The organism is Phyllobacterium sp. A18/5-2 (assembly GCF_025452215.1).
GTDB lineage: Bacteria > Pseudomonadota > Alphaproteobacteria > Rhizobiales > Rhizobiaceae > Phyllobacterium > Phyllobacterium sophorae.
Genome location: NZ_CP104967.1, coordinates 288,358 through 346,028 on the forward strand (window position 1 = coordinate 288,358; position 57,671 = coordinate 346,028).

General features: G+C 55.2%; 52 protein-coding genes and 6 pseudogenes (1 of these 58 running past the window's edge). 24 read left to right on the plus strand and 34 right to left on the minus strand.

The window, feature by feature from the left end:
* The first annotated feature begins 828 nt into the window (after window positions 1-828).
* Window positions 829-2,323 (plus strand): annotated as a pseudogene (locus tag N8E89_RS19875) (Do family serine endopeptidase).
* A 789-nt stretch (window positions 2,324-3,112) separates the two neighbouring features.
* Here N8E89_RS19875 and N8E89_RS19880 read toward each other — a convergent pair.
* The 3 genes from N8E89_RS19880 to N8E89_RS19890 all read right to left on the minus strand — a co-directional run bounded on the left by N8E89_RS19880 (window position 3,113) and on the right by N8E89_RS19890 (window position 7,701).
* The gene (locus N8E89_RS19880; RefSeq protein ID WP_262262914.1) at window positions 3,113-4,072 is read right to left on the minus strand and encodes a helix-turn-helix domain-containing protein; all 960 of its coding nucleotides are present in this window, start codon (window positions 4,070-4,072) and stop codon (window positions 3,113-3,115) included.
* Between the two features lie 859 nt (window positions 4,073-4,931).
* On the minus strand, window positions 4,932-5,072 hold the full coding sequence (locus N8E89_RS19885; protein WP_262262915.1) for a hypothetical protein: 141 nt from the start codon (window positions 5,070-5,072) through the stop codon (window positions 4,932-4,934).
* A 964-nt stretch (window positions 5,073-6,036) separates the two neighbouring features.
* Window positions 6,037-7,701 (minus strand): alpha/beta hydrolase, encoded by a 1,665-nt coding sequence (locus N8E89_RS19890; RefSeq protein ID WP_262262916.1) that lies wholly within the window; start codon window positions 7,699-7,701, stop codon window positions 6,037-6,039.
* Between the two features lie 818 nt (window positions 7,702-8,519).
* Here N8E89_RS19890 and N8E89_RS19895 point away from each other — a divergent pair.
* From N8E89_RS19895 to N8E89_RS19910, 4 genes and pseudogenes are all read left to right on the plus strand, one after another.
* Window positions 8,520-8,704, plus strand: a pseudogene (locus N8E89_RS19895) (hypothetical protein); the annotation flags it as partial.
* The gene (locus tag N8E89_RS19900; protein ID WP_410010471.1) at window positions 8,681-8,863 is read left to right on the plus strand and encodes a hypothetical protein; all 183 of its coding nucleotides are present in this window, start codon (window positions 8,681-8,683) and stop codon (window positions 8,861-8,863) included. The pseudogene N8E89_RS19895 and the gene N8E89_RS19900, both read left to right, overlap by 24 nt.
* Before the next feature lie 317 nt (window positions 8,864-9,180).
* A complete protein-coding gene (locus N8E89_RS19905) occupies window positions 9,181-10,275 on the plus strand; it encodes an efflux RND transporter periplasmic adaptor subunit (protein ID WP_315975729.1) in 1,095 nt (364 codons plus the stop codon).
* Complete coding sequence (locus N8E89_RS19910) at window positions 10,275-13,313, plus strand: efflux RND transporter permease subunit (protein ID WP_262263364.1); 3,039 nt, start codon at window positions 10,275-10,277, stop codon at window positions 13,311-13,313. The genes N8E89_RS19905 and N8E89_RS19910 overlap by 1 nt, the downstream gene beginning before the upstream one ends.
* Window positions 13,314-13,324: 11 nt before the next feature.
* Here the strand turns inward: N8E89_RS19910 and N8E89_RS19915 are convergent, their stop codons facing one another.
* The 14 genes from N8E89_RS19915 to N8E89_RS19980 all read right to left on the minus strand — a co-directional run bounded on the left by N8E89_RS19915 (window position 13,325) and on the right by N8E89_RS19980 (window position 24,284).
* Window positions 13,325-14,896 (minus strand): proton-conducting transporter transmembrane domain-containing protein, encoded by a 1,572-nt coding sequence (locus N8E89_RS19915; protein WP_262262917.1) that lies wholly within the window; start codon window positions 14,894-14,896, stop codon window positions 13,325-13,327.
* Between the two features lie 43 nt (window positions 14,897-14,939).
* The gene (locus N8E89_RS19920) at window positions 14,940-15,962 is read right to left on the minus strand and encodes a complex I subunit 5 family protein (protein ID WP_262262918.1); all 1,023 of its coding nucleotides are present in this window, start codon (window positions 15,960-15,962) and stop codon (window positions 14,940-14,942) included.
* A gap of 444 nt (window positions 15,963-16,406) precedes the next feature.
* Window positions 16,407-16,775 carry a sodium:proton antiporter gene (locus N8E89_RS19925; RefSeq protein ID WP_262262919.1) on the minus strand — a complete coding sequence of 123 codons (369 nt, stop codon included), beginning with the start codon at window positions 16,773-16,775 and terminating at the stop codon, window positions 16,407-16,409.
* Window positions 16,776-16,798: 23 nt separating this feature from the next.
* Complete coding sequence (mbhE, locus tag N8E89_RS19930; protein WP_262262920.1) at window positions 16,799-17,497, minus strand: hydrogen gas-evolving membrane-bound hydrogenase subunit E; 699 nt, start codon at window positions 17,495-17,497, stop codon at window positions 16,799-16,801.
* A complete protein-coding gene (mnhG, locus tag N8E89_RS19935; RefSeq protein WP_262262921.1) occupies window positions 17,494-17,841 on the minus strand; it encodes a monovalent cation/H(+) antiporter subunit G in 348 nt (115 codons plus the stop codon). Before mnhG ends, mbhE begins: the two co-directional genes overlap by 4 nt.
* 3 nt (window positions 17,842-17,844) lie before the next feature.
* The gene (locus N8E89_RS19940; protein WP_262262922.1) at window positions 17,845-18,084 is read right to left on the minus strand and encodes a hydrogenase subunit MbhD domain-containing protein; all 240 of its coding nucleotides are present in this window, start codon (window positions 18,082-18,084) and stop codon (window positions 17,845-17,847) included.
* A gap of 2 nt (window positions 18,085-18,086) precedes the next feature.
* A complete protein-coding gene (locus N8E89_RS19945; protein WP_262262923.1) occupies window positions 18,087-18,347 on the minus strand; it encodes an MrpF/PhaF family protein in 261 nt (86 codons plus the stop codon).
* Window positions 18,340-18,873 carry a Na+/H+ antiporter subunit E gene (locus N8E89_RS19950; protein WP_262262924.1) on the minus strand — a complete coding sequence of 178 codons (534 nt, stop codon included), beginning with the start codon at window positions 18,871-18,873 and terminating at the stop codon, window positions 18,340-18,342. The genes N8E89_RS19945 and N8E89_RS19950 overlap by 8 nt, the downstream gene beginning before the upstream one ends.
* A 212-nt stretch (window positions 18,874-19,085) precedes the next feature.
* Entirely contained in the window at window positions 19,086-20,348 is a 1,263-nt protein-coding gene (locus N8E89_RS19955; RefSeq protein ID WP_262262925.1) for an arginine deiminase, read from the minus strand.
* Window positions 20,349-20,363: 15 nt separating this feature from the next.
* On the minus strand, window positions 20,364-21,797 hold the full coding sequence (locus N8E89_RS19960) for a basic amino acid/polyamine antiporter (RefSeq protein ID WP_262262926.1): 1,434 nt from the start codon (window positions 21,795-21,797) through the stop codon (window positions 20,364-20,366).
* A 276-nt stretch (window positions 21,798-22,073) separates the two neighbouring features.
* A complete protein-coding gene (locus tag N8E89_RS19965) occupies window positions 22,074-22,442 on the minus strand; it encodes a Na+/H+ antiporter NhaC family protein (RefSeq protein ID WP_262263365.1) in 369 nt (122 codons plus the stop codon).
* Entirely contained in the window at window positions 22,324-23,529 is a 1,206-nt protein-coding gene (locus N8E89_RS19970) for a Na+/H+ antiporter NhaC family protein (RefSeq protein ID WP_262262927.1), read from the minus strand. Before N8E89_RS19970 ends, N8E89_RS19965 begins: the two co-directional genes overlap by 119 nt.
* A gap of 96 nt (window positions 23,530-23,625) precedes the next feature.
* Window positions 23,626-23,934 (minus strand): efflux RND transporter periplasmic adaptor subunit, encoded by a 309-nt coding sequence (locus N8E89_RS19975; protein WP_262262928.1) that lies wholly within the window; start codon window positions 23,932-23,934, stop codon window positions 23,626-23,628.
* Window positions 23,935-23,969: 35 nt separating this feature from the next.
* On the minus strand, window positions 23,970-24,284 hold the full coding sequence (locus N8E89_RS19980; protein ID WP_262262913.1) for a hypothetical protein: 315 nt from the start codon (window positions 24,282-24,284) through the stop codon (window positions 23,970-23,972).
* A gap of 476 nt (window positions 24,285-24,760) precedes the next feature.
* On the opposite strand from N8E89_RS19980, the gene N8E89_RS19985 reads away from it, so the two are divergent.
* From N8E89_RS19985 to N8E89_RS20015, 7 genes and pseudogenes are all read left to right on the plus strand, one after another.
* Window positions 24,761-26,281 (plus strand): basic amino acid/polyamine antiporter, encoded by a 1,521-nt coding sequence (locus N8E89_RS19985; protein WP_410010434.1) that lies wholly within the window; start codon window positions 24,761-24,763, stop codon window positions 26,279-26,281.
* A pseudogene (locus N8E89_RS19990) lies at window positions 26,275-26,989 on the plus strand (alpha/beta-hydrolase family protein); the annotation flags it as partial. The gene N8E89_RS19985 and the pseudogene N8E89_RS19990, both read left to right, overlap by 7 nt.
* 199 nt (window positions 26,990-27,188) lie before the next feature.
* Entirely contained in the window at window positions 27,189-27,683 is a 495-nt protein-coding gene (locus N8E89_RS19995; RefSeq protein ID WP_106667371.1) for a DUF1269 domain-containing protein, read from the plus strand.
* Window positions 27,684-27,736: 53 nt separating this feature from the next.
* Window positions 27,737-28,078, plus strand: a complete 342-nt coding sequence (locus N8E89_RS20000; protein WP_262262929.1) for a hypothetical protein — start codon at window positions 27,737-27,739, stop codon at window positions 28,076-28,078.
* 100 nt (window positions 28,079-28,178) lie between these two features.
* A pseudogene (locus N8E89_RS20005) lies at window positions 28,179-29,211 on the plus strand (AI-2E family transporter).
* 620 nt (window positions 29,212-29,831) lie between these two features.
* Window positions 29,832-30,974 (plus strand): helix-turn-helix domain-containing protein, encoded by a 1,143-nt coding sequence (locus tag N8E89_RS20010; RefSeq protein WP_262262930.1) that lies wholly within the window; start codon window positions 29,832-29,834, stop codon window positions 30,972-30,974.
* Window positions 30,975-31,366: 392 nt separating this feature from the next.
* On the plus strand, window positions 31,367-31,513 hold the full coding sequence (locus N8E89_RS20015) for a hypothetical protein (RefSeq protein ID WP_262262931.1): 147 nt from the start codon (window positions 31,367-31,369) through the stop codon (window positions 31,511-31,513).
* Between the two features lie 76 nt (window positions 31,514-31,589).
* On the opposite strand, the gene N8E89_RS20020 is transcribed toward N8E89_RS20015, so the two are convergent.
* The 5 genes and pseudogenes from N8E89_RS20020 to N8E89_RS20040 form a co-directional block, all read right to left on the minus strand.
* The gene (locus N8E89_RS20020) at window positions 31,590-33,476 is read right to left on the minus strand and encodes a bifunctional sugar phosphate isomerase/epimerase/4-hydroxyphenylpyruvate dioxygenase family protein (protein ID WP_262262932.1); all 1,887 of its coding nucleotides are present in this window, start codon (window positions 33,474-33,476) and stop codon (window positions 31,590-31,592) included.
* Window positions 33,473-34,363, minus strand: coding sequence for a shikimate dehydrogenase (locus tag N8E89_RS20025; protein WP_262262933.1), 891 nt, complete (start codon window positions 34,361-34,363; stop codon window positions 33,473-33,475). The genes N8E89_RS20020 and N8E89_RS20025 overlap by 4 nt, the downstream gene beginning before the upstream one ends.
* Before the next feature lie 85 nt (window positions 34,364-34,448).
* A pseudogene (locus N8E89_RS20030) lies at window positions 34,449-35,466 on the minus strand (TRAP transporter substrate-binding protein).
* 74 nt (window positions 35,467-35,540) lie between these two features.
* Window positions 35,541-36,821, minus strand: a complete 1,281-nt coding sequence (locus N8E89_RS20035) for a TRAP transporter large permease (protein WP_262262934.1) — start codon at window positions 36,819-36,821, stop codon at window positions 35,541-35,543.
* Window positions 36,818-37,393, minus strand: coding sequence for a TRAP transporter small permease (locus tag N8E89_RS20040; protein ID WP_262262935.1), 576 nt, complete (start codon window positions 37,391-37,393; stop codon window positions 36,818-36,820). The genes N8E89_RS20035 and N8E89_RS20040 overlap by 4 nt, the downstream gene beginning before the upstream one ends.
* A 300-nt stretch (window positions 37,394-37,693) precedes the next feature.
* Between N8E89_RS20040 and N8E89_RS20045 the strand changes: the two genes are divergently transcribed.
* Window positions 37,694-38,338: a TetR/AcrR family transcriptional regulator gene (locus N8E89_RS20045; RefSeq protein ID WP_262262936.1), complete on the plus strand. Its 645-nt coding sequence runs from the start codon at window positions 37,694-37,696 to the stop codon at window positions 38,336-38,338.
* An 80-nt stretch (window positions 38,339-38,418) separates the two neighbouring features.
* Here the strand turns inward: N8E89_RS20045 and N8E89_RS20050 are convergent, their stop codons facing one another.
* On the minus strand, window positions 38,419-38,826 hold the full coding sequence (locus N8E89_RS20050) for a hypothetical protein (protein WP_262262937.1): 408 nt from the start codon (window positions 38,824-38,826) through the stop codon (window positions 38,419-38,421).
* A 209-nt stretch (window positions 38,827-39,035) separates the two neighbouring features.
* Here N8E89_RS20050 and N8E89_RS20055 point away from each other — a divergent pair, with 209 nt between their 5' ends.
* Window positions 39,036-41,990: a LysM peptidoglycan-binding domain-containing protein gene (locus N8E89_RS20055; RefSeq protein WP_262262938.1), complete on the plus strand. Its 2,955-nt coding sequence runs from the start codon at window positions 39,036-39,038 to the stop codon at window positions 41,988-41,990.
* Window positions 41,991-42,078: 88 nt separating this feature from the next.
* Here N8E89_RS20055 and N8E89_RS20060 read toward each other — a convergent pair whose 3' ends face one another.
* From N8E89_RS20060 to N8E89_RS20110, 11 genes are all read right to left on the minus strand, one after another.
* Window positions 42,079-42,753 carry a L,D-transpeptidase gene (locus tag N8E89_RS20060; RefSeq protein ID WP_262262939.1) on the minus strand — a complete coding sequence of 225 codons (675 nt, stop codon included), beginning with the start codon at window positions 42,751-42,753 and terminating at the stop codon, window positions 42,079-42,081.
* Window positions 42,754-42,803: 50 nt separating this feature from the next.
* Entirely contained in the window at window positions 42,804-43,670 is an 867-nt protein-coding gene (locus N8E89_RS20065) for an EscU/YscU/HrcU family type III secretion system export apparatus switch protein (protein WP_262262940.1), read from the minus strand.
* Window positions 43,642-43,845 carry an EscU/YscU/HrcU family type III secretion system export apparatus switch protein gene (locus N8E89_RS20070; RefSeq protein WP_262262941.1) on the minus strand — a complete coding sequence of 68 codons (204 nt, stop codon included), beginning with the start codon at window positions 43,843-43,845 and terminating at the stop codon, window positions 43,642-43,644. The genes N8E89_RS20065 and N8E89_RS20070 overlap by 29 nt, the downstream gene beginning before the upstream one ends.
* Window positions 43,846-43,860: 15 nt before the next feature.
* Window positions 43,861-44,676, minus strand: a complete 816-nt coding sequence (locus tag N8E89_RS20075) for a tetratricopeptide repeat protein (RefSeq protein WP_262262942.1) — start codon at window positions 44,674-44,676, stop codon at window positions 43,861-43,863.
* Window positions 44,677-44,716: 40 nt separating this feature from the next.
* Window positions 44,717-45,130, minus strand: a complete 414-nt coding sequence (locus N8E89_RS20080) for a hypothetical protein (RefSeq protein WP_262262943.1) — start codon at window positions 45,128-45,130, stop codon at window positions 44,717-44,719.
* Window positions 45,131-45,155: 25 nt separating this feature from the next.
* Entirely contained in the window at window positions 45,156-46,505 is a 1,350-nt protein-coding gene (locus tag N8E89_RS20085; protein ID WP_262262944.1) for a type II and III secretion system protein family protein, read from the minus strand.
* A 59-nt stretch (window positions 46,506-46,564) separates the two neighbouring features.
* Complete coding sequence (sctV, locus tag N8E89_RS20090; RefSeq protein ID WP_262262945.1) at window positions 46,565-48,706, minus strand: type III secretion system export apparatus subunit SctV; 2,142 nt, start codon at window positions 48,704-48,706, stop codon at window positions 46,565-46,567.
* Complete coding sequence (locus N8E89_RS20095; RefSeq protein WP_262262946.1) at window positions 48,703-49,038, minus strand: type III secretion protein; 336 nt, start codon at window positions 49,036-49,038, stop codon at window positions 48,703-48,705. The genes sctV and N8E89_RS20095 overlap by 4 nt, the downstream gene beginning before the upstream one ends.
* Window positions 49,035-49,415 (minus strand): hypothetical protein, encoded by a 381-nt coding sequence (locus tag N8E89_RS20100; RefSeq protein WP_262262947.1) that lies wholly within the window; start codon window positions 49,413-49,415, stop codon window positions 49,035-49,037. The genes N8E89_RS20095 and N8E89_RS20100 overlap by 4 nt, the downstream gene beginning before the upstream one ends.
* A gap of 126 nt (window positions 49,416-49,541) precedes the next feature.
* Window positions 49,542-50,453: a SctD/MshK family protein gene (locus tag N8E89_RS20105; protein ID WP_262262948.1), complete on the minus strand. Its 912-nt coding sequence runs from the start codon at window positions 50,451-50,453 to the stop codon at window positions 49,542-49,544.
* A gap of 137 nt (window positions 50,454-50,590) precedes the next feature.
* Window positions 50,591-50,752, minus strand: coding sequence for a hypothetical protein (locus tag N8E89_RS20110; RefSeq protein WP_166648363.1), 162 nt, complete (start codon window positions 50,750-50,752; stop codon window positions 50,591-50,593).
* Window positions 50,753-51,394: 642 nt separating this feature from the next.
* Here N8E89_RS20110 and N8E89_RS20115 point away from each other — a divergent pair.
* The 10 genes and pseudogenes from N8E89_RS20115 to sctR form a co-directional block, all read left to right on the plus strand.
* Window positions 51,395-51,829, plus strand: coding sequence for a hypothetical protein (locus tag N8E89_RS20115; RefSeq protein WP_262262949.1), 435 nt, complete (start codon window positions 51,395-51,397; stop codon window positions 51,827-51,829).
* Window position 51,830: 1 nt separating this feature from the next.
* Entirely contained in the window at window positions 51,831-52,022 is a 192-nt protein-coding gene (locus N8E89_RS20120; protein ID WP_262262950.1) for a hypothetical protein, read from the plus strand.
* Between the two features lie 46 nt (window positions 52,023-52,068).
* Window positions 52,069-52,476: a hypothetical protein gene (locus tag N8E89_RS20125; protein ID WP_262262951.1), complete on the plus strand. Its 408-nt coding sequence runs from the start codon at window positions 52,069-52,071 to the stop codon at window positions 52,474-52,476.
* Window positions 52,477-52,495: 19 nt separating this feature from the next.
* A pseudogene (gene sctJ, locus N8E89_RS20130) lies at window positions 52,496-53,277 on the plus strand (type III secretion system inner membrane ring lipoprotein SctJ).
* Entirely contained in the window at window positions 53,274-53,951 is a 678-nt protein-coding gene (locus N8E89_RS20135) for a type III secretion protein (protein WP_262262952.1), read from the plus strand. Before sctJ ends, N8E89_RS20135 begins: the two are co-directional and overlap by 4 nt.
* Window positions 53,948-54,547 carry a type III secretion system stator protein SctL gene (gene sctL, locus N8E89_RS20140; RefSeq protein ID WP_262262953.1) on the plus strand — a complete coding sequence of 200 codons (600 nt, stop codon included), beginning with the start codon at window positions 53,948-53,950 and terminating at the stop codon, window positions 54,545-54,547. The genes N8E89_RS20135 and sctL overlap by 4 nt, the downstream gene beginning before the upstream one ends.
* Complete coding sequence (locus tag N8E89_RS20145; RefSeq protein WP_262262954.1) at window positions 54,547-55,896, plus strand: FliI/YscN family ATPase; 1,350 nt, start codon at window positions 54,547-54,549, stop codon at window positions 55,894-55,896. The genes sctL and N8E89_RS20145 overlap by 1 nt, the downstream gene beginning before the upstream one ends.
* Window positions 55,893-56,378, plus strand: a complete 486-nt coding sequence (locus N8E89_RS20150) for a hypothetical protein (protein ID WP_262262955.1) — start codon at window positions 55,893-55,895, stop codon at window positions 56,376-56,378. The genes N8E89_RS20145 and N8E89_RS20150 overlap by 4 nt, the downstream gene beginning before the upstream one ends.
* A gap of 2 nt (window positions 56,379-56,380) precedes the next feature.
* A complete protein-coding gene (gene sctQ, locus N8E89_RS20155; protein WP_262262956.1) occupies window positions 56,381-57,451 on the plus strand; it encodes a type III secretion system cytoplasmic ring protein SctQ in 1,071 nt (356 codons plus the stop codon).
* Window positions 57,444-57,671, plus strand: the beginning of a protein-coding gene (gene sctR / locus N8E89_RS20160; protein ID WP_262262957.1) for a type III secretion system export apparatus subunit SctR. Its footprint extends 426 nt past the window's final position; 228 of the gene's 654 nt are visible here — the first part of the coding sequence; it begins with the start codon at window positions 57,444-57,446; its stop codon lies off the right edge, out of view. The genes sctQ and sctR overlap by 8 nt, the downstream gene beginning before the upstream one ends.

Sequence of the window (57,671 nt, forward strand, 5' to 3'; positions counted from 1 at the left end):
GTAACGGTCTGTCGATGAAGCAGGTCAGCACGGACAGAACAGCTGGTAAAGTACGTTACAGCTACGAACGGGCTTGTCTCAACCGATTTTGGTATGTTTGCCAAAGATTGGGATGCTCGGCGTATTGTTGGGATTCTTAGCCGATCATTGGGGTAGCCCACTGGCGCTATAGCACGTTGGTGACGCTGCGGTGCCTCCGCGCCGCCAGAAATGGCTGGGTTGACGCTGCTGGCATTCCTTACGCAAGAAGTGCGAGCTATCGAGCTGGTGATCCTCGCGATCTAAAGTCGACCTGAACATCAGATAAGGGGCGAGAGGCCAGTTGGGTCTCAGCGGGAGACATCCTCGGCCTTGGCCAATGCACCGAGGTGGTCCTGATGCTCTCCGGCCGGGCAAGCGCCAGTTGCACAGGCAACGGTCCAACACAGAACGTGCTTGCGCAGCTCTGGTATGAGCAGGATGTCCCGGGGGGACTGAAGAGAGCGAGATCGATTTGCGGGAATAGATGCCTTCGCTCAATACACTTTTGCCGTTAATGGAGTTGGGCCAGGGTGAGTGTTGGTGGCCGGATCATCAAAGCCGACAGGATCCGTTGCCGAGCAATGCCGAACAGCCGGCCAGAAACCGGCGGTGTTAGATGAATGGCATTACCGCCAAGGAAAGAAGTGTCCGGCAGATGCCCGGGCCTTGAAGGAGAGGTCAAACAACGGCCATTGCTGTCCGTTACAAATTGTTCACCCCGCGGAAATGTTGCCGTAACTCCGGATTGCGTAAACCGTCTGACACTAGAGGCGGCACATCGCTGTCATCCCAAGGAGATAACATTGTATGTCAAATGACCATAAACCATTCACTTACAGGGCCCGTGTGGCTGCTGCGTTGGTGTCGTCGGCGCTCGTCGGTGGCCTGCTGGCTACTGGCCCGCTGGCTGCCATCGTGCCTGCTCAGGCTGAGGCGGTCCATGTTTCCGGTCCTGCAGAATCCGGATTTGCGGACATCGTCGAAAAAGTCAGCCCCGCAGTCGTCAGCGTCCGCGTCAAGGGCGTGCCCTCACAGGCCGACAACGACAATTCGGATATGCCCGGTCTAGACCAGCTTCCCGAGGGCATGCAGCGCTTCTTCGGCCAGCGGGGCATGGAACAGCGCAAGGCTCCCCGCGAACAGAACAGGCCGGAGCGCATCCGTCCGACCGCGCAGGGTTCGGGCTTCTTCATCTCGGAGGACGGCTATCTCGTCACCAACAATCATGTTGTCGAAGACGGCAGCGCCTATACGGTCGTGCTCAATGACGGCACCGAGCTCGACGCCAAACTCGTCGGCAAGGACAAGCGCACCGATCTTGCTGTGCTGAAAGTCGACGACAACCGCAAGTTCACTTATGTCGGTTTCGGCGATGACAACAGGGTCCGTGTAGGTGAGTGGGTCGTTGCGGTGGGCAATCCTTTCGGCCTCGGCGGCACTGTGACCGCAGGCATCGTCTCCGCTAGCGGCCGCGACATCGGTGCCGGCCCCTATGACGATTTCATCCAGATCGACGCAGCCGTCAACAAGGGCAACTCGGGCGGCCCCGCCTTCAACCTCAATGGTGACGTCGTCGGCGTCAACACGGCCATCTTCTCACCTTCCGGCGGCAGCGTCGGCATCGGATTCGCGATCCCCGCGCAGACTGCAAAGCTTGTCGTCGACGAGCTGATCAAGACGGGCTCCGTATCCCGCGGCTGGATCGGCGTTCAGATACAACCGGTAAGCAAGGAGATCGCGGATCTCGCTCGGACTGGCGAAAGACGAAGGAGCGCTCGTGGCCGAACCGCAGGCTGGCGGCCCTGCCGCCAAAGCGGGCATCACCGCTGGTGACGTCATCACCGCCGTCAACGGCAACACCGTTGCCGATCCGCGTGACCTTGCCAAGAAGATCGCCGCGGTCGAGGCTGGCAGGGACGTCGAGCTGACAGTATGGCGTGACGGCAAGGCCAAGGCGGTCGACGTCGCCATCAAGGCGATGCCCGGCGACGACAAGGCGGCGGCCGCCGCACCGCAGGATGCAAAGCCGTCGGCGCTGGAAGACTTTGGACTGACGGTCATGCCATCGGATGATGGCAAGGGACTGGTGGTGACGAACGTCGACCAGGATGGCGACGCCGCCGACAAGGGGGTCACGGCCGGCGACATCATCGTGTCGGTCAACAACCAGCCAGTGAATACGGGCATGGAAATCGAGACCGCCTTTGCAGATGCAGCCAAGTCGGGTCGCAAGGCTGTACTCCTCAAGATGCAGTCCAAGGACCAATCAAGGTTCGTCGCGTTGCCAATCGATCAGGGTTGATCCAGCGGCAATCGGACCTGAGGCGGCATTTCGATGTTGTCGCCTCGGGCCACCTCTCGAGAGTTGGATCGAAAAACTCGGCTTCTACGAAGTAAAGCCGCTGGGGACGAGTTTTATCTGACTCGCACGCTTTGACACCGCTGACGGCGCCGGGATCCCGTTCGTCGCTGCCAAGGGTCTCCGATCGGTCCGGCAAAGGACGAATGGCCGCCGCCGTGAGCTGGTATGCCACTCCTTTGTGAGGCACCGTTCTGAATACGTGTGCATTCGCACGAATGGTCAAATTCCGAAGCTATGCCACAAGGAGAACGATCCTGCACCGGCTACAGCGCCGCCGCGGCGCTCCACCCTGCCGATTGACTAACCGGTATCGTTCTTCGGAGACTTGCGACGTAACAGCCAGTCTGCAGGTCGATCGTATTCATTATTGGCGGCAAACAGCCAAAAATTTGGTGCCCACCAAATAGATTGATGTCCCGACCTTATGTTACGAAGCACGGCCAAGAGATCACTGTCAGAAATGCAAGTTCCAGCGAACTACCGGCGAGAATCCGTCTGGTGCAAGTTGGCGCATGGGGAACTCCGATTTTTCCTGGGTGTCACCCGTGAAGCTTGCGTAACAGCCACCCGAGCCGGTCTTCAGGCGCAGTAGTGGTTAGTTCCACTGGTGGCCTGCTTGTTACACCGCTGATGCGTCCAGCCCTCACTTCGCTTGGCGTGTAGCCGAACGCCCTCCTGAATGCCCGGCTAAATTCTGCACCGTCGCTAAAACAGCGTTGCTCAGCAATCTCAACAATACGGCGTTGGTCGGTCGGGTCTGCCAATGCCACGTGTGCATCGGAGGAGACGCTGGCGCTGGACGTAATGCATCACACCACCGAACGGTTCGAACATCCGATAAAGTCCTGAGCGTGAAATCGCCAGTTCACGACGCAAGACCTTGGCGTTGAACGTTGGGTCACACAATTTTGCATGCACTATGCGGCGTGCTTTTTCGAGCAACACGCGGGCAATGGGCGCCTGAGCCTCCTCGATATTGCCGGGAGACGGCAGCACGCAGGCCCGAATCATTGCCTGTGTCGCGCCCACCAGTTCAGGGAGATTTTCAGCGTCGATTATTGGCAGCCGCTTGGCCAATCCTATGAAGTAGTCTGATAATAACCGTCCCATTGCCGTGTCGATCGCGGAGAACTCGGAAGCGTGCAGAGAAAGTGCCATCTCTGCACAGAAGTCCCGGGGAACAAACAGCATAAGCATTTCGCTATCTGTTATGGTTCCTTCAAACCAGCGGCCGAGCGAATGGACCTGGATTATGCCAGCTCCTCCGTGAAAGCTGCCCGCGGGACCAACTGTGCTGATGGCTCCGTCGAGCGGAAGGGTTAAAGTCCAGTGGTCCAGCGCTTCTCTTCGTGTGTGACCCGGGACACTCGCAAACTCCAATGCGCTGGTCCTTATGCGAGAAAACGCTAGTCTGCCGAGATCCCAGATTGTTTGGTTTCCTTCAAAACCACCGGACCCGTCCCGGCGTTCGCCAAATTCGAGTATGGACGAGAAGCTTTTGCGCCAGGACTCATACTGATGGTGGAGCGGCATGGTCCTGGTATCAAATTGGAACGCAGGAATAGAAGTTGAGTCGAAAGACGGTCGCTTCACTTGCAACGCGGAATATTCCGCGACAGGTGCCGCCGCGTGGGCGAAGTTGTGGTCGAGCGACGCATCCGATAGTATAATTTCATCATAAGCATTCATAAGTCCACCCTCTTGTTGTATCTGAGCGACGTCAAAACAGGCGGCATTGTCTCGTGATTTAATCGAGCTAGTGATACGTCAATTTGCATCTGCTGAGCTTCGCTACTCCTAATGTCATCGGAGTCAGAAATTACAGTTACAAAGATGTATTTTAAACACGATCAGGGGAGTGTGTTCAGTACGTAACTGTTACAGAAGTGAAACCGCACAACTGAAAGAATGTCTTTGCATGGACATTGAACATTAGGTTAAACCTTTGTCTGGATTGTCGAAAGACTTGGCCGACAGCAGGACGGCAATCCACATCCCCCCGGCACCTTCTCGCAGCAGGTAATGAACGCGATGAGAATGGGGACTCCAATGAAGGCGCCTGGTACGCCCCAAATAAAACTCCAGAACAGTGAAAAAATGCCGGCGAAAGGCGAGCGCGCCAACGACGTGCCAATCATCAAGGTTCAAGATAGCCAATCAGGAACTGGATCAGATTCAGTCCGAAGAAGACTGCCACGGCCATCTGCCAAGAATCAAATTGGCCTCTGGCAAAAAGCGTGGGCGGACGGTCGCTGCGAACGGCCCTGCGATGGGATGTAATGGAGGGTAAAGGCGCGGCCGCCAGTTCCAGACCGGCGAAGTAGGCGAATACCCAGACATATTCCAGTCAGATTGCTGGCAAACGTGCGCACGAGCATGAACTGGCGTAGCTTAATATCGCTCGATTGGCATCGAGCCTTTTCACGCCCCGTGGTTGAAGGACGGGGGAGCGAAGACGCTGCCGAAGTCCTCTATTTCCAGAAGGCCGAGCATATGACGAGAACAAAGGCCAGCAACGCAAATCCCGCGAAGCTATTGAGATGACCGGCTAGCCTTGGGTAAAGCCGACCAGCCAGGTCACGTCGAAACGGTCAGCAAGTGGACCTGCGATGGCAATGCCGTGTTCTTCCAGCCAGTCAGTCCGGTGACATCGATACCCTGGAATCTTCGCACATTGAAGAATAGTCATTGGCCATGCTTGCTTAAGCCAAAGGTCACCGAAGAGCCTACCGTGACAATAGTGAACATACGAAGAGCGCCACCGGTAGGGCAAGCAGTTTGGGCATCCAGCGCTGCAATTTGATCTGAGCGGTCCAATGAGTGCCCTAACGAGCAGAAAGAAGATTGTCTATCCGAAGCGCGTAGCGCGAGATCGAGGGTGCCGGTTGCTGGTAGCCGATCATTGGATTTGTATTTGAATTGCCATGTCTCGCTTACCTTCACCCAAACAACCCGGTGATCCCAACTCTGTCGCGCTAGCTCCCCAAGGCATTTTTCGCAGGCCGCTGACTAGGGTGATCAGGAGACCAGCAATGCCAACCTCGCGAGTATGGCCGTATAAGCCGCCGACAGTTTGGACTGCAGCTTCGGCAGCACGCCCCGCCAAACTGGCTCGCTCCGGGTGCGCTCGTCGGAAAGCCAATGCTAGTCCTCCAGTGATCCCTGTCAACGCGCTGCCGTGCAAGGTGAAGACTTTGTGTGTCCGTAGGGCGGCAAACCATCTCGATAGCTATCGGAATTCACCCTGCTGTGAACGCATACAGCGCTCCAAGGTACAATTCCCCAACGTATCATGATCTGGCCTATTGCAGAGCATCCCGCCACACCTTGGTTTCATCCAGCGAAGTCTTGTGCGCAAAGCCACCGTAACTCTAGATATCCTTCAGAACCTTGTTGGCTATCATTGACTGCACGAGCGGTGCGGCGTTCCCAGGCAAAATTTTGGCTGCTACTTCCTTCATGAGGAAGTCATGGATGCCGACGTCCTTAACGCCCTGTCAAGTGCCCGGGGCGATTGCCTTGCGGCCCAACGCTGGGACTCCCTGCAAGAAACTAAATCGTGCCCAACGCATCGAAGAGATTAGCCATCAATCCGAGAGTCAGGCATTGTGTCCCCTTTTTTAATCGAAGCATGGTTGCATCTTACCAAACGATCAATCACTTGGAGGCGAATTGTCGGCGCTCCGCGACCGTTCAACGAAAAACGCCTTCAGGCGAGAAATGTCTTCTGGTTGAATGTGTTGCGGATTGGTAACGGCAACCCAGCCATCGATATAATGCTCCGGCGCGTAGACATGGCCGTACCCCATCGGCGAGGTCGTTGCAATTACCATGTCGAACAGGAGCTGCAGCATTGTGACCCCCGGAATCCAACGGAGGCTCGGCGAGACATCGGGACCGCGCGGGCTCTTCATCCAATCCGGCTCGCGATAAAGCGCGTAAAAATCGAAGAATGTCACGGGGTCGCTGGCATATTGGAGATAGACGATGCGAATGGGGCCCCAGCCGGCACCTGGAATATCCAGTGCGTTGTTCTGATTGGTGAACCTTATGATCGAACTGTCGCGGAAGCGCGGGAGCCAGGCTGGCGAGCCGGGATTTCGGTCTGCTGTGACGGCGTTCCAAATGCGGCTTTGGAAGGGTGGTCCACTCCATAGCGCGCCTTGAAAAGGATCACCGATGATATCGTAGAGTCGGGCGGAAAGTTCGGAATTCATTGCGCCAAGACTTAGGCCATACAGATAGAGTTTAGGGCGGCTTTGACGCGGGAGCGTAATCCAGTATTGGTATACTTCGCGAAAGAGTGCTTGCCCTGCCTCGGCGCCATAGCCCGGTTCCACCAGCAGGGATAACCAACTGCTTAGATAAGAATATTGCATGGCTACGCTGGCGATATCGCCATGATGAAGATATTCGACGGTATCGATGCCAGCAGGATCAACCCACCCGGTTCCCGTTGGAACGATCACAATCAACGCCGATCTTTCGAACCCACCGTCTCGCCTCAATTCCTCCAGGGCGAGGCGTGCTCTTTCATCTATCGTTTCCGCGGAATTCAGCCCGATATAGACCCGGATGGGATTAAGCGCGTTTGAATGGAAGAAATCGCCGATCTGCGCACCAGTTGGTCCGGAAGCGATGAAGGCGCGGCCTTGCCGTCCTAAGTCCTGCCAGTCGAGGATCGAGCCCGGGCCGCCAGGTTTTGCAGGATCAGATGGGCGCGCTGAGTTATCATCGATCCGAGCATCGAGTTCGCGGAAGGATGTGTCGACCAGGCGTAAGACTACCCTGAACAAGACACCCTGCGCCACCGACCAGAACAGCGCTACCGCGAGAAGGCCGCCGATGACCTTTGACACGCGGCGGGGCACGAGGCGATTCAGCCAGCGCGAGAATAGACGGAAGGTCTGCCGGAAGAGTCGGGCGAGCAAAATGACCAACAGAAAGATGATGAGCGCGATGGCGGCGAGCTCAATAGGTTCCACGCTGTCTACTGGACCAAGGCCCATGAGGTTTCGCACGGTGTTCTGCCATTCGGCAGCCTTCCACAAGAAGACACCGGCGGTTCCTATGCATAAAGGCACCGCAATCCAGTTCGCGGTTTTTTGAATGCGCGCCCGTGGCACCGGAATTTCGAGATAGCGCCAGAGCCACACCACGCCCACGCCCACGCCATAGCCGAGTGCTGCACAAAATCCTGAGAGTGCTCCCTGGACCACATAAGGGCGCGGCATCAGGCTCGGGGAAAGGGATGCGGCAAACAAGAGAATGCCGACAAGCAGACCAAAGGCCGAGAACGACTTTGCCAAGACCGACATATAAGTTTTCAAACCGGGTTCCCCTCAACCAACGCTTGACTTCATTCTACGGGTCGATCTCTACCAAAATCTGTCGCGGCTCGACCTGATCACCAGCATTGACCGGACGTTCAATCACACGCCCGCCAGCCGGGACGCAAAGGAAACTTCATTCTCGGCCCGGATATGACCAGTGAGTCTGACGCTATTGCCAAGTTTGCGATGTTCGACCGCAACGGTTCCTACAAATGACTGGGACGGTTTCCTCGGTCTGCTCACGGCATCCAACAAGCAGGTGAGCCGATAAGGCCGAACAGAGCGCTTAGCGTCCTCACCCTTCGAATTGATCAATTCACTGAACCAAGCATTCTCATGCCATGCCAGGGACTCTCATAATAACGGGACAAACATGTGTATGAGAGGCAAGTCGACTATAACCCATGTCTGTGGTTTGTGATTGGTCAAAAATTCAAAATGGCTGCTTGGAATCCCAATTTCGGCGGCGCAGGGAGGTGCCAAAGACCCCCACCTGATTTCAGGCAACATACGAGTTCCTCGACTAGGGCTCGGGGGAGGCAAGCGTTCGACTATCGCTTATCCCTATTTGCCCTTATGAATAAAACGAGTTAGCTCAATGAATAACCCAACTTACTGGTCTTGTCACAGTAACGCCGCAGAACCCAACCATCGGATCGGCCCCTCGCGTCTTTTCCATCTCGACCCCATTTGGGCAATTAGAGACGCTCGGCGTACTCGTGGATCCCGTGCTGATCACATCACCACAATCCCCAACTAGGAAGCACACCTTGCGCGATCCCTAACCTGACATGATTGGTATCATGGCCTCGGGTTCTACTCAAAAATTCTCATTATTTGCGCTTACTGCGATGACTGTGGAATCAATGGTGGGCGCGGGCATCTTCTCGCTGCCACGAAATACGGCAATGCCACGGGGTCCGGGGCGATCATTGCCGGGATTACCGCTGGCACCGGCATATGTATGCTCGCCCGTGTGGTCCAGTCTCAGTTTACATCACGATCCAATTCAGCCGTGGAGATACGCGATCCCGGCATCCAGGTGCTGGAGATGCACAACCTGCTTGCCGAAACGGTGGCCGTTCCCGAGGACAAGGAGTGGATTCTCGACAAGCAGTTGTCGTCAACCAGGACGGCCTTGTTTTAGTGGGTCGAGTTGCCGAAAGAGAGCTCGCCCGATATCTGCTCCGTAGCCGGGCTCAGCCATAAGTGACAGCTGCTCAAATAGGAAATATCGCATCGTAACGCGGGCCTCGCTCCCCGGTGAGATATTCGACACGAGCATTCCCGCCGAGTCGACCCAACCCGTCCCGGCGAAAAACGGACGCAATGCATACATATGAGATTCAACGCTAGTTTCTCGAGGTGTTTCGCAAGATATAGTTTTGAAATCCGCTTAGTCGTCTTTACGCAAACCGGGCTGCAATGTGTGATTTTATCGTAAATTCTTATCAGCATCGCCAGTTGTCACTCATCGGAGGACGAACAACTTTCAGGCTTTGGCTCGTCGTGGGCCTTACCGGTCTGCTCTGCGCATGCTCGCGGGACGGTGAGACGGATGCGCCGCAAATTCGCCCTGTAAGAGTTGTGACGATCGAGAAGCGCGATGCCGGGGAACTTGTTACGTTGACCGGAGACATACAGGCGGAAGACGAAGTCTCCTTATCTTTTCGCGTATCCGGACGCATGATCGAACGGCCTGTCAATGTTGGTGATCAGGTGAGTGCTGGACAGGTGGTGGGACGATTGGATGCACAGAATGCACTAAATACCCAGCGTTCTGCACAGGCGGCTCTTGCCGCCGCCGAGGGTCGGCTGGCGCAGGCAATCAACAATTTTGGGCGACAAGAACGGTTGTTACGCCAGGGATTCACAACGCGCGTACTGTTCGATGAAGCACAGCAAGGCTTGCAGACAGCGCAGTCGCAGGTTGATGACGCCGAAGCGCAGTTGAAGATCGCGCAGGATAATGTCAGCTATACCGAGCTTAAGGCGGACGCCCCCGGTGTGGTGACGGCACGCGGCGCGGAACCTGGTGAGGTCGTTCAGTCCGGACAGATGATACTCCAGCTCGCAAGAAAGGGTGGCCGCGATGCGGTGTTTGATGTGCCGGCGCAATTATTGCGTTCGGTACCCGCCGAACCTGTGATCACGGCGGTACTGACGGACGACGCTAGTGTAACCGCCACGGGCCGAGTGCGCGAAATTGCTCCGCAAGCTGACCCCATAACACGCACTTTTCGCGTCCGTGTCGGTCTCGACAATCCGCCATCGGCCATGCGCCTTGGTTCTACAGTCACTGGACAAGTGCGGTTAGAAGACACTCCAATAATCGAAATTCCTTCGGCGGCGCTCACCGCGTTCAACAGTCAACCTGCGGTCTGGGTCGTCGACCCGACCAATTTCACTGTCTCGATGCGCAATGTGGAAGTAGAGCGTTTCAATCCTGCAACCGTCGCGATTTCTTCGGGGCTCAACCTCGGTGAAATCGTAGTGACAGCGGGAGTGCAAGCGCTATTTCCTGGGCAGAAAGTTCGCTTGCTCGGATCAGGTGTATGATGCGCTTCAATCTGTCCGAATGGGCAATCAAAGAACGATCGCTCATCGTCTATTTCATGATTATTGTAATCGCGGCGGGACTATTTTCTTATTCGCGCTTGGGCCGTAGCGAAGATCCCTCATTCATTATTAAGACGATGGTGGTACAGGCCGCATGGCCAGGCGCCGGCGTGGAGGATATGCTGGATCAGGTGACGGAACGGCTCGAGCGGACGCTCCAGGAGACGCCGCATCTCGACAATCTACGCAGCTTTACCCGGCCAGGTGTTACCACCATCTTTGTCAATCTCAAGGGTGCTACAACTGCTGCGCAAGTGCCAGACGTCTGGTACCACGTGCGCAAAAGCATCGGGGACATGCGAAGCAGCCTGCCTGCTGGCGTGATTGGGCCCGGCTTCAACGATGAATTTGGGGATACCTTTGGTCTGATTTATGGGTTCACTGCAGACGGTTTCACCCATCGCGAACTACGCGATTATGTTGAAAGCGTACGTTCCAAGCTGCTTAATGTGAAGGATGTCTCAAAGATAGAGATACTCGGCGCGCAGGATGAGCGCATCTTTGTCGAGTTTTCTATGCAACAGCTCGCTAGCCTCAATATCGACCGTGCAGCACTTGTGGCCGCATTGCGCAGTCAAAACGTGGTTCAACCGGCCGGAACCATTCAGACGAGTGACGAGAAACTGGCGATACAAGTCTCCGGTGCATTTGCCTCGCAGCAGGACATTTCCAATATAAATTTTGTTGTGGACGGACGGATGCTTAGGCTCAGCGACATCGCGACGGTGCGGCGCGCATTCGTCGATCCGCCGCAGCCAATGTTTCGCGTCAATGGGGAGCCTAGCATCGGTCTGGCTATTGCGATGCAGGATGGCGGCGACATCCTGACGTTAGGCCGTAACATCGATGCAGCGATGAAATCTATCATTGCTGATTTGCCAGTTGGCATCGAGGCGCACCTCGTAGCGGACCAGGCCGTGACGGTAGATAATGCCATACATGAGTTCATGATGTCGTTATGGCAGGCGATCGGAATCATTCTCGCGGTCAGCTTCGTTGCGCTCGGCATTCGGCCAGGTCTCGTGGTCGCGTTGTCGATCCCCCTCACTTTGATGGCGGTCTTTTCCATTATGGATCTTGCCGGCATCGACATGCAGCGGATCTCGCTGGGGGCGCTCATCATCGCGCTGGCGCTAATGGTCGACGATGCAATGACTACGACCGACGCGACCATCAATCAACTGGCATTGGGTGAAAGCAAAGAGGCGGCCGCTACTTTCGCCTTCAGGACCTATGCCTTCGCCATGCTCGCCGGCACCCTCGTGACAATAGCGGGCTTCGTGCCGGTTGGTTTCGCGGCGAGTTCAGCCGGCGAATACACGTTCTCGCTGTTCGCTGTCGTCAGCATCGCGCTGATCGTTTCGTGGTTCGTGGCAGTCCTGTTCGCGCCATTGGTCGGGCTCGCGATTTTGAAAGCCCCTAAGACGGCCGACTCCCGTGAGCCAGGGCGAGTCTTAAAGCTTTATCGCCGCTTCCTGTCGGCAGCACTAACAGCGCGCTGGATCACGATCGCGGCGACGCTAGCTTTGTTCGTAGCTTCGATATTGTTGATGCGGCTGATCCCCTCGCAGTTCTTTCCTTCATCCGACCGGCCGGAACTCCTGGTCGATCTAAGCTTGCCCCAAAATTCCTCGATTCATGCGACTGAAGCAGCAGTAAAACGGTTCGACGAAGCGCTGAAAGGCGATCCTGACGTAAATCGCTGGAGCACCTACGTTGGGCGCGGCGCGATCCGCTTCTATCTGCCGCTCAACGCGCAACTGCCCAACGACTTCTTCGCGCAGGCGGTTGTCGTAGCTAACAATGTCGAAGCACGTGAACGCTTGCAGAAGAAGTTGGAAACGCGGCTTGCCGAAGATTTCCCAAATACTGTCAGCCGGGTCTCTCCTCTGGAACTAGGGCCCCCGGTAGGGTGGCCGCTACAATATCGTGTGATTGGGCCGGACCTTGGGAAAATACGCGACATCGCGCTCGAACTCGCGAGGATCGTCGCTGCGGATGCGCTCTCGATGCATGTGAACTTCGATTGGATTGAGCCAGCGCGCGAGATACGTATACAGGTCGATCAGGATCAGGCGAGACTTCTCGGTATCAGCTCCGAGGCCATTGGCGGCGTGCTAAACGCTGTAATCTCTGGGACGCCGGTGACACAGGTGCGCGATAACATTTATCTGATCGACGTCGTGCTGCGAGCTACTGACGAACAACGGATCTCGTTGGAGACGCTACGCACGATGCAGGTGCCGATTCCAGGTGGCAGGACAGTGCCACTAAGCCAATTCGCTACATTCGAGTACGCGCAGTCATACCCTCTTGTATGGCGCCGGGACCGATTGCCAAGCCTGACGGTCCAGGCCGACGTGCAACAAGGTACGCTGCCGGACGCGGCGGTGCAGTCGTTAGAACCGGAGATAGCGAAGTTGTCGGCAGGACTTCCCCTTGGCTACCGGATCGAGATAGGAGGTACAGTAGAGGAGAGTGCACAATCGCTTGCCTCCGTTGTAGCGGTCGTGCCTGTGATGGTGCTCATCATGCTGACGGTACTTATGTTCCAACTGCGCCAGTTTAGGTTGTTGGTCCTTGTGCTTAGCGTGGCGCCGCTGGGTTTGATCGGCGTCGTTTTATCGCTGCTCCTGTCGGGGCGGCCGTTAGGCTTCGTAGCAATTCTGGGAATCCTCGCACTGCTCGGCATGATCATCAAAAATGCAGTTATTCTGATTGGCCAGATTGAAGCGGAGCGAGCCTTAGGAAAGAACGTGCGCGATGCTGTCATGGACGCAAGCTCCGCGCGTTTCCGGCCGATCATGCTTACTGCGGTTTCTACCGTGCTCGGTATGATCCTGATTGCGCCTACGGTATTCTGGGGTCCGATGGCATTCGCTATAATGGGCGGACTGTTGGTTGCCACGGTACTGACCCTAATCTTCCTCCCGGCGTTGTACGTGGCCGCCGTGAAGGACAAGCCAAGCACCGCATGAAGGGCCAATCGCTAGCTCCCGTAAGTGCCGATCATGTACAGGGCTATGGTGTAACAAAGCACACATAGCGCGTAGGTCCTGCCATTTCCTGTGTAAATCTTTCGGGTGGAGTCGGCTGCACTCACAGTCAACGCCGATACCCCGTCCCAGAATTGATATACAAATGGCGTAGCAAGTGGAGTCAAGACCACCTTGTAGAAGGCGTAAAAGCGCGCGATACCTGCAGCTGCGCTGCGATTGCGCGCGAGCCTGTAATAGAGCCAGACTAGGGCGAATAGGAACGCGGTTATCACCACCGCGATTCCCATCACAGGAATTGGGTTCCAATAGCCATAGATCGTTTCCAGTGACATGCCTTTCCAAACGAGATTGGCGGCAAAGGTCGGGTCGATTGCTGCTGAAACCGGGTCCATCAGCAGCTTCGGGAAGAATGATAAAATCAAAATCCCGGCGATCAGCACGAATTGAGGTATGAGCAGTGTGGGCGGGGCTTCGCCGATTGCCGCATGATCGGTCTTGCGCGAGCCGAGAAACACTGCATGTACCAAATGAAACATGTATAGAAAGCCAATGAACGTCGCCACGACGGCAACCGCCGCTAACGGGTACCAGCCCTTTTCCACCATCGCACTGAGGAGTAGCCACTTTCCGCCAAAGCCTGCAAGCGGCGGCAAGCCGGACATTGAGACAATGGCGACAAGTACAGAAGCGAACGTGAAGGGCATTTCCCTGGCCAAGCCTCCATTGTCATCCAGAAGTCTTCTGTCTGTTCGTAAGATGACACCTGCGACGGCAAGGAACAGTACGCCCTTGACCATCAAATGGTTGGCAATGAGATAAAATGCAGTCACCCAACCGAGATGGCTCATCAGGGCGATAGCAGTGATAATGTAGCCGAGCTGACTCATGCTCGAATAGGCAAGCATACGCTTGATGTCATCCTGCTGTAACGCCATCAGCGCGCCGACAAGAGTTGTTATGAGGCCGATCCAACCCAAAACATACGCCAATTCCAACCCCATCTCGGATCGTATGGCGAGATAGGTAACGGTAAATATGCCGAAGATCGCGACCTTACTGACGACAGCGGATAACATCGCCGAAAGGTCGTCGTCGGCCTCCGCATAGCAGCCAGGGAGCCAAACGTGGACGCCTGCCGCACCCGCCTTGATCAGGAAACCCGTTGCCAGAAGGACGATCGCGGGCCAGGCATCGGGTCCTGTGCTGGCGAAGGCAGAGACGGCCATCGTGCCATTTGCTGCGGTTGCTATGGCGAAACCTGCAAGCAGGCAAAAGGCTGATGCGAGCGAGAATAACAAGAATGAGAGAGCGTATGGATGCGCCTTGTGACTTCGCGCGATAAGGAAAAAGGACGAAAGCGTGATCAGCTCCCAATTAAAGAAGAATTCGAGACTGGTTGATGCGCGCAGCAGGCCTGCGACCGACAAGAGAAGGATTGCCATCAACGGGTAGAACCCAGGACGGCTATCTGTGCGATAGAGGCCCGCCGAGGCAACCACAAGCTCGCCGGCAAGCAGCAATACCGCGAACAATTTGTTCAGGCCTTGGATGTCACGGATCATCCAAGTTCCAAACAGTAAAACCAGAGCTAACATGAGCAAGCATTTAAAGCGGTTGGGAAGCCAATCGACAAGGTAGAGGAATACCCCTGCGCAAAGCGGAAGGAAGAGCCAAATAGAAGCGGCTCCGGAAATACTTGCTGCTGCGTAGCCACCGGCAGCAAGCAGTGCGGCACAAGCTGTGACCGGAAAAAAATTCAACGGGCAAGAGCAGGACGGTCGTCTCTTCGTGCGTGGCACGCGTCGCCTGCATGAACCAGCGGAACATATAAACCGCTTCGAGCAATGATCCGGACAGAATAACGGCAATCCACGCGTAATGTTTACCCACGGCGATTTGGGTGACGAGTTCCCATTTCGCCCAGAAGCCTGGAAACGGGGGAAGGCCAGCAATGGCGACCAGAAGCATAGCAAATATGAGCAAAATAAAGGGACGTCCGCCAATTGCGGTCCAGCCGTCCACCTGCTCCTGTCGCACGGCGCCAGCTAACCAGAACAGTCCCGCCTTTGCTAGCAGATGATTAATGAACAGACCGCCGACTACCAGTGGCAGCGACTCCCGTACGTCAAGCTGATGTATTATGGCAAGTGCTAGCGTAAGCAGTCCCATCTGTGCGATCGATGAATAGCCGAGCAGTCTTTGCACATTAGTCTGTTTCAACCCGACAAGATTGGAGAACAGGAATGTGATCCCACCTGAAACTGCGATAATGCCGAGATGGTTCTCGAACAGCGGAAGCAGTTTGAAGAGCGCAAAAAACACGCCCGCGGATACCGCTCCCGCGATAAGCGCGGCTATCCCACTCGGGGCCGTTTCGTACACGTCGATTCCCCAGCCGTTGGCAGGGAAGGGTTTCAACTCGATGAGGAAGCAAGAAAGGACGAGAAGGAGCGCGGTCGCTCCGATCGGTCCGACTATCGACATTCGGTGTTCGATCATGTCGTCGATGTTGAGGGTCCCGGTGACATGATAGAGCAGGGCTATGCCGACAAGGAAAAACGAGGAGGCCAGCACCGTCGCCACGATATATTTGAAGCTGGCCGCAAGCTGCCGCGGATGAGTGTTCAAATCCAAGAAGCCCGTATGTAGCGATAGAAACAATCTCAAGAAAAACGAACAGGTTGAACAGATCGCGAGTCATGATGAGACCATTGATGCCCGTGGTCAGGATAAGGTAAAGCAAGAGCGCTGGATAACTCGCACACAGGCGCTCCCGCATATGCCATGCGCCGAGCACAGAAACGATATTTACGCTAAACGCGCAAAATCCTTCCCAAAATCCGAAGCGCAGATTGATCGTGAATGGCGGCAGACCGCCTGCCGTGTAAATGTCGATTACAGGACCGCCATTGTAGAGACCCCACGAAAGAACTCCGGAAATAACAGTAATGCATGCGAGTGCCAGGGCAAAGGCAATGACCGGCAATGGCCTAGCGATGCGATAAAGCAGCGGAATGAGAAACCCACCGCCCAAGCCAATGATAAAAATAGTCAGTGGTTGAAAAAAACCCTCTACCATTTTGATTCCGTGAATTCGTCAATAGACAGGGTCTTCTTGGCCTCATAAAGCCTGATAGCAAAGGAGAGCATGATGGCGGTCACCGAAAAGCCAATAACGATGGCCGTGACCACCAGCGCAGCGGGAATCGGATCGACCGCGCGAGCGGTTGCATCCGCCGCGGCAAGCGCATCATCGATGATGGGTGCGGTTCCGCCAGTGACGTAGCCCGTAGCCGCTATGACAACATGGATTCCGGTATCGATCAGGGAAAGGCCTATGATGATGCGCAAGATGTTACTGTGCTTCAGCATGCCCCATAACCCGATCAGGATGAGCGCAAACCCGGTCGATAAGAGAATGTGGGAAATCGGCAGGCCCATCGTAATGCCTCCTTTCCCATGGCTCAGTTGCGAAAACGGTCGATAATGACGCTGAGCTCCGCGCTGACCTTGATGCCAAGCAGGATCGATATCAGGGGTATTGCTCCCGCGCTCATCAGCGTACCGAAACTTCCTGGCCGCATGATATGACTGTCTAGAAATCCCCCTGCGAAAACCAACCCTATGATGCCGATCAGCACATAGAAAACTCCAGCGAGTGACTCCGTCACGCTTAGAAAACCGTGATGCAATTTGGTGGTCGGTGCTGCCAGCATCAGCAGCATGATACCGGAAGCCACGACCGCGCCGCCCTGGAAACCACCGCCGGCGGAAAGATGACCGTTCATGATAATATAGGCGCCAAACAGCAAGATAAGCGGTAGGACCACCTCAGCTCCGTTTTGCACCAGTTCGCTTGGAGATCTATCTCCGCCATTTTTAGCCAATGGCGGCTGTGTCTTCCCGCTGGAACTTGCTTCAAGAAGCACGCCAACGCTCGCTGCAACCATGAAAAGCACCGCGACTTCCCCGAGCGTATCGAAACCGCGGAAGGTGATGAGGATACCGGTTACGACGTTCGGCGCGCCGAGTCCCCCCGGGACTTGCGTGAGGTAATATTCCGCCAACGGAGACAGTGTCTGACGTTCGCTGTAGCTACCCACCAGGCCGGCGAAGATGAAGCCGAACAACAGCACGACGAGAAAAGTAAAAATGCGGGTCACGGTGACCTGCCCTCACCAGCGTTATTGTTATTTTCTTCGCGCAGCGCATCAACAACTGTTGAAGGAGCCAAAGGCGTATGGAATGCATAGGCTGCACGTGAGAGCGCGTGGGATGACAACGGGTTCGTCATCAGAACGAAATATGCCACGATCAACAGCTTGAACGCCCAGTCAGGATGATAAAAGCTGAGGCCGACGAGAACCAGAATGTTGCCCAGCGTTGAAGCTTTGGTTCCCGCCTGAATCCGTGTGTAGACGTCGGGCATCCTCAATAGGCCCAAGCCCGCCGAGAAAAGGAAGAATGCGCCCACAAGGACGACGATACTGCCGATCAATTCACTCAAGGTTCATTCCTCCCCCGTCGTTTTTCGGATCGCGTAGAGAAAGATCAGCGTTGCAAGGCCGGAGCCGATCGCAGCCTCAGCCATGGCGACGTCGGGTGCTGCGAGCAGAATATAAGAGACGGCGGCGAAAAGGCTTGCCAACCCGGCACTGATCATTGCGGCCATCAAATTGTCGAGACATACAGCCAGGAGGCCACTCACAAGAATGCTGCCGCACACCAGGAGAACAAGAAGTTCGAGCATGGCTAAGCCCTCCTCTCCAGAAAACGGGCAATTGCAAGCACGGCAAGAAAACTAAGCAAGCCATAAACGAGTGCCACGTCGATATAGACGAAGCGCCCGGACAGGTGTGCGTACAGCGCGATCAGTGAAATCGAGATCACGCTCAGCATGTCGATGGCGACGACGCGATCGACAACAGTCCTGCCGATGACCAGCCGCAGGACCCCGCATACGATGCTGAAGAAAATCAGCCCCCCTGCTATTTTCAGAATAACATCAGCCAAAAACCACCCCCAAGTGCTTTTCGAATGGTCCTGCGATCAACTCGGTCATAGCTTCGGATTCGACAGCTTTGATATTGAGACAATGGATGAAGATAGCATCGCCCCTAATATCCATCACGAGCGAACCGGGCGTCAGCGCGATTGAATTGGCCAGAGCCAACCGGCCAATCGGCGATTTCAACTGCGTCCTGATCTTCACGATGCCCGGAGCAATATCGATGATCGGGGAATATACGTAACGCAACATATTGATGTTGGCTTTCAGCAGTTCGATGAAGAAGTTTATCGTGTAGGCGAGGAAGCTGTACGCTCCACGCGGTGTCAGGGCGACCTGCTGCCACACATTGCTGCGGCGGACGAAGACCCAGGATACCGCCAGTGATATAAGAGCGCCGCTAACGACGATTTGAAGCTCGATCCTTGCATTGACAATCAGCCAGAGAGAAAACAGCAAGAGCCAAAGGCAGAACAGACCGTTAGGCAACCCCAGCAAGCCGCTTTGACGTCTTTCTTGGTTCGACGTCATCTGGATTGCCCTCGCAATCGGGATATCAACCAGCTTTGCATGCCGCCGTCCCGTGAGGGTCGTACGCGAATACGCCACTGTCTCGATCCGCAGGCGCCACGAAATACCTCACAGCGCCTGCTTCCAGCCTGAGTTCCCCGTGGCAACTGCAGCAGAGACTTAATGGCCATCAGCATTTCCTCGTATTGGGCACCTGGCCTCCCGGCTGAGGTTCAGTAGTCCACAGCGTCACGGCTGATTGGACACGTCATGCAGTGACCGCCGCCACGACCGCGCCCAAGCTCCGCTCCCGTGATGGTGATGACCTCAATGCCCTCTTTGCGCAGCAGCGTGTTGGTATAGGTGTTGCGGTCATAGGCATAGACGACGCCGGGGGAAGCGCAAACGAGGTTTGCACCGCTATCCCATTGGGTGCGTTCACGCACATAGGCATTGCCGCCCGTTTCGACAACGCGCAATTGCTTAAGACCGAGAGCATCGCGAACCGTCTCGACGAATGTCCCTTTATCCTTGTGCAGCTCGACCGTTCCTGGTTTTTCACCGGGCCGGTAGGAAAACGCATCGATGCCGTCGACGATATCGGGATAGAGCAGTACGCAGTCGCGGTCGGCGAAGGTGAACACCGTGTCAAGATGCATTGCGGCCCGCAGCTTGGGCATGGCAGCAACGATCACGCGTTCCGCAGCTCCCTTTTCGAAGAGGGTTGCCGCAAGCTGGCTGATTGCCTGGCGCGAAGTACGCTCACTCATGCCGATAAGGACATTGCCCTTGCCAATTGGCATGACGTCACCGCCTTCGAGCGTAGCAAGCCCCCAATCCTCAGTGGGGTCGCCCCACCAGACATTGACCTTTCCGGCAAAGCTCGGATGGAACTTGTATATGGAGGTGGTCAGGATCGTCTCCTCATGGCGCGCAGGCCAATACAGCGGGTTCAGGGTGACCCCGCCATAGATCCAGCATGTCGTATCGCGTGTATAGAGCGTATTGGGAAGCGGTGGCAGCAGATATTCGTTGACCCCCGCAGCGTCTCTGACGAGTTTCAGCATTTCACCGCCATGCGTTTCGGGGAACTCAAAGGTTGAGAGGCCGCCGATCAGCGTTTCTGCAAGCTCCCGGTTGGGTAATCCCTCCAGATAACTACGAATTTCATCCACCAAACCAAGGCCGACCTGGTTGACGACAACCTGGTTGTCGAGAATCCACTTCTTCCCTTCAGGAACGGCCACAGTGTCGGCAAGGAGGTTATGCATCTCCAACACCTCGATGCCGCGATCACGCATCTTGGTCATGAAGTCGAAGTGGTCGCGCTTGGCATTGTCGACCCACAACACATCGTCGAAAAGCAGGTCGTCGCAATTGCTGGGTGTGAGCCGCTGATGCGCCCGTCCCGGCGCGCACACCATGACTTTCCGCAACTGGCCAACTTCGGAGTGAACCCCGAAGTCGCTGTTTTGAGTATTTGGAGAAGCTGACATGTTGGACCTCCTGAATTAAATGGTGATATAGCCGGTCGCGAGTCCGATCAGCGCTGCGATGCAGCCGATTGCTGCGACGGCAAAGATGACCCAGTCGGCTGTCGTGTTGAACACCTGCTTGCCCTGCTCGCGGCGGGCCCAGAAATAGAGCAATGTGCCAGGTGCATAAAGAAGCGCGGAGAGCAGAACGAATTTCAGTCCGCCGGCTGCGATCATGAACAGCGTATAGATCGCGGCGATGCTGGCAATCACCAGATCGCGTGAGCGTTCCTGTGGTCGCGTCTCGTAGGTCTCACCGCGCCTTGCAAGCATGACGCCGTAAGCTGCTACGAACAGATAGGGGATCAGCGACATGGCGCTGGTCAGGCTGAGCATCAGCGCGAAGGCATCCCGCGACCAATAGGTGCTGATCACAAAGAGCTGAACCACGCTGTTCGTCAACCACAGGGCAGCGGCCGGAACCCTGTTGGGGTTCTCCGTTGCAAACACTTTCGGCATGTCCTCGTTACGCGCGGCAATGAACAGCACCTCCGCGCAGACCAGCGACCAGGCGAGATAAGCGCCGAGAACCGAGATGATGACACCGACGCTGATGAAGATTGCACCCCAGTGACCGACCACCGCCTCAAGAACGCCGGCCATGGATGGTTGCCCCAGCGCCGCGATGTCGGCGCGCGCCATGACTGAATAGGGCAGAAGCGAAACCAGCACCATCAGCGTCGTCACGCCAATAAAACCGAGAATGGTCGCCGTACCCACGTCCGAGCGTTTTGTGGCATAACGTGAATAGTTGCTTGCCCCTTCAATGCCCAAGAACACGAAGACCGTCACCAGCATGGTGGCCCGAACCTGATCGAATATAGGCGATTCCGGCATGCCAACGCCGCCCCAGAAGTTGGCGCTGAACATGTCGCCCTTGAACATCACGATGAGGATTAAAATAAACGTGATGATCGGCACGATCTTCGCAATGGTCACGACCGTGTTGATGAAGGCGGCCTGCTGGACGCCCCTCAGGATCGTGAAGTGGAATATCCAGATACCGACCGAGGCGACAATGATGGCGATAACTGTGTTGCCGTCGCCGAAAACCGGGAAGAACAGTCCAAGGGTGGACTTGATCAGGACCCAGTAGGAGACGTTGCCGATGCAACTGCCGATCCAGTAACCGAATGCCGAAAGAAAGCCCGGATAGTCGCCAAACCCGGCCTTGGCGTAGGCGAAGACACCGGCGTCGAGTTCGGGCTTGCGCTCGGCAAGCGACTGGAATACACGGGCGAGCATGTACATGCCGGTACCGGCGATACACCAGGCAATGATCGCCCCGAAGGGTCCCGTGGCGTTGCCGAAGGTTCGCGGGAGAGAGAAAATACCAGCACCCACCATCGATCCGACAACCATCGCGGTCAGTGCGAACAATGAGAATTTCTGAGTGGAACCTGAGGTCATAATACCTCCCAACAGGTCAGGTTAACGGAGTCTTCAGCTACCGACACTGAGGCCCCCGAACCGGAACTATAGGGTTGTTCACTACCAGAAGTGATTAGCAGAGAATCCCAAATCTAGCTCGAGTGTTTCAATTTACCGGTAAATCCATAATTGGCGGGAAAAGAGCAGTCCGGTTCGGTGCGGCTACCGTAGGATGGGCGATGTTGACACGTAGATCGAGACGCTGGCCCCTCCCGTCAGGGACGACACAGTTAGGTCTAAGCAAGGGCATTAACCCTACATCTCCTTGGGAGCGTCGCGTTTGACCCCGACCAGCATGCGGATGCCCAGGAACGCCACTGTTATCGTCAAGAGTGGGCTTGCAATATTAAAGACGGCATACGGGAAATAGCTGAAGGTGGAGACTCCCAACGTGGCTGCCATGTACGCGCCGCAACTGTTCCAAGGGATGAGTGCTGATGTCGGGGTTGCTGACGCCCCGATGGAGCGGGAAAGAACGATCATTGACAGGCCGCGAGCTGCAAATTCATTTTTGAACATCCGCCCCGGCAGGACGACAGCGAGATATTGATCGGCAGTCGCAATGTTCGTTGCCAATACGGCGGCAACCAGTGCGGCGATAAGGCTCCCTGTTGATTTTGCCACCTTGATGGTCGGGGCGATCAATCGAGCTAAGATTCCCGTCTTTTTCGACCACACCGCCAAACGCGAAGGCCGTAATGACTAGCCAGATCGTGTCGAGCATGCTGCTCATGCCGCCACGCGTTGCAAGCATGTCGATTGTAAGGTCACCGCTGGTTGAGACATATCCGCTTGCCAGCGCAAGCCATATACCCTTTATCAAGCCAAGCCATCTCGGCACCGAATCGTCTGCGTCGGCAAAAGTGAGGACCCGGTCCGGTGCTATAATCACGGCAAGGACTCCACCCGCCAATGCACCTAAAAAAATTGTCGTGAACGGCGGGATCTTAAAAAGAGCCAGACCGACAACGATGATCAATGGCACGAAGAGCGCTGGCGAAATATGGAACGCGTCGTTGATCGCGGCCAACTTGGCGCTTGCGTCAAAGCTTCCCGCGCCGCTAAAAAACCAAAAAACTGCAAGCGCAAGTCCAAGAGCGGGAATGGACGTCAAGACCGTTTCCCGGATATGGGCATACAGGTTGGCATTGGCCGCACCCGCTGCGAGATTTGCCGAGTCTGACAATGGCGAAGTCGTATCGCCGAAATACGCTCCTGAAATGACGGCCGCGGCCGTAATAGCCGGGTCGAGCCCCATATTGGTGGAGATGCCCATGAGGCCGATTCCGATCGTTCCCACGACGGTCCATGAACTACCAATGCCAAACGAAACAACTGCGCAGATTGCAGCCGCTGTTACATAGAAATAATTCGGGTTGAGCAACTGCAATCCGTAATAGATCATGGCGGTTAGCGTACCACTTAGCGCCCAAGTACCGATCAGGGCTCCCACGGAAAAGAGAATGAAGATCGCTCCGATACCGGAGCTCACGCTGGTAATTGCTGCGTTGCCGAGATCTTCAAGCGTATGCCCGTGACGTCTGGTGACCAGCACAGCAACCATTGTAGCGATGACAAGCGCAACTTGATTTGGCCCTGACGAACCCCGGTCGCCAAAAAGATAGTAGGAAAGAGCGACGAGCAGGATAAGACTTGCAATAGGTATCACGGCTTCTATCAACGCTAGTGGCGGATGGGACTTTTCAGGCATGATCATGGGCCTCTACTTTGACCGAACCCTGACAATCGCTTGAACAGCAAATGATGCATTAATACTCGAGCGCTTGCTTCTATCTGCATAGGCCCTCTAATACGACGACAGAATTGATAGTAATGCGGGTGAATGTGATCGGCACAGCGCAATCTCGTAGGTGCTCCTTTCGACAAGGAAGAGATCTTGTCCCTTTCGGACGGTCGACCCCTCGTTGAAGAGCCTGCTTTCAAGGAATCCGTCGATGCGGGTCAGAATATCGACGCTATTGAGCGCTTCGACGCGCCCTACGAATTCAGTGGAGCGCGAGGTGTCTTCGATGGCCACGGGCGCGACACCGATCACGGGAGCATCCTGAGCAAGCGCACCGCCTCCAAGGTTCAAGGCAACGAGGACTGCCAACATTGTTCTCCGAAGCCAATTCAAGATCGGCACCTGAACTATCTCCTTCTCGAAATCCTGCGGACATCGACGACGCGGCCGTTGCTTTGCCTGACGGCAATCTCGAACCGGGAATTTCCTCGCCATGCGCGATAAACAAAGAACCGACCACGGCAATCTATGCGCAGGATGTTGCGGAAGCCGCGATTGCGGAGCAGCCTTTCGCCCTGGCTGCAGGTTATCCCCCTGCCTCTGTTGAGATTGGTTCCGATGGTGATGCTGACGGACTGGGCAATGGCGGCGGTGGGCAGCGCCACTGGCGTCATCAACAGGCTGACAATAAGTCCGAGCGTGACAAAGAAATTCTTTTTCAAGCTTTCCTCCATGACGATTGGCGGTGGGAGCATTGAATCTCGAAGCCGTAACGGTCTCTCAATGGAAACAGGTCAGCAAGGACAGAACAGCTGGTAAAGTACGTTACAGCTACGAACGGGCTTGTCTCAACCGATTTTGGTATGTTTGCCAAAGATTGGGATGCTCGGCGTATTGTTGGGATTCTCAGCCGATCATTGGGGTAGCCCAGGGGCGCTATAGCATGGTGACGCTGCAGTACCTCCGAGGCGATGACCTGGCAGCAAACAAGTGGCGGTACGTCCGGTTTTCTAGAACGAAAAGCATTGGCAATCTTGCCACGCCCCGCTATCGGTTCGCAATCTTTCCAGGTTGAATTAGACGTGGAGCATAGTTTTGGGACTCCATGCTCATTACGAGGCCGCCGGGCCAGCGCTAGAGTGACAGCCCGGCGCTAGCCGGATTAACACGACGATCCTGGCACGAGCGCGTGAGCAACATGGCTTCAGCTACGAAACCGCATTTTTCCGTCTGGACATTGATGGCAATGGTTGTGGGCTCGATGGTCGGGGCTGGGATTTTTTCTTTGCCACAGGCCTTCGGACGGGTCACTGGACCATTTGGTGCACTGATCGCATGGTCGATCGCCGGTACGGGAATGCTGATGCTGGCTTTCGTGTTCCAGACGTTGTCTCGGCGAAAGCCCGACTTGGACGCAGGCATTTATGCTTACGCCAAGGAAGGGTTCGGCAACTATCTCGGGTTCCTGTCCGCTCTTGGCTATTGGTCGGCGGCCTGTCTCGGCAACGTTTCGTATTTCGTCCTGATCAAGTCGACACTTGGCCTGTTTTTCCCCGTTTTCGGTGATGGTAACACAATTACGGCGATTGTTTTTTCGTCGGCCTTTCTTTGGATTTTTCATACGCTCGTTTTGCGCGGGGTCAGGGGTGCAGCCGCTATCAATACCGTCGTCACTTTCGCCAAGATTATCCCAATTCTTCTTTTCCTCGTCTTTGTGGTTAAGGGATTCCACGCTGATATCTTCGCCAGCAATTTCTGGGGCGGTGAGGATGTGAATTTCAGCAATGTCGCCAATCAGGTCCGCGCGACCATGCTTGTGACAGTCTTCGTGTTCGTCGGAATCGAAGGGGCCAGCGTATATTCCCGTTATGCGCGCAACCGCAATGATGTCGGTGTGGCAACACTCATGGGGTTCCTAGGCGTGTTGTGCCTGCTTGCTCTTGTTACGATCCTGTCCTATGGCGTCATGCTGCGTTCCGATCTAGCAGCGCTGCGCAACCCATCTATGGCCGGCGTTCTCGAAGCGGTCGTTGGACCTTGGGGCGCAATATTTGTCAGCCTGGGTTTGTTGATTTCTGTTTTGGGCGCCTATCTGTCGTGGGTGCTTCTCGCTGCAGAAATTCTGTTTTCGTCATCCAAATACGAAACCATGCCGCAGTTTTTGTCACACGAGAACAGGAACGGAGTGCCGTCCAATGCCTTATGGCTCACCAATATCGTCGTCCAGACATTTTTGATCCTGACGCTTTTTACCCAGTATGCGTTCAGACTGGCGCTCGAGCTAACCAGTTCGATGATCCTCATCCCCTATCTCCTCGTGGCTGCCTACGGGTTTAAAATTGCCTGGACGGGTGAAACCTATGACAGGGATCCGGCTGGCCACAGGATGGATCTGGTGCGTGCGGGCATAGCCCTGGCATACACGGCCGGCCTGATTTACGCAGCCGGAGCGAAACATCTGCTGCTATCGGCCGTGATTTATGGTCCCGGCTCAATTCTATATATCATTGCACGACTGGAACGGAGAAAAAGACCTGTTTGCGCCAATCGAAATGGCCATGTTCGCCGTTGCCACTCTTGGCGCTGCGATAGCGATCTATGCCATCGCTACAGGTCATATTTCGGTCTAGCCGAGCGTCGTGATGCGGTCTGCCAAACGGTGTACTTTGTGATCGAATGCCGTTGTCGACGCGCGAGCGTCACGCTCCAGTTTACTTGAGCAGCTGGCAGTCGCTGCTGGTGGATCCAACATACGGTGCCGAAGCTGGGCGCGCTCTTTTTCGCGAAGTTTATCACTATTGGATTACACTTCCTCGCGATCACCGCCCGAAATTGTACCTGCATCGCCTAAGCCTCGGGGCTATGAATTGGGAGCTTTCAGCCGATCTGTTCGATATCGTTGCTGACCCGTTTCAAGGCGCGCTATGGAGTGGACCGCCCTTTCAGAGCCGCACGTGGAAATCAATTACCGCTAACCCGCATTCCTCAATCGCCCGCTTGGCTGCCACGTTTCCGTGACGGCTCGATCGTTCGATTCACCAACCAATACAATGCCCTGACTATTCCGGGTGCCATCTGCGGACCGATCCGGATCGTTTACCTGCAATATGCCACCGATCCAGTACCGTTCTTCGATTTTCATGCGCTCTACCGGGAACCTGACTGGATGAAGACTCCACGCGGCCCAGACGTCTCCCCGCAATTGCGCTGGTTCCCTGTCGTAATGATGGTTCAACTTTTGCTGGACATGGCAATGGCGACGACTTCTCCGATCGGCTATGGCCATGTTTACGCGCCGGAACACTATATTGATGCCTGGATCGCTGTCACTGATCCGCAAGGCCTGCAAGCCAATGATGTCACACGTTTGAAGACATCTTTTGCAAACAAATTTCCTCATGGCGCCGAGCCCTCCGCGGGTGGATAACATGTTGGTCAATCGCGGCGCTGGTCTCTTTTGCGTTAATCTGCATCGGTGAAGGCATCAACACATCCCACCGAACTCCCTAAAAAGAGACGCAATGCATGATGACGGGATTCTGTGCCAATTTCCTTGTTGCGTCGGCGCGATATGATTTGATGTGACTTTGTTATTTACGTCCAAGCGCTCGCAACCTGGAGGGGTCATGTCTAGTCTCATCGCCATCGTCTATCCAACAGAAGCCAAGGCTGAAGAGGTGCGCCGCCGTCTCATTGAACTGCAGAAGGAGTATTTGATCACGCTCGGTGACGCCGTCATCGCCACCAAGACCGACACTGGTAAGGTTAAACTAAACCAGCTTGTCAGTACGACAGCAGCTGGAGCCGTATCGGGCAGTTTTTGGGGGCTTCTGATCGGCGTCCTTTTTCTCAATCCGCTCATCGGTGCGGCCGTGGGCGCTGCATCGGGTGCCATCGGTGGTGCCCTGACCGATGTCGGCATCAACGACGCATTCATGAAAGACCTGGCGAGCAACCTTCAGCCGGGAAATGCGGCGTTGTTCGTGCTGGTGCAGGAGATGACCGCCGATAAAGTGCTGAAAGAAATATCTGGTTTCGGGGGCGTGGTGCTCAAAACCTCCCTTGATGAATCCAAGGAGCAGATTCTACGCGACGCGTTGCAGAAAGCTTCGGCAACGTAGTTTTAAAGTCTGCTGGAACACGGGCTCTGTAGGACGAGGAGAACGACGCACGCATGGCGGAGACACTCGTATCGATCTTGATCGAAATCCTTTGCGGCGCTGCGGGCGCAATTGCCCTCGGCGCGTGGGCGCCACGGCTCAGCCTCGGCCCAGGTAAAAATGCTCTAATGGGCGCGATCGGAGGCTTGATCCTGACCTGGGTGGCGGCACGCGTTCCTTATGTAAGTCGCTTTGTCGGCCACGTTGAAAATGCCGCTGACGCTGTCACCCAAAGTGCGGGCGGGCTAACCCCAATTGTTCTCGTCGGCGTTGGCATCGCCGGCCTTTTAGGAGGTATTCTTCTGACCTTGCTTGTCGGGCTGACGCGAAAAAGCGGTGCGGCTCGCAACTATTGAAATTTTCAACGTAGCCGAGTGATCTATGCTGTGGTTCAGCCAGGGCAAAGATCATGTCGCATGTTTCCACGTCCATCGGCAAAACCGGCAAAGGGTCAACATGGCAAAACAAGGTGGAAGCCAGCTGATTGGACCTATTGCGACCGGCATTCTTGTTCTTGCCCTCCTCCATTTGGCTCAGGCAATCTTCGTTCCGCTCGTATTCGCGCTGTTCGTTATTGCATTGGTCTATCCAATCCAATCCGCGCTGCAGCAGCGGTTGCCGCGCCTCATTGCGCTGCTTGTCACCCTTGTCGTAATGCTCGCAGTCATCGTTGCCATCAGTTCGTCGGTAACGTGGGGCTTGGGCAAACTCGGCCAATGGCTGTTCGCCAATGCAGGTCGATTCCAGCTAATTTATGCCAACTGGACCGATTGGCTGGAGGAGCACGGCATCGCGATCGCCGGCGTACTCGCCGACCGTTTCGATGTGCGCTGGCTGGTCGGCTTCACGCAAGGGATGGCGGGTCGGCTCAATAGCTTCGTCGGATTCGCACTGCTGGTTCTGGTCTTCACCATGCTTGGCCTGCTCGAGGTCGACGATTTCAACAAACGGCTGAATAGTTCTGCAGCTCAGCCCCAGGGATTGCAGATCCTGCTCGCAAACCGCGAGATTGGCATCAAGTTGCGCCGCTTCATGATTGTGCGCACGTTCGCCAGTATGCTAACAGGCCTCGTCGTTTGGATTTTCGCCCTCGTTGCCGGGCTCGAGCTCGCCGCCGCTTGGGGTGCGATCGCCTTCACGCTCAATTATATCCCGTTCCTCGGTCCGTTCGTTGCCACCGTATTGCCAACCTTGTTTGCCATTGCCCAATTCAGAATCTTGGCCGATGGCGGTCGGGGTTTTCGTGGGGCTCAACCTGATACAATTCGTTATTGGCAGCTATCTCGAGCCTTTACTGATCGGTACTTCTCTTTCGATTTCACCCTTTGCGGTAATATTCGCAGTGTTCTTTTGGAGTTTCATGTGGGGTGTGCCTGGCGCTTTCATCGGCGTGCCGATTCTTATCGCCTTTATTGTCTATTGCGCACGCCATCCATCCGCCAGATGGATCGCGATACTTGCTTCGGGCAACGCCATTGAAGCCAATTAGCCAATCAAAGCCTGCCTGCGAACGACCGCCGTTATCCCGCGCCGTTCGGGCACGGGAATGACAAGGCAGAAAGATACGGCAAGGATGGTCCAAGAAATATTCTTCATGATTGGATATCCTCATCGCTCGCACCATCGCGGCGGGGCGAGATATCGGAAGCCATTGTACCCACAATTCCCGTCGTACACAGTAGATTTGGACCTACATCCAAGGTTTGGGGACGCACAGCGAATGTCATCCTTGACCCGGGAGTTGACCTGTTTGTCTTGCTTGAGATTGAACGCATGAAAAAACCTGCTCGCAAGACCAGGCTGGGGCGAATGATAGTTTGGAGGCACAGCAACCGAGGGCTCTAACGGTTCACCTGACTAAGGTATTGAAATTCAACCACCGATTTGCATTCGGCTTTGGTAGAATTACCGACTAAACAATTCGGGCTAACTGTGCTATACGTTTTTTTACTGTGACAGGTTTCAATTGATATGGCCATCTGGGCTTCCGGGGGGAGGAGCGATGTCAAAACAACAGTTCCAGAACAACGCCGCTATCTTGATCATTCTGTGCGACGGCAAGCCGAATGCTTGGCCGTGGTCCTTTTTCACATCCGATAGAGTGAAGCGATGAGAGCCGAAGGCGCGATACGGCAAGATGTGCTACCCACCACAATCTCCAATGCTATCGCAATGGCATCAAAAAGCACCACGCCTGAACCTGGACGAAAAGTGCGCGCGCCATTGCACCTGCCCGCCTATGAGCTCACAACGCACGACCTTCCCCCAGGTTATCAGTTTGAAGCTTGGCGCAACAATTTCGCATCCATGCTCGAATTCAACACCCCCGAGGATGTGACCGTCGGCTTTGGTGGTAAGCAAGTCATTTGGGACCTCGGCTGCCTTGCCTTCTCGCGCATCAAGACCGATGCATTGAGATTCGCCAGCCTGCCCGGCCATACGCGGCGCGATCCCCTCGATCACTGGACATTGACGATGTTACTGCATGGCAGCGTCAACACGATTGCACCAACCCGGACTTTCGAGGGTGGTGCAGGCGTGGTGCAGGTTCACTCACTCGGCCGGACCTTCGAAGGAAATGTCACCGATAGTGAAATGCTCATGCTGTTCGTTCCACGCGATTTTTCCTATGAAGTGACCAAGACGTTAAGTGGCGCGGAATTCTCGACGCTCGACACCGGGTTGGGCCGTCTATTCTCCGATTTCATGACCGGCCTTGCCAAGCGGCTGCCGGCAGTCGAGGAAGCTGATCTTCCTGCATTGGTAGCTGCAACGCGGGCGATGATTCTTGCTTGCGTTTCTCCAACTGCAGATCATCTGGATGAGGCGCGCGAACCAATTGCAACGGCCCTGATCGAAAAAGCGCATCGGATCATCCAGTCCAGATTGTTCGATCCAGCACTTCGAGCCGAGACCCTGCGGCGCGAACTTGGTGTTTCGCGCTCGCGGCTCTATCGCTTGTTCGAGCCGTTTGGCGGCGTCACGCATTACATCCAGCATCGGCGTCTCCTCGACGCGCATGCGGCCCTTTCTGATCCGAACGATCAACGTCGTATCATCGACATCGCCGAACAACGCTGTTTCAACGATGGAACAGAATTTAGCCGTGCCTTCAGGCGCGAGTTCGGGTGCAGCCCTACCGATGTCAGGAGCGGACAAAGCGCCTGCCTGCCTTACAAGCCCGCGGCCGACCTGGCTACGTACGCGCCTGCAGAGCGGTTCGGCGTGCTGCTGCGCCGGCTTCACGGCTGAGATGGGACGACAATCGCTTCTGGCTGGGCGATCAACGTTTGACGGAGTTCACATGGAAAATAACGTTAGATCGCTGGTTATCTTTGGCGCAATTTTCATAGGATCCGCGATCATCTATTTCGCGGTGCAGATGATTTGGTAGGCTCCTTGGTGACCGGACTGCTGTGGCATCAAAATGCGTTGCCTGGCCGATCAGGTACAGTTTTGATAAACCGTTGCGGGACCTGCGGACAATCTCTCCTTGCGGCCCACCAATTTTGAAAACTTCGCTGGCATGACGCCGGCGACAAGCAAGTGCTGCCGCATCACACAGTAATCTGTCAGGGGATACTATGAGAAAATTCAGTGTCACAAACTCTGCCCTATGGGGGCTCGTCATTGGAGCGCTGTGTATGTTAGCGATCATTGCCTTTACAGGGAGGGCGCGCAATGTGCCGATGGCCGGTTACCTGATAGACCTGCTCGGCGGGGCTGTGGCCGGGGCCGGTTCGTTGTCCCTATTGGCGTGGATCCATAATTTGATCATGCGCGCGAAATAAGCATTGACGCATCATCACATCCGCGCATCTTCTTTGGCTGGATGCCCTGAACGTTCCGCCCGATTGTCAATTTCGATCAGACTCGCGGCATGCCTTTCGGCCTCAAATGGCGCTTTTGCGCGGCTATTCTGAAGATGGAGTTGGACGCACCATAACCTCGATATCCGCTACGCTGAACGATTTCGAAGAAAAAGCCCTCGCCATAATTTGGACTGTAGAGCTGAAAATATTCACCGTTTTCATCACGGTCATAAAGGATGTTGGCTGACCTCAGTCTGTCGGAAAGCCCGAGATCGAGACCGAACCGTGCTTCCAGATCATCGTAGTAGTTCGATGATATCTGAAGTGGCGTGAAGCCGTTTTTTTGGAGCGCAGACGCCGTTGCAAATATATCGTTGGTCTCAAACGCCAGATGCTGGACGCCGGACCCGAAATTTTCGGCAATGAAATGTCCAGCAAGAGTGGTGCGGTTTTCTGCGCCATTGAGTGTCAGGCGGAAGCGGCCGTCATTGTTTTCAACGACCTGACTGCGCACGATGCCCGCTGGATCGACGATGTCGACCATGGGCGTTTTGCGCACCTTGAAAATCGAGGTGTAAAATAGGATCCAAGTCAGCATCTCGTCGTACTTCATCGTCTGAGCGATATGATCAACGCGCCGGAGCCCCACACCATCGCGCTCTTCGCCGGCAATCATGTTGAACTCGATCTCCCATATGTTTTTCAAATCAGATTTTTGATCGACAAAATAGATGATACCGCCGCCAACCCCGCGGATCGCTGGCATCGTCAACTCGCCGGGCCCGACGGTTTGTTCGAAAGGCTCTGCAATAAGCGCGCGTGCACGCTGCGCGGTTGCTTTTGCATCCTCCACCTCAAGACCGATCGCGTAGGCCGACGTGCCATGGACCAAGTAAGAGGAATGAGCAAATCCTTCATGCTCGGTGTTGATGACAAGGTTGATTTCGCCTTGCCGGTATAAAGTTACCAGCTTCGTTTTGTGCGTGCCAGCGACGCGGAAACCCAGAGTGCGCAAATGCCCGCCGAGTTCTTCGGCGTCCTCTTCGCTGGCAGAAAATTCAACAAATGCCACGCCGTCGACATGAATGCGCTCCGGCATCCTTGGCAGAGCAACCGCCCCCTCCGGCGCGCGGCGCTGTATCTGGTCGCCGAGGTAGATAAGCGATCGATGACCATCCAGCGCGATGGAGCGCGGTGATCCACCACGAAACTGATCATTGAAAATTTCCAATGACAGATATCCATCATAGCCGGTGGCAGCAACGGCTTGCATGAAATCCACCACCGGAAGATCCCCCTCTCCGGGCATGTTGCGGTAGTGGCGGCTCCAGTAGAGAAGATCCATGTCGATAAGCGGTGCGTCGGCAAGCTGGACAATGAATATTTTTTCCTTGGGGATGGAGCGGATCGAATTCACATCGATCTTTCGCGCCAGGGTATGGAAACTGTCGAGAATGAGCCCCACATTGGCGTGATCAGCGCGGCGCACGATTTCCCACGCATCCCGATGATCCTGGATGTGCCGTCCCCAGGCCAGCGCTTCGTAGCCAACACGCAGGCTGCGTCTTGAGGCACGTTCGCCAAGTTCGCGAAAATCATCCGCAGCACGATCCAGCCCCCCCAGCGCGACCGGCGATACGTTCGAACAGACAAGCACAAGGTCCGTCCCCAATTCCTGCATCACGTCGAATTTGCGTTCGGCCCGATCGAATGCGCGGGATCGATGCGGTTCCGGCATTCCTTCAAAATCACGAAAAGGCTGAAACAAGGTGATCTCCAGCCCATAATCCCTGACCATTGTGCCGACCTCGCGCGGGGTCGCATCGAAGGCAAGGAAGTCGTTTTCGAAGATCTCGACGCCGCTGAACCCGGCCTTGGCAATTGCTTTGAGCTTTTCAGGCAAATCGCCACTGATCGAAACTGTTGCAATCGACGTCTTCATTTCCAGGTCCTTGCCTCCATAGCGCTCTCGGCGGTCATCGACTGGAAATGGTCGAGCATCCGGTTCGCGTCCGGTTCCAGACCGGTAAAAAGCCGGAAGGCTCCTACGGCCTGAAAGACCGCCATACCCCCGCCATCAAGCGTCAAGCAGCCGCGCAGGCGCGCCTGCTTCAACAACTCTGTCTCGAGCGGAAAGTAGACGATTTCCGCTACCCAGTGGCGACGATCGAGCATCTCCGCCGGCAGCGGAAGTCCGGGATACCTGGACATGCCTGTGGGTGTGGCGTGAATAAGCCCCGACGCCTGTTGCATTGCCTTAAGAAGGTCGCCGTTGGCAATGATTTGCGCATCGGGAAATATTTGCTGCATCGCCATGCTGAGCGCTACGGCACGCTGGCGTTCACGATCGAATATCGCAAACTTGGCCACCCCAAGCGACAAGGCGGCGTACGCCGTTGCAACGCCGGCACCTCCGGCACCAAGCTGAACGACAAACGAGGTGTCGACCGCTGGAAGACCACGACGGAAGCTTTCGGCAAAACCCCACCAATCGGTATTGTGGCCGTAGCGTCTTCCGTCTTTCAAAACCACTGTATTGACCGCGCCAATCGATCTGGCGTCGGCGGAAAGCTCGTCAAGATGCGGCATGACCGCCTGCTTGCAGGGATGTGTGATATTGAGGCCTGAAAGGCCGCGTTGTTCGGCATGCAAAAGGAGCTGCGGTAGATCGTCGACCGACGCGTCAAGCTGGCTGAGGTCAATCAGTTCATACGCATAGGCGAGCCCCTGCGCCATGCCCTCCTTCATGTGCATGGCGGGCGTAAGCGAGGCCTGGATGCCCGCCCCGATAAGCCCCGCCTTGATCGGCTTCAACCGTGTTTCGCTCATCACTTCGATTCCGTTTGTGCTTCGGCGCGGCCCAAGTTCATCAAGCAGGGTCAGCCCGCCGCAAAGGGCGGGCTGACTATTGCCTCTACTGGCCTCGAGCCGCATTCAGTTCCTTGAAGAGTTGCTCGACCGTTTCAGGGCCGATGTCCGCACTGAACTTGTCGATAATGGGCTTGACGGCTTCGCGAAGTTTCTGTGTCTCCTGCGGGCTGAGTTCGGTCACTTCCATCCCGGTCTTCTTGATTTCGTCGATCGAGGCGGCATCCTGCTCACGCGAGACCTTGCGCTGATAATCACGCGCTTCGTCTGCCGCCGATTGCAACACCGCCTTTTTCTTCATCGTTCAGCCCGTCAAAGAACTTCTTGCTGACCAGCACGATCTGCGGATTGTACTGATGGCGCGTAACCGTCATGTATTTTTGAACTTCGTAGAATTTCGCGTTTACGATATTTGCTGCCGGATTTTCCTGGCCGTCCACAGTTCCGGTTTCGAGCGCGGTATAAAGTTCCGTATAGGGCATTGGCACCGCATTGGCGCCAAGACTGTTGAAAAGCTCAATGGGAATGGGCGACTGAATCGTACGAATTTTCAAACCCTTGATGTCTTCGAGTTTGGCAACCGGATGGCGGTTGTTGGTCAGGTTTCGAAAACCGAGCTCCCAAAAAGCAAGCCCCACAAGCCCCGTATCGGGCAGCAATTTCATCAAGCTGGCGCCGAACGGCCCGTCCATGACCTTGTCGGCCTCTTCACCGCTGTTGAACAGGAAAGGCAGATCGACCGCGCCAAACTGTTTGGCGTTGCCGGCCAGGATGCCGGCGTTCAGGACCGTCATCTCGATCACGCCGCCCTGAAGCGCAGACACAGTCTGCACGTCACCGCCGAGCACGCCGCCCGGGAAAAGCTTCACCGTAATCTTGCCATTGCTCTTTTCCTTCACGATATCAGCGAACTTCTCCATGCCCATAACCTGCGGATGGCCTTTGTTGTTGGCCGAAGCAAATTTGAGTTGATGCTCTCTGATCTCGGCTATGGCAGGACCAGTGGTCAAAAAGGCGAGCGGCAACGCCACTCCCATCAGGACTTTCATTAATTTATTGAGCATTTTTTTCCTCCCGGTTGTGGCCGACGTCTCCCCGCGGCCGGTTGAATTCTTCCACCTCGTCAAACAACCGCTCTTCAATGTCCCAGCCAACTGACCGGAACCATCACCAGTTGCGGGAACAGGACGAGCAGCAAAAGCACTATGAGTTCTGCGATGAGAAATGGCATGACGCCCTTGATCAGCTCTTCCATCGAAAGTTTGGAAATTCCGCAGATGACGTTAAGTACGGTGCCAACCGGTGGGGTTATGAGGCCGATCGAGTTGTTGATAATGAACAGGACACCGAAATACACAGGATCAATCCCTGCCTCTTTGATGATCGGCATCAGGACCGGTGTCATGATGAGGATGGTCGGCGTCATATCCATTGCAGTCCCGACGATCACCACGAGCACCATGATGGCGAGCAGCAGCAATGTCTGATTCCCCATCAACGGCTCGATGAGGGCGGCGAGATCGCCAGGCACGTCAGCCACCGTGATCAGCCAGGCGGAAACCGCCGCAGTCGCCACAAGAAACATGACGACGGCCGTAATCTTCGCAGCAGCGACGAAGACATGGAAAAGTTTCGCCGGCGGCAATTCGCGATAGATCACCATGGCGACGAAAAGTGAATAAACGGCTGCGACCACGCCGGCTTCGGTGGGCGTGAACACGCCGAATTTCAGCCCTACGATGATGATCAGCGGCAGCATGAGAGCCCAGATACTGTCAATGAATGCCCTCAACCGGACGGTACCCGATTGCCGTGGGGGCAGGACGAATTGCTCCTTGCTGGCGACGATCAGCCACGTGATGCAAAGCGCCAACGCTATCAAAAGACCAGGAAATATTCCGGCAAGAAACAGCTTGGTAATCGATACGCCGCCGACGACACCGTAGAGGATGAAACCGATCGACGGCGGGATGATTGGTCCAATGATCGACGCAGAGGCGAGCAGCCCGCCTGCCCGGGCAGGATCGTGACCCGATTTCAGCATCATCGGCAACAGCAAAGTACCAAGCGCGGCCGCGTCCGCCACCGCAGAGCCCGAGAGGCTCGACAGCACGCAGGCAGCAAAGATTGCCACAAAACCCAGACCGCCGCGAATATGGCCGACCATGGCCATGGCCAGAGCGACGATGCGCCGCGATAGCCCTCCCGTATTCATCACTTCGCCAGCAAGCATGAAGAACGGGACTGCCATCAACGGGAAACTATCTGCGCCGTTCAACACATTTTGCGCAACGATCTGCGCATCGAACATGTCCAGATACATCATCAGCGCAACGCCGCTGATGATCAGCGCGAAGGCGATCGGAACGCCCAGCGCCATGGGTCCGAGAAGTGCACCAAGGAAAATCGCCACCGTCATCCTTGGCTCCCCAGCGTATTTGCTGAACGGCCCAGCGCCGTGCTCGAATGGTCATCGTCGGCGATCTGTTCTTCGGAGTCGCGTACAAGCTCGGCTGTCGCCAGATCGATGCGGCCGGTTGCGACGCAGAAGGCGTCCCAAAGCAGGATGAGAAATGCGGGAACCCCGAACGCAAGGCCCGCGCCGTAGAAGAATGCCATGGAGATGCCGGTCGCAGGAGTTTTGACATGCAGATTGATCAAAGTCTGATCCCAGCTGCCACTGATCAATAACCACGTCGCCACCAGCATGAGAAAATGACCGCCTATGACGGCCGCCTTGGCAATGTTTGGTGCCAATCGCCGGATAACCGAGTCGACGCCCAGATGGCCGTGTTCGTGCATGGCGACAACAGCACCAAGGAACGTCAGCCATACGAAGAAGAGCCGCGAGAGTTCTTCGGAGTAGGTGATGCCCTGGTTGAACGCGTAGCGTAGGACAACATTGCCGAAAACCAGCACCACCATGCCGGCAAGCAACAGTGCGATTGCTATCTTCAGCATGAAAAAGCAGAATTCGATTATGCGAACCATTCGCTCCTCCCGGCGAGTGAACTGTTTCGAACAGTCTTTTTGTCTTTCATGCGAACGGCAAGCGCCCGAAAACCAGGCACCCTATCCGTATGGTCGGTGCTCCTCCAGCACAGGCCAAATTGCATATTGCCTTAAAATGTACTAACCAGTTCGAATGTCAAGCGCTTCTATTGAAAGATCGGTTGAAGCTGAATATGACTTCAAAGGCACCGAGTCAGGGTATTCGGCGCGACGATTTCACACGCCGGGAATTTTCACGTCTACATTCAGTTTGCTTGATGCGAGGGGAGCGCGCTTGAATTGACCGCAGCGGCAGTGAGCGCAAGAAAGAACGATCCGCAGAGAACGCAGGAAGACATCCTCGTTGTGGCAACGGAGGAGTTTTCAACCCATGGTCTTGCCGGGGCGCGCGTCGATGCCATCGCGGAGCGCACCCGCACGTCCAAACGAATGATCTATTATTATTTCGGCAGCAAAGAAGGTCTCTATCTCGCCGTATTAGAACGATCATATCGCAAAATCCGAACGCTTGAAGCAGATCTGGAGCTGACGAACCTGCCGCCAGAGGCAGCATTGCGCACGTTAATTTCAACCACATTCGATCATGACGAAGCCAATCCAGATTTTGTCCGATTGGTAAGTATCGAGAATATTCATCACGCCGCCCATATGCTTCGGTCCGAAGCGATCCGCGATTTGAATGTCTCCGTGATCGAGACAATTGCCGGCATCCTCAAACGCGGCATCAAGGACAAGGTTTTCTGTCGTAACGCTGATCCAGTTGACGTCCATATGATGATAAGCGCGTTTTGCTTCTTTCGCGTTTCGAACCGATATACGTTTGGAACAATCTTTCGCCGGGACCTGTCAAAACCGGAAACGATGGAGCGACATCGCAACTTGATTGCTGACGCGGTCGTCAGCTATCTCAAGACGCCTGAGTAATTCCTGCCTATACCTCACTTCAAAGTCCGGGAGCGTACGCCAAAGCAAAGTCTCAACCGAGGCGACTTTGGGCCTGCTATTTATCGGATTTTGCCGAAGACTGCTTCCAAGCCGTAAAACGTCAGGATGGATCGCAACGTATCGGTCAAACGGCAAAGCGAATTGTTGCCATGTCGAGTATGACCTACCGGCAGGACTTCATCGAAACCTTCGCTGAACCACGTTGATATTAATTCGTTTGCGCCGGAGACTTGCGGTTGGCCTTGATCATCCATAGCGACGTGAATTAATACTTCAATTTTTGAATCAATTGCGTAACAGTCCTGAATTGAAAAGTGACAAGCGCCACGATGCGCCCCTGCTCTGTCTGGAGTAGTCCACTTTTGGAGAAATAATACTATATCTTGGCATTTTATAGTGGAAAGCACCATTTTGTCTGTTTGAGCGGAATTAAAGACTCTACCCTTGGTTGTAAAATCGTTTGCCAAGAACTGCATCGTTTCATAAATCTGTCATGCATTCTTATGACAGATTATCAGAGGTGATCGTATGGGCATTCTCGATTTCAATCGTCGTTTATTCGCACCGCTTCAACGCAATTTGTTTCTACCAGAGGCTCCAAAGACGGACCTCTTTGCAAATGCTGTGCAAAAAGCCAAACAACCATCGGTGCCGCAAGGAAACCCGGAAAAAGAGCATGACGGTCGAGATCGACCATACGATCCGAAAGAACGAGACACTCAGTGGAATAGCGCCGCTCTACGAACAAAGTGTCCCGGATATAATGTTAACCAATCCCTATATCCGCGATGCAGATGTGATCAACGAGGGCGCTTCCTTGCGGGTCTTGAACGAGGAGCGGCGCACGAGCCTTGAAACGATCAAGGATTTGCAAACGGACGTCGACAAGGCGGCTAGCCCGGGCGAACGAGACGAAAAGACCAAGGCCCTGAAGCTTGCAGTTCAGACGGACTTTAGATCTGCTGGAAAGAACCAAGCCTATACGCCGGGCACGCTTAAAATTCATCTTGATGAACGTCAGGCCGATCTCGTCGCACTCGGACCCCAGACGGAAAGCTATAAAAACCTTGTGCTAGAAGAGCGGAAAAACATCGAGACGAGTCTCAACGCTGTCTTTGAGCCGCTGCGCAATTCGATAACAGCGGCGCAGCAAGACCCGGCAAAATGGGGTCAAGTGCAGGGCGAGCTTGTCAGGCAATTTGAAACACTCGCCAAAAATGCGCCTGACGGCGGCGAAGCGGCCATTAACAGCGCCCGGGAGGTGCTAAAAGAGTTCGGCCCGTCCGACAAAGGTTTCGTTGATGCGCTCGACGCCAGTGGACGAGAAATTCTTGTTAACAGACCTGCACAACGTGTCCAGGACGCGTTCCGCGAAGGCAAGAACGACTTCAAGGGCATCGATGGTGAGAATGAAGCACAATCCAAACGGGAGGATGGGGCAAGCCGTGCTGCCAAGGTGCTCAACGATGTAACCAAGAACGTTACCGACGAAACGGCTGTCTTGATCATCCAACAGGCCAACCAACCCACCGAGGCTTTTGGCAACAAAGACACAAAGGTGCTCGACGCGATCCAGCAGACCATCGGCCAGCGCGTTGCCATTGATTCCGGTGCGCTCCCAGACAGTTTGTTGGGTGGCAAGAATTCCAATGTCTCCAAGGAAATCACCCTATCGCTCACCATGACCCAGCGCGACACGGTTGGCGACTATTCGCAAACGCTTGGCCGAATAACCAAAGCACCCGGTGGCCAGCAGATTATCGATGACAGCGCCAAGTCGATCACCAAGACCATAAACGAGACGACAGACAAGACGTTTGCAGATTGGGAGAGCAAGCTTCCGCAAGAAACAAAGACCTTTTCACTGGAAGACAAGAAGAAGATCGGCAAGGAGATGGGGATACCCTATCCTGAGATTAAATCCGCGGATCCGGAAGCTGCCGGTGATCCATTCCGTCGCGCCATAGCAGGCGGTAACGATCCGACCCTGACGCTTGCTGTCGTGAAAGAGCTCAATAGGTCCGGCAATCTCAGCGGCGCGAATGCGATTTTCGATGCCACAATCAAGGGTACGGATGATCTGACCAAGAACAGTCAAAATGTCGTTGGTGAATTTGCCAAGGATCATCTCGTCGTGGCCAACGACTGGAAATCATCTCTTTCTGCCAAACAGCTGACGGATGGTCTCAATGATTCCATTGCCAACAATAAAGGCAGCAAGGACAAGATGGACGATCAAGGCGCCCGGGTATTCCGCACCTTGAGCGTTCTACACGCAGCGCAAAGTGACCTGAAAGAACTAAAGGGGCTTGATGGCCTTGATCGCTACAAGGCTGCCACCGATGGTTTGGAGAAGGACGAAAAAGGTCAATTTGCGGTGAGCAACAGTGAGCAGGCTTGGAGCGAAATGGGCAAGGCATATATCGAAGCCACCGCAGCACCGCAAACCGAGCCAGTCCCAACGTCACCAACGTTATACTGGTCAGGCCGCGCAGTCATAGGCATGTACAGAACCGTAGCTGCCTATGAGGCCCTTGGTGGAAACAAGGCTTACAAGCCCCCTTCGCCAGGCAGTATCGATATGGCTTCCCGCATGAGCCCTGGCCAGTTTGACCCGAAGCTTGCACAAAGTTCATCCGTTCTTCTGAACGGACCCAATGCCACGACCGATCCCAAGGCGCGCAAGGCTGCCATTGAAAGCCTCAGCAAGGCATTCGATGGATCCAAATTCGACCCGCGTGCCGGCATAACGACGGCCACCGGCTTTGGCAAAGGATTGGCTGCGGTCCAGGGCTTGCTGTATTTGGGAAGTGCAAAGGATAATTTCGCCACGCCCGGCCTTCTCACGCAATCGTTCGGCGTCTGGCTCACAGCTGGGATCGCGCAGGAAGCCGCCCAGTTGAGCGCCGGTGGCGTTCGTTCACTTATTGAACGTGGCAAGGTTGCAGAAGGTGGTTTCCTGGACAGAACCACGCGATTTGCCGAAGTCAGCGGCACGTCAAAATGGGGATGGTTCTCCAAATATTTCGACCGCGCGGGCGGAGCACTAATGGTCGCCTATACGCTCGATTATGCGGCAAAAGGCAAATGGGCAAACTCGGCCTTTGCAGCGACAACCACCGTTGGTACGTTCCTCTCCCTGATGAAATCCCCGAAAGCCGGATTGTGGGGCGCTGGACTTGCCGCCGTGGGAATCATCGGGGAAGCCATCTATAATCAATACCGCAAAAGCCAGATCGCAAACTACTACGAAGGGCCCACCGAGAAATTCCTGGTGCAGGCGGACTTTAAACAGGAAGCGGCAAAAATTCTCTCAAACCACGATGGCGATGGAAACAGCGTTGGCTCCATTATCGATCCTCTTGCAAAGGAACTGGGCATCACCCCGCAAGCCCTCACCGAAACCCTACGCAAAACCGAAGATATGGCGAAGCTACGCGAGTTCGTACGGGGCGTGCACGAAACCAAGCCGGACGACCATGGCAACTATCCAATGACAGCACCAAAACGGCTCGAACCTCTGGAGATGCCCGATGGTGGCACAGTCTCACGTGACCCGTCACTTGGTCGGCCACGCACAATCCCGGAATTGGCCCAATGGGCCAGAGAGAATCTCGTTTTGACGAGCTGACGCAAAGACCGGCAGGGTCATCGACAATCCTGCCGGTCTGTTGAGATAGATGTTCGCATCCGCTTATTTGGAGCGGCTCTGCATCGTTTCAAAGCACCACGACTTTCGTCCCGACCTTTACGCGGCGGTATAGGTCAATCACATCCTCGTTGGTCATACGAAAACATCCCGACGACGATGATTGGCCAACGCTGTCGGGCTCGTTGGAGCCGTGGATGCGGTAAAGAGTATTGCCCAGATATAGTGCCCTAGCACCCAAAGGGTTGTCTGGCCCGCCAGCCATGTGTGCGGGCAGATCCGGACGGCGCGCCAGCATATCCGCCGGTGGACGCCATTCCGGCCATTCGCGTTTGCTGGAGACGCGTTCTGTGCCACGCCATCCATATCCCTCCCGGCCGACACCAATGGAATAGCGCAATGCACGTCCCTTTGGCTGTACCAGATAAAGCGCCCGGTCCTGTGTTTCGATGATAATGGTTCCTGGCTTTTCACCGGTCGCGTAGGCAACCATCCGGGGAGCGACGGCCGTATGGGCTGAATTCGCCGCAGCAGCCATGCCCCTTTGCGCATGTCGTGGAGGATAGCTCTGTGTCCCCATGAGAAATTCGATATAACCGGGATCGATCCAGACCTTTTTGTTTTTCTGGTCCAGCACCGGCGGAGATGGCTCTGCGGACTGCGCGAAAGCACCAATTGAAACGGGCAAAAGGTTCGCGACGAGCAAGACCGCAAAGAGTTTCGTGGCAGATTTCAGAAAGACCATTGAAAGGATTCCTCCGTCTTGAGCTTGGCTGTGGCAAGAATTTGAACCATTCAGATCAACCCGGCTGCAACAAGAGCATTGGCGACCGGCTGAAACACGCGTTCGGGAACCGGATTTCCAAGAGTGGAGGTATTGGAAATCTGATGTGCAAGGCTCCCATCTGATGCCAAGGGGATGCCCAATGCTACGGCCTGCTTGTGCATTTGTGGTGCATCGGGCCCCAGGGCCCGGCAAACAACGACGGGTACAGGAGTTTCACCGCGAATATAGCGGATTCCGACAAGCACGGTGCGTGGTTCCCCGATGAGAAGGACGGCATTTTTCAAACCCAGCCTGCCCCCAGCCACACTCCGGCGCTGCCGTTGGCGCTCCTGACGTATGTGAGGGTCACCTTCCATATCCTTCTGTTCGCGTTTGCTTTCAGTCTTGGTCATGCGCATCTCGCGCAAAAACAACCAACGCTGCACGAAGATGTCGCAAAATCCGATAACCAGGAATGCGGCCACAGCAATCGCCGCCAGCGGCTTTATCATGGCGCTGAACGTTGCTTGCAGGCACAGACCCCCACATGAAGGGGACTCAAACAGAGCCTTCAGTCCAGCCTGAAACACCACGACAAACGCTGTCGTGACCGCAATAATCTTGATAAGGGATTTGGCGAATTCCACGACGCTCTTAAGAGAAAATATGCGTTTCAAACCGGTCGCCGGATTGATCCGATCAAAGTCCGGCTCAATGGGTTTGGCGGAGAATACAAATCCTCTTGTGACCGCCACATTTGTGATGAGGATTGCGAAGATCGTAATGGCGAGAATTGGTAAGGTCGCCGTCAGCAAGCTTTGAACGGCAATCGTGCTTAGACGATGCCATACGTCGGCAAAAGGTCGATCATAAATATGGGAAGCCTCTTCGACCAAAGCACCAATTCGTGCCTGCAAAACCGGGGCGATATAAATCAGAAAAAAGTGTGCAAGAAAGCATTATCACACCCGAAACCATGTCGGGACTATGAAGCACCTGGCCTTTTTTGCGCGCGTCATCGATCTTCTTTTCCGACGCGGGAAGCGTTTTTTCTTCGCTTGTCTCACTCACTTTTCAAACCTTGCATTATGTCGAGGCAAGCAATCCGATTGCCTGCGCGCGCTCCGCTGGACTTTGAATTGAACGTAGTTTTGCAGCCTTCGCCAGAATCTGGTTCTTCTGGTTTGCCGGCATGTCCGGCACATCAATCGCACGCGCACGTGCTGCATCTCCCGAAAGGCTCAAGATAATCATATAGTTGACGAAGTGGCGCTTTTCGGCCAGTGGAGACGCCACCACGCTATCCATACTGGTTGCCGCGCCTGGCAGATTGTTTGACAATGCCTGTGCCAGAGCAAGATTGGTCTTCGTGTCAAGATTGGCGGGCTGCAGGGCAAGTGCTTTTGCAAAAGCTCCCTGTGCTGCGGCACCCTCGCCAGCCAGAACGAGCGCCGTGCCGAATTTATTATAGGCCGATACCGAATTTATGGCTTGTGCTGCCGGGGCAAGCGTCCTTGCTGCGGCACCTGCCTCGCCGCGTTGTAATTGTACGGTTCCAAGCCCGAGAAGCGCATTGGCATCTTGCGGGTTGATTTGTAAGGCCGACCGATAGGCTTTTTCCGCGCCGTCTGGATCGCCATCCTTCATGCGCGCATTGCCAAGTTTTACATGTATGCTGGAGTCCGTTGTCGACATTTCAGCGGCTCGCTCGTAAAGAGCAAGCGCTGTACCGCTTTCGCCCTTGGCATCAATATCGCGGGCAATATTCAGCAGTTTGGATTGTTCATCGGCGGGTTTATCAGCGGCGCGCCGTTCAGCGGTCGTAGCGACGCAACCCGAAGAAACCACCCCTGCAAAAAGCAGCGACAAGAGAGCAAAACTGCGAAAACAACTCACGACCATGGGGATGCCCTTCTAGACCAGTTGATCATGTTCGTTGTCCTTACTGTGTTTGCTCGTTTTGTTCTTCTGAGCGCCGGCGCTGGCGCCGTTCTTCCGGTGCAGTTCCGTCAATGTAATTCTGGGCGGCTCGGGCGACGGGAGCAGCCATCGCCGGCCCCATTTCTCGCCCCTGTATCAGATCCTGTTTTCCGGCGGCCATGTGCTGCAGGTTGAGGTTATTTGAGCAGCCCGACGGCAGATAGACGGGATCGTCGGCCGTATCGGGTGTGATGCACGCATCAGGAACGAGAACGCTCTGAGTTGATCCTGATTTGTCATAGCCCTTTTTGACCACACCGGGCCTGGCATCCTTGAGGATCAGATAGCTGTAGTTCGGCGAATAGGGTTGCGGCTGGTTACCGACGCAGCTGGCAACAATACCCATGCACCCGAGCAAAGCTGCAAGACGGATCATTGGCTGCACGGCCCTTGCTGAGCAATCATTCAACATAGAAGCCATACCCCTTGTTGACGTTGTGCCTTGTTTTCTTGCGCGGAGAAGAAATGGTGCCGGAAGGACTGTCCAAAGGCGTTTTCAGATTTCGGGACGACGTTGGCGACACCAGATAGGGTGTTATGAGGATAACCAGTTCCGTCTCATTGCGCTGAAATCGCTTGGACTTGAACAATTCGCCAAGGATTGGCACATCGCCAATAACAGGCGTCTTGTCGATTGATCGCGTTTCCTGCCTTTGAAAAAGCCCGGCAATGGCGAATGTCTGGCCGCTGCCAACTTCCACGGTGGTGTCTGCACGCCGCACGCGCAACGAGGGAACAACCAGGCCGTTAATGGATACAACGCTGTCCTGGGAAACATTGCTAACCTCCGGCCGAACCTGCAGAGCTATGCGATCATTCGGCAAGAGTGTGGGTGTGAATTGCAGCGATACGCCAAATTGCTTGTACTCAATGCCAACCTGATCGTTGCCCACCGGGACTGGAACAGGAATTTCTCCGCCGGCAAGAAAGCTTGCCGTCTGGCCGGTGACGGCGGTGATGTTGGGCTCGGCGAGGATTGTCAGAACACCGTTCGATTGCAGGGCATCCAGCAGCACATTGACATTGACATGTTTACCCGAAACGCCGATGGCAGTCCCCCCACCCTCGCCGCTGGTATTGCCAGTCCTCACGATACCGAAAGAGAACGAGCCACTGTTGACAAAGGCGCTCCAGTCGAGCCCGTAGCGGGACAGTTCGTTGCGTGCGACTTCTGCAAATCGCACCCGGATGTTGACCTGATTGGGTCCGGAGATCGTGGTGTTGTTCAGCGCAGGCTTGTCGGGTTGTGAATAACTTTGCAGCACATTGTCGGTGTCGACGGCCTCGCCCACACTTTTGGTCTGACCTTTGCCGACAAACTGCTCGCCAAACAGACTGATATCGACCGTTGTGGTTGGCTGCAAGGCACGTGCCGATTGCTGGGCATCTCTCGGATTGCCGACAACACGAACTTGCACGGTGCCGCGCGTGCCCTGATCAGGGCTAAGGGCAATCAGATTGGTATTGCCGATTTTGGTGGCGTAAATATAAACCGCACCTGGCGATACCACGCGCACATCCGCAATGGAGGTGTCGGCAAGAAATACCGATTCCACCGGCTGGTCGAAACGCAATATCTGACCCTGCCCCATCGTCAATTTGAGCACCTGGCCCGCGGCGGCATCAACCTTTACCTGAGCATAAGCCGCTGGCAGGTAAGCGGCGATCGCCAGGACAAGGGCAACAATAAATCCGGACCTTTGCAAAATTCCGGATGTGCGCGCCTTTCGAAGAAAGGTTGGTCTGTCCATAGGGTAATTGTCCACCACATTTTGATGCTGCTGCGTACTGGAACCGGTCAAACGCTTGCTCACTTGGTTCCACTCATTTGGATCTGCTGCGTCTGGCTGGACAGTGGAAGCGCGATATAGCCGAGGGATTGCACACTGAACTCTGGCGCGATTTCTTGGTAGGACAGGACCGGCAGATTGATATCGTTCCTGATGAGGAGGTTTCTGATGGCTCGGCGGATATCCATTGCCGTTAGCAGCGTTCGCGTGAGCTCGCCATCATGACCACTAAACTTGCCCTTCAACTGTTCGATGATTGGTTTTGAGATTTCCTCCGGAATGTTGACCAGGGAGGCTCCCGATCCTTGCTGGAGGCAGGTGCGCACCGCATTTTCAGTCTCTCTGGTCAAGAGATAGGCAGAAACAATCCTGTTCATTTCTGAATGGCGGTGGCAGATCTGCCGTGCCAGTCCGATGCGCGCGTAGTCGCAAAGCGCATGGGGATTTTGTATCTGAGCTCCCCATTCAACGACGGCCTGAAGAATGACGCGCAGATTAATGATCGGAACATCCTCCTCGACGAGCCGGCGAAGAATTTCCGAAATTTTCTGCAGCGAGGATATGCCGACGGCCTCTTTTACCAGATCGCCATACTCATCCTCGACTTGCGACAGGAGGTATCTTGTCTCCTGCACATCAACAAAATCAGACGCATAGCGGCGCACGGCGCGCAGCAGTACTTCCATCAGCACCGCAACCGGTTCGTGGAACGTAATGCCGGCATCTTCCAGTTTTTGTCGGTGGCCGCTTGCAACCCATATGCTATTGATGCGTCCAATCAATGCGGTGCGGACCTGGTAGGGAATCGACATGAGATCAAGGTGGACCGGCTCGTCCGTCACCAAAAGATGATCAATCAGGATGATGCCATCGGTGACCGGCACATCCTCAAAGTCGATGCGGAACTGTTCGGCTTCCAGCACCATGTCGGATCGAATTGCGATTGAGGGTACCCGAACACCAATATCCGCAAAGATATCGCTGCGGACCTTCTCGATGCCTTCCCTCAGTGCTGGCATTGATGTGGTTTCGGCAATGGCCGGGCCAAGACAGATCACCAGGCGCTGCGAAGCGGACATGAGTCCAGATCCCTCATTTGTCAGGGCCTGGTGCGGCTTGGTGATGTTGCCGATCTGCACAAGTGTATCGCCATCGGCGTGCGCGCTTTGGTCGTACAATGCTCCGCCGCTCTTTTGAACGAGGTAGGCCAGACCCGCGGCCAAGCCCGCCAAGGTCCAGAACACCACTGTGGGAAAACCTGGAACAACACCGAAACCGAACAGGATCACCGCGGCCAGGGCCAAGGCGCGATGATTGGCTCCAAGCTGCCCGACGATCTCCGTCCCAAGATCTTCATTGCGGTCTGATGTCACTCGCGTCACAACTGTGCCGGCTGCCACTGCCATCATGAGTGCCGGTATTTGCGAGATCAGGCCATCGCCGACCGTGAGAAGCGAATAGGTGTGCGCCGCTTCGCTAAAAGGCATTCCGTGCTGCAACGACCCTATGGCAAGGCCGCCAATCAGGTTGATGGCGATAATAATCAGTCCGGCAACGGCATCACCTTTGACAAACTTCATGGCGCCATCCATGGCGCCATAGAACTGGCTTTCGCGTTCCAGACTTTGGCGTTTGCGTTTTGCCTCGGCTTGATCGATGTCGCCGCTGCGCGCTTCGCTGTCGATACTCATTTGTTTGCCCGGCATCGCATCCAGTGCGAACCGTGCTCCAACTTCAGCCACGCGCTCTGCGCCCTTTGTAATAACGACAAACTGCGCAATGGTGATGATCAGGAACACCACCAAACCGACCACAACTTCTCCGCCGATGACAAAATCACCGAAGGCCGACACAATTTGTCCGGCGTCGGCCTGCAACAGGATCAGACGGGTCGTTGTGATGGCAAGTGAAAGGCGGAACAAAGTTCCAAGCAGGATAATGGAGGGCAATGCGGAGAACTGCACGGGCTGGGAAATATAAAATGCGACAACGAAAATCAGCAAGCTGAATGCAATGTTCATCCCGATCAGCACATCGACAAGAAAGGTTGGCAAAGGGATGACCATCATGATGATCGCCAAAAGCATGAATGCCGCGATGACAATGTCGGATCGTTTCGATGCAGCCCGGGCAAAGCGGTTGAATGTGGCAAACACGGTCACGAGGGCAGCCTTTCCCTCACATAGTCCCGGAATGTCTTCTTTGCTTGCTCATGCTCTCCCCTCATCCATTGTGCCCGGCTTTTGAGCAACGTAAGGCTGGGGGAGGCGTTGCCTTCGATATCCTCGATCCTGTCAATCGCCGTCAGCGCCCGTGCGGCGGCTTCCGTTTCGACGAAGACCTCGGCGAGAGAGCGAAGCACGGCCGTTTCATGCGGGGCAATTTTGGCGGCCAGCAGCAGAAATACCAGCCCGCGCTCTGGCTGACCGGCCCGGCAATAGAGGTAGCCGAGACCGTGAAGAAACTCGACGCTGTCGCGGCGTTGCTGTGTCACTGGCTTTGTGCCTGAGCCAGCCGGTCTTGCAACTCGCGCCGATTGTTCATTTCTTCGGTCAACATTGAAGCCGTGATTGCTGCTATTTCCTCGTCAATGTCCAATTCCGGCAACAGGTCGTTAATGAGGTAGTTGAGGATTTCCTGTGAGCGCGACAGATCGAACACACCTGGATTGGCGCGTTTTGGCTTTCTCAAACGCCCTATTTGACCGATAAACGGATCTTTTGCGCGCCTGGCAGCCTGTTCCGAGCGCGCGAGTGATGCATCAAATGCTTTTGATTGAGCTTGATCGACCTTCGTGGCATCGGCACGTGCAGAAACGGAGCCGGTCTGCGCGCGAATTCGATCATCTTGCCGACGAATGTCGAGTGCCATTCATGTCCCCCGTTCCTGCGTAGTGCGTTTGGCTGGACCCGCACAGGACGCAGTCACACTTTGAATTGACGCCTAGTCCTTGCTGAAATCGGTTCCGATTTCAGCGGACATGCGTTGCCCGGTCGATCAAAATGTCAAAACAAACTCTTCGCCTTGCCGGCCAGCCACAAGACGGCCGTCACGAATGTCTTTGATAATCCAGCCGTCCTCCAGAGCGGCGCCCTTATAAAGCCTCGTTCCGTCGGAACTGATCGCATAGGGTGCATCGCCGAACCAGACTGCTTGCAAGTTGAACTTCGGATTTACTTTGGGCGCTTGCGCGCCCACGAGACTTGTCAGCACGTAGGTCCCGCCATAAGTGCGATCAAACCAGTTCTGGATCGTTCCCCAGCGATTGCGGTCATCTGCACCAAGATTGCCCGATACCGTCAGTCGTGTTCCTTGCGCCTCAACCTTAAGTTCACCAAGCCCCGCGTCCGCGAGCCTGCTTGTCAAGGAGGCGGCGACGGGACCCGCGGCGGGGAGCGCCGGAGTCCTTGCGGCAGTATCGGATTGTTCAATTGTAGGGTGGGCAAGCGCAGAATTCTTCGAGCCTAAAAAGTCACCAACTCCGGCCTGCACCGCCGCAATGGTCAGCAACGAAAGCGCCGCGCCGCCAATTGCTATCCAGCTTGCGCGCGGGTTCTTGCGTGCCTTGTCGCGTTCCAAGCGGGGAAATGACAATTCGATTGTTGCGCCGCCGATCTGAAAGGCACAGGGCATTGGACAGCGTAACCCGTGACCGACCGGCACGAGCGCGTCTGCGTCGATCAGGACATCACCGCCAATGGCCTCGATCATGACGTCGGCGCCCTCGCGTTGAAATGTCATATGATGGGAGGAAACGTCAGGGTCACTAAGCGTCAAGTCACAATCGGCGGCGGAACCGATCCGATATGTCTGTCCGTCGAGCGGCAGCGAAACGCCGTCGTGTATCCCGGCCGTTACCTTGAGTAACAGAACTGAACTTGGTGCCTGGAATCTGACGATCGAACCCATATCCACTGCCTCGTTTGCAAGGTATTCAATGTCTGGTCATGCGCTGTATGGTCGGGCGCAAACTGGCAAAAGACGCCCGGCTCACGTTGTCATCATGGGTGCAGACGGCGCGAACGCCGTCTGCAAGAAATCTCAAATCAGTTGTTAGGACGCTGCTTGGCAGCATCGAGCGCAACTTTTTTCTCGGTGGTGATTTCGGTAATTTTGGACGACTTCTCGATTGCTTTATCAAACGCCGCGGTCATTTTCTCGATCGAATTATCCGAGCTTTGTGACCCGCCCACACCTTGAACAGCCATGCTATTTCTCCTTGAGTAACAGTCATCATTTGAAGCAATCGTCGCTTCACACCGTCTTGGCGCCAGGCCCGCCGATAGACTCGCACGAACTATCTGGCAGCCGGTGATAGTATGAAAAAAATAGAGAAGGCAATTTTTACAAAGGTCAGTTCATATTACGGCTTGTAACGATAGTTGATCTCAAGATTGTATCAGTACAATCATTGCAATGCGAAATCAAAAACTAATTCAAAATTTGAAATATCATAAATAAATTACTTTACGACTGACAAAATTTGTCAGTACTATATCGCTTGATTCCGTTTATAGTTGCATTGCGCAAATTTTGCGGATGATATAGGGGCTATTGTCGCGCTTCGTAACAAAGGGTGCTTCGCATGACTATTCCGATAGCAGCTAGGCATTTGCGGGCACTCGCATACACTTGCGTGACTGCAGTCTTCATTTTGGGTGCACCAGATCAGGTCTTGGCCAATACGCCCGATTGGTCGGCAAAACCGTATTCCTATATCCTCATCAACCAGGACATCCGCGACGCTCTCAAGGAGTTTGGCCGCAATTTGAACCTTCCAGTTTCGCTCTCGGACAAGATCTCGCGGGCAAGTTCGAGGCGAGGTGCGGGCCGAAACCGCCGGAGCGTTTTTGACAAAACTGGCCGAGGCCAACGGGCTGGTCTGGTACTATGACGGATCGATACTGTACATCAATTCCAGTGACGAATTTGCGACACAGATCCTCGATGCAGGCCGCGCCGACGGGGCGAGGGTCATCGAAGAGGTCAAGCGACTGAGCCTGATGGATGACCGGTTCTCCATCAAATTTACCCCCAATGCATCGGCGCTTCGTGTGTCCGGACCACCGGCCTTTATCGCTATGGTTCAACAGGTTATTGCCAATGTGCAACCACCTCCCCTGGCGACGGCGGACGATCCGCGCGTGCGTGTTTTTCGCGGCGGCCAGAACAATGAGGTGACTGAAGACTTCGCTCCGCCGGAAACCAGGACCCCGAAAACAGATACCAGGCAGCGCCAGTCTTCTGCGACCACGCGTGCCAGGCAGCAAACAGGAGATCTATGACATGGCCAATCTATCAGTTTACAATGTTGCATCCCAGGCAGGTAACGCTGCGCCATCCCCTTCTGCGCCGCAGCAACAGTTCGAAGCTGCCATCAGCCAGGCCGTGACCAACGGGGGCAGTTCATTGATGGCGCAGGAGATGATGAAGGTGGCCAATGAGATGCTCAATGAAGCGATGTCGGAAGATGAATAATGGCAAACGATCAGCTTGCCGGCCGGCATGAGAGGAGCATTTGGCCATGACAGTCCTAGCCGTTGCAGCTTTAACCCCGACGAATGCGTCGAGTGCACAGTCGATTGCCTCGCAAAATCTTTTCGAGCACATGGCAGGCAATATCCATAAATTGCCCCATGGTGCCAGTCCTGCCGATCTTGGCCGCTCCCTCGTCGATGATCTGAAGGGGTTCGTCGAACGAACCGGTAAGTTTGCAAACCGCACCGATGAGGTGCGCAAGACAGCATCACAATCGTCCTTCCACAACGCTGCCCCTGGCAAGGAGCCGGCCAAAAGTGTGGAGGACCAGCAGGTCACACGCGTTGTCGAATCCCTTGGGACGATGTTTGATCACTCAATTGAAACACAAATGGTGGTGCGGGGAACGACCCAGGTATCCGGCGCCGTGAACACACTTGTCAAAGGACAGTAATCCCTACACGGAGACGCACCTGGTGCAGCGATTGCTGGCGCGATGCCTGGCTGTGGCTGCACTTTGTCTCCTCCTTCAGGCCTGCAAGGAAGACCTTTACACCAATCTTGAGGAGCGGGAGGCAAACGCAATGGTTGCGGTCCTGCTCCAAAGAGGGATCCCGCCGGCCGTGTGGTCCAAAAGAACGGCAAGTTGTCGGTCACTGTCGATGAGGACCAGTTTGCCCAGGCAGTCACGGTTCTTAACGAAGCCGGACTGCCGAAAGCACAGTTTGCAACGATGGGAAGCGTGTTCAAGCAGGAAGGATTGGTCGCCTCGCCCGTACAAGAACGCGCTCAGATGATTTATGCGTTAAGCGAAGAGTTGTCGCGGACCGTCTCGGAGATCGATGGCGTGGTGTCTGCCCGCGTGCATGTCGTCCTGCCTGACAATGATCCCTTGCAGCGCAACGCTGTTCCAGCGTCCGCTTCGGTGTTTATCAGGCATGAACCGAGCCTGGATATCAACACCCTCATCCCCCAGATCAAAACCTTGGTCGCCAATGGCATCGCCGGTCTGACATATGAAAAGGTCTCCGTCATTCCGGTGGCCGCAGCGACCACGAATCCGACAAACATGAACAGTGAACTAACATCGTTCCTGGGAATATGGATGTTGCCTGAAAGTGCAGCGAAAGCCAGATGGCTTTTTGGAGCATTGGTTGCCGCCGTGCTCGGGCTCGGCGCGGCACTGGGCTATCTCCTGCGGCAAAGAAAACGCCGGCGCATTTACCCCCTCGTTCCCGTTGAGCCGGCAAAGTGAGCGAAATCCCGCAGAGACAAAATGAAGCGAACCTTGCGACCGCTGCGCAGGACTGGACAGACATGATGGCGGCGCCTGCCCGATATGTGCATCCCGAGAGGATAGTCGCCTGTTATAAGGGCGCAATTACCCTCGAGATCGCCACCGGTTTGCAGGCGTCAAAGCGCATCCAGCGGCACCTGGCCATCTTGCTCACGGCGCATTTTGAGCTATCTGCCCTGCCGGATCTGGCACAACCTGATGACGCGGATCTCCTCTTGATGACGTCTCCGGCTGAACAGATCAGTGATCTTGTTCTGCTTGCCGGTGCAATTTTCTGGTCACACACCTTTGCTTCGGAAATCAGAACCAATGCGGTGGCGGAGATGAAACGCCGCGTTGGCGAGACGGGTTTCCAAAGAGCACTCGCCAATCGAGACCTTGCCAGCAATCTGCCAGGACCAAATGACCTCGGCGCGCTTGAGGCGATGGTGACGAATGATGGACTGGGCTGTATTGCTGGCTGGCATGAGGCGCTTGCGGCCCGCTTGAGGCCCTGGGCCCGGCTGAAACATGCCAATGACAGTGTGCTTACGCCGTCGCTCGATGCAGCACATCGCAAGCTTGGCCCGTTGATCATGCGCAGATTGGCGGCAAGCCTTCCGTCACCAATCCCGCAGGATGAGGTGCAATGACACAGCTTCCAGCCGTACCCGCTACGAAGATTATTCGCCAGGAGGAGGTCCAACATTGGCTCGACGGCTATGCGTTTGTCGCCGCCGCCAAGGCCGAAGCGCAAGCGCAAATGGATAAAATGAGCGAGATTTGCGAAGCCAGCCGCAAAGAGGGTTATCAAACTGGCTTTGAGCAGGGTGCGCGTGAGGCCGCCGCTTTGCTGACAGCAACCACCGCCCGCGTAAACAGCTATGTTGCCACGCTCGACCAGCAAATTGTTGATCTCAGCCTGTCCATTATTACGAAGATTTTCGGCAAGTTCGATGATGCGGACCTGGTCGCCAGACTGGCTGAGCACGCACTGCAAGGATTTCAACGCGAGCGCGATATCACCATCAGCGTGGCGCCAGATATTGCCGAAGAGGTTTCACAGCGAATCAATTCCGAATACGCCCATGAATCGCTCAACATCACAGTTTTGGCCGACCCGCATTTGCGCGGGACGAAATGTGTGCTTTCAAACGCGATTGCCGTCATTGATGCAGGTCTTGAAACACAGCTTGCCGCCATACGGGAGGCGCTTGTCGACCATCCAGCCAAAGATGGGGCCTCATAATGACGCAGAAATTTACCGCGCCCGATCTCGACCAGCTGATGGGGCGACTGCAAGATGGCGCATCGAAGGTTGAGACCAGACCCGTTCGCGGCCGCATTCGCAAGATCACCGGCATCATCGTGCATGCCAGGGTATCGATGGTAAGAATTGGCGAATACTGTCACCTGCGCGACCCGGTTTCGGGCCGCATTGTGCCGGCCGAAGTTGTGGGCTTTCAGGACGATGAGGCCGTCTTGACGCCGATTGGCGACCTTGACGGCATGTCGACGCGCGCTGAGGTAATTCCGACAGGTAGAACACTGCAGATCCCCGTCGGTCCGCAATTGCTGGGATGCGTTCTCAATCCACTTGGAGAGGCGATGAATCGGACAGGTTCTGCGTCTACGCCCCTGCAGGCCGATACCTATTATCCCACACACAATGTTCCCCTGCAGCCGCTGCAACGCGACCTTGTTGAGGATCCGCTGCAGCTTGGGATAAAGGCGATTGACGGGCTGCTTACAGTGGCGCGCGGGCAGCGCATTGGCATATTCGGTGAAGCTGGGGTGGGCAAGTCCTCACTGCTTTCCAGCATTGTGCGCGGAACCCAGGCAGATGTTGTCGTCATTGCGCTGATCGGCGAACGGGGCCGGGAGGTGAGGGAATTTATTGACATTCAACTCGGGGATGAAGGACGAAAACGATCTGTCGTTGTCGTTGCAACTTCCGATCGTCCGGCAATAGAGCGCGTCAAGGCCGCCTATGGTGCAACCGCGATCGCTGAATATTTCCGCGACCAAGGACAACATGTGCTGCTTTTGATGGACAGCGTCACCCGTTTTGCCCGCGCGCAGCGCGAAATTGGCCTTGCTGCTGGCGAGCCACCGACCAGACGCGGATTTCCCCCTTCCCTGTTTGCAGCACTGCCGCGCCTGCTTGAGCGTGCCGGGCCGGGCATCGGCGGATCCATCACCGGACTTTACACCGTGCTCATCGAAGGCGATGGAACACTCGATCCTGTTGCCGAAGAGACCAAGGCCATACTCGATGGACACATTGTGTTGAGCGCCGATCTTGCGCAACGTGGCCACTTTCCAGCTATCGATGTTTTGCGCAGTCGCAGTCGCCTGATGGACGCGGTGGTGACGAGTTCACATCGAACCAGCGCGACCAAACTTCGCGAGTTGATGGCCCGTTACGAGGATATCGAATTGTTGCTGCGCGTGGGGGAATACAAGCGTGGCGGCGACGTGCGATCGGACGAAGCACTCGATCGGCACGCGCGGATCGAACAGTTTCTGCGTCAAGAGAGCCATGAATATTTTGGCTTGGCCGAGACGCAATTACAGTTGCAGGAACTTCTCGCATGAGAGAGAAAAACCTGCACACGCTGATCAAGTTGCGGAACGTTCGCATGAGGATTGCTGAGGAATCCTCGGTCCGCCAAAAACGCGTTCACGATCAAGCGGCCATTGCGGTGGATCTGGCTGCCCGTCAGATCGTTCAAAATGCAGAAAAACGGCTCAGCCGTGAAACTGCCATCTACGAACAACTGTCGAACCGGACAGTGGGACGCCAAGAACTCGAACAGCATCTGGATGCGCTTTCTGCCCTGGACTATCACGCATCTGCACTGCGGCAACTGGAAGAACAGGCAAGGCTCCAACTGGCAGTGGAGGCTCAAAAGAGCCAGGAAGCAAGCGCCGCGCATCTGGCCAGGCTTCAACAATGCGACAAACTGAAAATTCTGCTGGCCAAACAATCTGCCAAGAACAACCAGTATGTCAGTCTGCTGGCTGAATTGGATGATGAGGACCAGCGGCACTTACCCGCAGTTCATAAAGGGTCTTGAGGGTGAACAGACTGCAAGAAGCTCAAGGATTTTCGCAATCCACCGGGGAAATGTCAGACGATCTGGCGTGGTTGCCTGTCGTTGCCCCCAGCCACGTAGACATTCTGAACATGTTTCGGCGCGATACCACGCCTTTGCGTGTGAATATCGCGGGTCTCGATGGGCATTTGCTGCTCGCCGACCGTGACCATCCAATTGGCAATCCTGTTGCAATGCCGGTGACGGTCGGGCCATGGCCCTTAAGGCTGATCTTGCCGGGGGAAACGCTGAAGCGTTTGCTGCAAGCGTCCGGCGTGGTGGTCAGCAATGCGGCCGAATTGGCGCCGCTACAGCGCGCCATCCTGATCGAATATGTGTTGACGGAGCAATTTATTGAGCTCGAAGCGGCAATCGCCCAGCCCATTCATATCGATTGGCAACACCAGGTCGCAGATTTTGACATCGTCCTGCCATGGGTCATTCATTTCGATGATTTCCAGTGCAATGCGGAATTGCATTTGACCAGCGATGCAGCGCGTGCGCTTGGACGGCTGAGGGAGCGTTCCCGAAGCAATGACAATGCGGCGCTGGCATCTGCCATTGCGTTCCCCATACAGCTTTGCGCCGGAACGCAGGAACTGGCGGTCTCGGAGCTGAAGGATTTGCGTCTTGGCGATGTGATCCTGCGGGAACAACCTTTTGGCACCGATCCTTTCGTCGTTCTGTCGGGCCGTTTTTTTGCGCCCGTCAAACCGGATGGCAACAGCTATATCCTTGTCGCCGATTGGCGGTCATTCAACAAAAGCCAGGAATCGCCGATGAAATCCCAAACCAAAATGGATACTGCCGGATCAACCGAAGATTTGGGCCAGCTTGAAGACCTGCCTGTGCAGCTGGTTTTTGAAATTGGCCGCTATGAATTGCCCTTAAGCGAGCTTCGAAAGCTCGGCGAAGGCAGTATCCTGCCTACAGCGCCAAGTACGACAAACGCTGTGAATATCCTGGCAAATGGGCGATTGGTGGGTAACGGTGAACTGGTAAAAATTGGTGCTGGCCTTGGCGTAAGGGTAGTGCGGCTGTCCAAGAATGGGTGAGTACCAGGCCAATCTCATCCCCATTATTGTTATTGTCTCGACCATCGGGCTCATTCCGCTCGCGGTCGTGACGATGACAGGCTTTTTAAAGATTTCGATTGTGCTGTTTTTGATAAGGAATGCTCTTGGCATCCAGCAATCCCCGCCAAATCTGGTGTTATATGGTATTGCACTTATCTTGACGGTTTATGTGACAACGCCGCTGGTCGGTGAAATGTAC

Coding starts and splice junctions, on each gene's coding strand:
- N8E89_RS19925 (WP_262262919.1), bottom strand. CDS start 16,775: ATGGGCCTGCCGATTTCCCACATTCTCTTATCGACCGGGTTTGCGCTC.
- N8E89_RS19900 (WP_410010471.1), top strand. CDS start 8,681: ATGCTCGCCCGTGTGGTCCAGTCTCAGTTTACATCACGATCCAATTCA.
- N8E89_RS19940 (WP_262262922.1), bottom strand. CDS start 18,084: ATGCTCGAACTTCTTGTTCTCCTGGTGTGCGGCAGCATTCTTGTGAGT.
- N8E89_RS20040 (WP_262262935.1), bottom strand. CDS start 37,393: ATGGTTCGCATAATCGAATTCTGCTTTTTCATGCTGAAGATAGCAATC.
- N8E89_RS20100 (WP_262262947.1), bottom strand. CDS start 49,415: ATGGCACTCGACATTCGTCGGCAAGATGATCGAATTCGCGCGCAGACC.
- N8E89_RS19890 (WP_262262916.1), bottom strand. CDS start 7,701: ATGTCGGTCTTGGCAAAGTCGTTCTCGGCCTTTGGTCTGCTTGTCGGC.
- N8E89_RS20000 (WP_262262929.1), top strand. CDS start 27,737: ATGGCGGAGACACTCGTATCGATCTTGATCGAAATCCTTTGCGGCGCT.
- N8E89_RS19880 (WP_262262914.1), bottom strand. CDS start 4,072: ATGAATGCTTATGATGAAATTATACTATCGGATGCGTCGCTCGACCAC.
- N8E89_RS20085 (WP_262262944.1), bottom strand. CDS start 46,505: ATGGACAGACCAACCTTTCTTCGAAAGGCGCGCACATCCGGAATTTTG.
- N8E89_RS19970 (WP_262262927.1), bottom strand. CDS start 23,529: ATGCCTGAAAAGTCCCATCCGCCACTAGCGTTGATAGAAGCCGTGATA.
- sctL (WP_262262953.1), top strand. CDS start 53,948: ATGACACAGCTTCCAGCCGTACCCGCTACGAAGATTATTCGCCAGGAG.
- N8E89_RS20010 (WP_262262930.1), top strand. CDS start 29,832: ATGAGAGCCGAAGGCGCGATACGGCAAGATGTGCTACCCACCACAATC.
- N8E89_RS19915 (WP_262262917.1), bottom strand. CDS start 14,896: ATGATCCGTGACATCCAAGGCCTGAACAAATTGTTCGCGGTATTGCTG.
- N8E89_RS19885 (WP_262262915.1), bottom strand. CDS start 5,072: ATGACTATTCTTCAATGTGCGAAGATTCCAGGGTATCGATGTCACCGG.
- N8E89_RS19975 (WP_262262928.1), bottom strand. CDS start 23,934: ATGTTGGCAGTCCTCGTTGCCTTGAACCTTGGAGGCGGTGCGCTTGCT.
- N8E89_RS20025 (WP_262262933.1), bottom strand. CDS start 34,363: ATGAGCGAAACACGGTTGAAGCCGATCAAGGCGGGGCTTATCGGGGCG.
- N8E89_RS20110 (WP_166648363.1), bottom strand. CDS start 50,752: ATGGCTGTTCAAGGTGTGGGCGGGTCACAAAGCTCGGATAATTCGATC.
- N8E89_RS20075 (WP_262262942.1), bottom strand. CDS start 44,676: ATGGTCGTGAGTTGTTTTCGCAGTTTTGCTCTCTTGTCGCTGCTTTTT.
- N8E89_RS20020 (WP_262262932.1), bottom strand. CDS start 33,476: ATGAAGACGTCGATTGCAACAGTTTCGATCAGTGGCGATTTGCCTGAA.
- N8E89_RS19910 (WP_262263364.1), top strand. CDS start 10,275: ATGCGCTTCAATCTGTCCGAATGGGCAATCAAAGAACGATCGCTCATC.
- N8E89_RS19960 (WP_262262926.1), bottom strand. CDS start 21,797: ATGACCTCAGGTTCCACTCAGAAATTCTCATTGTTCGCACTGACCGCG.
- N8E89_RS20145 (WP_262262954.1), top strand. CDS start 54,547: ATGACGCAGAAATTTACCGCGCCCGATCTCGACCAGCTGATGGGGCGA.
- N8E89_RS20105 (WP_262262948.1), bottom strand. CDS start 50,453: ATGGGTTCGATCGTCAGATTCCAGGCACCAAGTTCAGTTCTGTTACTC.
- N8E89_RS19995 (WP_106667371.1), top strand. CDS start 27,189: ATGTCTAGTCTCATCGCCATCGTCTATCCAACAGAAGCCAAGGCTGAA.
- N8E89_RS20035 (WP_262262934.1), bottom strand. CDS start 36,821: ATGACGGTGGCGATTTTCCTTGGTGCACTTCTCGGACCCATGGCGCTG.
- N8E89_RS20125 (WP_262262951.1), top strand. CDS start 52,069: ATGACAGTCCTAGCCGTTGCAGCTTTAACCCCGACGAATGCGTCGAGT.
- N8E89_RS20015 (WP_262262931.1), top strand. CDS start 31,367: ATGTTAGCGATCATTGCCTTTACAGGGAGGGCGCGCAATGTGCCGATG.
- N8E89_RS20150 (WP_262262955.1), top strand. CDS start 55,893: ATGAGAGAGAAAAACCTGCACACGCTGATCAAGTTGCGGAACGTTCGC.
- N8E89_RS20080 (WP_262262943.1), bottom strand. CDS start 45,130: ATGATCCGTCTTGCAGCTTTGCTCGGGTGCATGGGTATTGTTGCCAGC.
- N8E89_RS19985 (WP_410010434.1), top strand. CDS start 24,761: ATGGCTTCAGCTACGAAACCGCATTTTTCCGTCTGGACATTGATGGCA.
- N8E89_RS19955 (WP_262262925.1), bottom strand. CDS start 20,348: ATGTCAGCTTCTCCAAATACTCAAAACAGCGACTTCGGGGTTCACTCC.
- N8E89_RS19950 (WP_262262924.1), bottom strand. CDS start 18,873: ATGACGTCGAACCAAGAAAGACGTCAAAGCGGCTTGCTGGGGTTGCCT.
- N8E89_RS20120 (WP_262262950.1), top strand. CDS start 51,831: ATGGCCAATCTATCAGTTTACAATGTTGCATCCCAGGCAGGTAACGCT.
- N8E89_RS20055 (WP_262262938.1), top strand. CDS start 39,036: ATGACGGTCGAGATCGACCATACGATCCGAAAGAACGAGACACTCAGT.
- N8E89_RS20060 (WP_262262939.1), bottom strand. CDS start 42,753: ATGGTCTTTCTGAAATCTGCCACGAAACTCTTTGCGGTCTTGCTCGTC.